Annotated in this window: 38 protein-coding genes and 1 pseudogene; 16 read left to right on the top strand and 23 right to left on the bottom strand. The window is 47.0% G+C overall.

Annotation, left to right across the window (positions count from 1 at the left end):
* Positions 1-61: 61 nt before the first annotated feature.
* Genes L0M98_RS22585 through L0M98_RS09330 form a run of 3 tightly spaced genes read right to left on the bottom strand, consistent with a single transcriptional unit; the run spans position 62 to position 2758 of the window.
* The gene (locus L0M98_RS22585) at positions 62-184 is read right to left on the bottom strand and encodes a hypothetical protein (RefSeq protein ID WP_255723111.1); all 123 of its coding nucleotides are present in this window, start codon (positions 182-184) and stop codon (positions 62-64) included.
* Positions 185-241: 57 nt separating this feature from the next.
* The gene (locus L0M98_RS09335) at positions 242-1480 is read right to left on the bottom strand and encodes a competence/damage-inducible protein A (protein WP_186975701.1); all 1239 of its coding nucleotides are present in this window, start codon (positions 1478-1480) and stop codon (positions 242-244) included.
* A gap of 12 nt (positions 1481-1492) precedes the next feature.
* Positions 1493-2758, bottom strand: a complete 1266-nt coding sequence (locus L0M98_RS09330; RefSeq protein ID WP_317198021.1) for a M48 family metallopeptidase — start codon at positions 2756-2758, stop codon at positions 1493-1495.
* A 415-nt stretch (positions 2759-3173) separates the two neighbouring features.
* Between L0M98_RS09330 and L0M98_RS09325 the strand changes: the two genes are divergently transcribed.
* Positions 3174-4784: a fumarate hydratase gene (locus L0M98_RS09325; RefSeq protein ID WP_099292839.1), complete on the top strand. Its 1611-nt coding sequence runs from the start codon at positions 3174-3176 to the stop codon at positions 4782-4784.
* A 221-nt stretch (positions 4785-5005) separates the two neighbouring features.
* Here the strand turns inward: L0M98_RS09325 and rd are convergent, their stop codons facing one another.
* On the bottom strand, positions 5006-5170 hold the full coding sequence (rd, locus tag L0M98_RS09320) for a rubredoxin (RefSeq protein WP_099292841.1): 165 nt from the start codon (positions 5168-5170) through the stop codon (positions 5006-5008).
* 49 nt (positions 5171-5219) lie between these two features.
* Positions 5220-6593 (bottom strand): aldehyde dehydrogenase, encoded by a 1374-nt coding sequence (locus L0M98_RS09315; RefSeq protein ID WP_227215647.1) that lies wholly within the window; start codon positions 6591-6593, stop codon positions 5220-5222.
* A gap of 105 nt (positions 6594-6698) precedes the next feature.
* Between L0M98_RS09315 and L0M98_RS09310 the strand changes: the two genes are divergently transcribed.
* Complete coding sequence (locus tag L0M98_RS09310) at positions 6699-7691, top strand: DMT family transporter (RefSeq protein ID WP_227215646.1); 993 nt, start codon at positions 6699-6701, stop codon at positions 7689-7691.
* Positions 7692-7757: 66 nt separating this feature from the next.
* On the opposite strand, the gene miaA is transcribed toward L0M98_RS09310, so the two are convergent.
* From miaA to L0M98_RS09285, 5 genes are all read right to left on the bottom strand, one after another.
* Positions 7758-8660 carry a tRNA (adenosine(37)-N6)-dimethylallyltransferase MiaA gene (gene miaA / locus L0M98_RS09305; protein ID WP_227215645.1) on the bottom strand — a complete coding sequence of 301 codons (903 nt, stop codon included), beginning with the start codon at positions 8658-8660 and terminating at the stop codon, positions 7758-7760.
* 105 nt (positions 8661-8765) lie between these two features.
* Positions 8766-9371 (bottom strand): IS1096 element passenger TnpR family protein, encoded by a 606-nt coding sequence (locus L0M98_RS09300; RefSeq protein ID WP_099292849.1) that lies wholly within the window; start codon positions 9369-9371, stop codon positions 8766-8768.
* A gap of 13 nt (positions 9372-9384) precedes the next feature.
* Positions 9385-9711: a CCC motif membrane protein gene (locus L0M98_RS09295; RefSeq protein ID WP_099292851.1), complete on the bottom strand. Its 327-nt coding sequence runs from the start codon at positions 9709-9711 to the stop codon at positions 9385-9387.
* Between the two features lie 10 nt (positions 9712-9721).
* Positions 9722-10033, bottom strand: a complete 312-nt coding sequence (locus tag L0M98_RS09290; RefSeq protein ID WP_227215644.1) for a DUF2752 domain-containing protein — start codon at positions 10031-10033, stop codon at positions 9722-9724.
* 14 nt (positions 10034-10047) lie between these two features.
* Positions 10048-11139 (bottom strand): pyridoxal-phosphate-dependent aminotransferase family protein, encoded by a 1092-nt coding sequence (locus L0M98_RS09285; RefSeq protein WP_099292855.1) that lies wholly within the window; start codon positions 11137-11139, stop codon positions 10048-10050.
* A gap of 268 nt (positions 11140-11407) precedes the next feature.
* Between L0M98_RS09285 and L0M98_RS09280 the strand changes: the two genes are divergently transcribed.
* Positions 11408-11860 (top strand): hypothetical protein, encoded by a 453-nt coding sequence (locus L0M98_RS09280; RefSeq protein ID WP_099292861.1) that lies wholly within the window; start codon positions 11408-11410, stop codon positions 11858-11860.
* A 108-nt stretch (positions 11861-11968) separates the two neighbouring features.
* Here the strand turns inward: L0M98_RS09280 and L0M98_RS09275 are convergent, their stop codons facing one another.
* Complete coding sequence (locus L0M98_RS09275) at positions 11969-15283, bottom strand: golvesin C-terminal-like domain-containing protein (RefSeq protein ID WP_227215643.1); 3315 nt, start codon at positions 15281-15283, stop codon at positions 11969-11971.
* Positions 15284-15551: 268 nt separating this feature from the next.
* On the opposite strand from L0M98_RS09275, the gene rsfS reads away from it, so the two are divergent.
* The 7 genes from rsfS (at position 15552) to L0M98_RS09240 (ending at position 21323) form a co-directional block, all read left to right on the top strand.
* Entirely contained in the window at positions 15552-15908 is a 357-nt protein-coding gene (gene rsfS / locus L0M98_RS09270) for a ribosome silencing factor (RefSeq protein ID WP_099292863.1), read from the top strand.
* 8 nt (positions 15909-15916) lie between these two features.
* Positions 15917-17890 carry an ATP-dependent zinc metalloprotease FtsH gene (ftsH, locus tag L0M98_RS09265; protein ID WP_186975707.1) on the top strand — a complete coding sequence of 658 codons (1974 nt, stop codon included), beginning with the start codon at positions 15917-15919 and terminating at the stop codon, positions 17888-17890.
* Between the two features lie 56 nt (positions 17891-17946).
* On the top strand, positions 17947-18156 hold the full coding sequence (locus L0M98_RS09260) for a putative signal transducing protein (protein WP_099292865.1): 210 nt from the start codon (positions 17947-17949) through the stop codon (positions 18154-18156).
* Positions 18143-18961 carry a phosphatidate cytidylyltransferase gene (locus tag L0M98_RS09255; RefSeq protein WP_099292867.1) on the top strand — a complete coding sequence of 273 codons (819 nt, stop codon included), beginning with the start codon at positions 18143-18145 and terminating at the stop codon, positions 18959-18961. Before L0M98_RS09260 ends, L0M98_RS09255 begins: the two co-directional genes overlap by 14 nt.
* A 36-nt stretch (positions 18962-18997) precedes the next feature.
* Positions 18998-19669 (top strand): phosphatidylserine decarboxylase family protein, encoded by a 672-nt coding sequence (locus L0M98_RS09250; RefSeq protein ID WP_099292869.1) that lies wholly within the window; start codon positions 18998-19000, stop codon positions 19667-19669.
* Between the two features lie 31 nt (positions 19670-19700).
* Entirely contained in the window at positions 19701-20516 is an 816-nt protein-coding gene (panB, locus tag L0M98_RS09245; protein WP_099292871.1) for a 3-methyl-2-oxobutanoate hydroxymethyltransferase, read from the top strand.
* 120 nt (positions 20517-20636) lie between these two features.
* Positions 20637-21323, top strand: coding sequence for an RluA family pseudouridine synthase (locus tag L0M98_RS09240; RefSeq protein ID WP_099294618.1), 687 nt, complete (start codon positions 20637-20639; stop codon positions 21321-21323).
* A 71-nt stretch (positions 21324-21394) separates the two neighbouring features.
* On the opposite strand, the gene L0M98_RS09235 is transcribed toward L0M98_RS09240, so the two are convergent.
* From L0M98_RS09235 to L0M98_RS09195, 9 genes are all read right to left on the bottom strand, one after another.
* Positions 21395-24028, bottom strand: a complete 2634-nt coding sequence (locus tag L0M98_RS09235; RefSeq protein ID WP_227215642.1) for a zinc-dependent metalloprotease — start codon at positions 24026-24028, stop codon at positions 21395-21397.
* A 41-nt stretch (positions 24029-24069) separates the two neighbouring features.
* Complete coding sequence (locus tag L0M98_RS09230; RefSeq protein ID WP_227215641.1) at positions 24070-25338, bottom strand: Calx-beta domain-containing protein; 1269 nt, start codon at positions 25336-25338, stop codon at positions 24070-24072.
* 25 nt (positions 25339-25363) lie between these two features.
* Complete coding sequence (locus tag L0M98_RS09225; RefSeq protein WP_176555093.1) at positions 25364-25531, bottom strand: hypothetical protein; 168 nt, start codon at positions 25529-25531, stop codon at positions 25364-25366.
* A gap of 54 nt (positions 25532-25585) precedes the next feature.
* Complete coding sequence (locus L0M98_RS09220; protein ID WP_227215640.1) at positions 25586-26959, bottom strand: RagB/SusD family nutrient uptake outer membrane protein; 1374 nt, start codon at positions 26957-26959, stop codon at positions 25586-25588.
* A 22-nt stretch (positions 26960-26981) separates the two neighbouring features.
* Complete coding sequence (locus L0M98_RS09215) at positions 26982-30629, bottom strand: SusC/RagA family TonB-linked outer membrane protein (RefSeq protein WP_227215639.1); 3648 nt, start codon at positions 30627-30629, stop codon at positions 26982-26984.
* Between the two features lie 201 nt (positions 30630-30830).
* A complete protein-coding gene (locus tag L0M98_RS09210; RefSeq protein WP_227215638.1) occupies positions 30831-32015 on the bottom strand; it encodes a FecR family protein in 1185 nt (394 codons plus the stop codon).
* A gap of 63 nt (positions 32016-32078) precedes the next feature.
* On the bottom strand, positions 32079-32612 hold the full coding sequence (locus L0M98_RS09205; RefSeq protein WP_227215637.1) for an RNA polymerase sigma factor: 534 nt from the start codon (positions 32610-32612) through the stop codon (positions 32079-32081).
* Between the two features lie 113 nt (positions 32613-32725).
* Positions 32726-33667: a DUF5106 domain-containing protein gene (locus tag L0M98_RS09200; protein ID WP_227215636.1), complete on the bottom strand. Its 942-nt coding sequence runs from the start codon at positions 33665-33667 to the stop codon at positions 32726-32728.
* 213 nt (positions 33668-33880) lie between these two features.
* On the bottom strand, positions 33881-34570 hold the full coding sequence (locus L0M98_RS09195; protein ID WP_227215635.1) for a DUF6266 family protein: 690 nt from the start codon (positions 34568-34570) through the stop codon (positions 33881-33883).
* Between the two features lie 365 nt (positions 34571-34935).
* Between L0M98_RS09195 and L0M98_RS09190 the strand changes: the two genes are divergently transcribed.
* On the top strand, positions 34936-35616 hold the full coding sequence (locus L0M98_RS09190; protein ID WP_227215634.1) for a hypothetical protein: 681 nt from the start codon (positions 34936-34938) through the stop codon (positions 35614-35616).
* A 79-nt stretch (positions 35617-35695) separates the two neighbouring features.
* On the opposite strand, the gene L0M98_RS09185 is transcribed toward L0M98_RS09190, so the two are convergent.
* The 3 genes from L0M98_RS09185 to L0M98_RS09175 form a co-directional block, all read right to left on the bottom strand.
* Positions 35696-36655, bottom strand: coding sequence for a helix-turn-helix domain-containing protein (locus L0M98_RS09185; protein ID WP_227215633.1), 960 nt, complete (start codon positions 36653-36655; stop codon positions 35696-35698).
* A 14-nt stretch (positions 36656-36669) separates the two neighbouring features.
* Positions 36670-36993 (bottom strand): HU family DNA-binding protein, encoded by a 324-nt coding sequence (locus tag L0M98_RS09180; RefSeq protein WP_227215632.1) that lies wholly within the window; start codon positions 36991-36993, stop codon positions 36670-36672.
* Between the two features lie 442 nt (positions 36994-37435).
* Positions 37436-38404 carry a hypothetical protein gene (locus L0M98_RS09175; protein WP_227215631.1) on the bottom strand — a complete coding sequence of 323 codons (969 nt, stop codon included), beginning with the start codon at positions 38402-38404 and terminating at the stop codon, positions 37436-37438.
* A 236-nt stretch (positions 38405-38640) separates the two neighbouring features.
* Between L0M98_RS09175 and L0M98_RS09170 the strand changes: the two genes are divergently transcribed.
* The 5 genes and pseudogenes from L0M98_RS09170 to gpmA all read left to right on the top strand — a co-directional run bounded on the left by L0M98_RS09170 (position 38641) and on the right by gpmA (position 42729).
* Positions 38641-39225: a DUF3575 domain-containing protein gene (locus tag L0M98_RS09170; RefSeq protein ID WP_370645634.1), complete on the top strand. Its 585-nt coding sequence runs from the start codon at positions 38641-38643 to the stop codon at positions 39223-39225.
* 5 nt (positions 39226-39230) lie between these two features.
* Positions 39231-39524 (top strand): annotated as a pseudogene (locus L0M98_RS22680) (DUF3868 domain-containing protein); the annotation flags it as partial.
* Positions 39525-40696: 1172 nt separating this feature from the next.
* Entirely contained in the window at positions 40697-40945 is a 249-nt protein-coding gene (locus L0M98_RS09160; protein WP_227215629.1) for a GlsB/YeaQ/YmgE family stress response membrane protein, read from the top strand.
* A 1-nt stretch (position 40946) separates the two neighbouring features.
* On the top strand, positions 40947-41843 hold the full coding sequence (locus tag L0M98_RS09155; protein ID WP_227215628.1) for a phospholipase A: 897 nt from the start codon (positions 40947-40949) through the stop codon (positions 41841-41843).
* Between the two features lie 196 nt (positions 41844-42039).
* Positions 42040-42729: a 2,3-diphosphoglycerate-dependent phosphoglycerate mutase gene (gene gpmA / locus L0M98_RS09150; protein WP_227215627.1), complete on the top strand. Its 690-nt coding sequence runs from the start codon at positions 42040-42042 to the stop codon at positions 42727-42729.
* The last annotated feature ends 204 nt before the right edge of the window (positions 42730-42933 follow it).

Genomic DNA, 42933 nt, shown 5'->3' with positions numbered 1-42933 from the left:
GAAAGCCTTATTTTTACAAAAAAAAAGAACTGTCTAAAACTTGTTAGACAGTCCCATTTTCTCATCTCTCTCCACCACAAAACATACACGCTTTCAAATGTACGGACAGGACATCCCCACACGCTTTACATCTCCATTTTTCCCGTTCCTCTTCCAAGAAACGAACTTCACCAACTTCTTGCACCCGTCTAAGATTATCGATTTCACCCCACACGGGGCAACCGAATTTTCCTTGAAAAAATTATCTATTTCCACCGCGAATTTCTTCAATAACCAACTCTATCGCTTTCACGGTAGCTTTGCCGATATTCCTTTCCCGCGTAAAAGAAAAGGTAAACTTGCGGGCGACCGTCCTTCCCGGTCCGGCAACACCGATCCAGACCGTACCGATCGGTTTCTCCGGCGTACCACCCGTGGGTCCCGCGATGCCGGACGTGGACACCCCGTAGTCGGTTCCAATCAGGCGGCGTACACCTTCTGCCATTTGTCGCACCACGGGTTCGCTAACGGCACCGAATTGTTCCAGATCCTCCCGGCTCACCCCAAGCACCCGTTCCTTCACGTCATTGGCATAAGCGACCACGCTTCCCCTGAAATAAGCCGAAGCCCCGGCAATGGAAGTCAATTGGGCGGCAATATTCCCACCCGTGCAACTCTCGGCGGTAGCGATCGTCCTTCCTTTCATCAACAGCAACTCTCCCAATTCCCGCTCCGTCCCCCCGTTCTCTCCTTCCGTGTAATGCAATCCCTCCAGTGTTTCTTTCAACCCGTCGAAACGGGCATCCAAATTATACACCTGCTTTCCTTTCGCCGTCAATCGCAACATAACAAATCCCGGGGAAGGCAGATAAGCCAGACTGAATCCCTCGGGAAGCGTTTCTTCCCATTGACTCAATCGGATAGCCAGTTCCGACTCTGGGATATCGTACACCTTCAGCATCCTGTAATCCAGTTGCAGGTGCGGGAACAAGTGTTGCAACCCGGGAACCACACTTTGCATCATCAAATCCTCCATCTCGAAAGGCACACCCGGCAAAGAAACCAATACTTTCCCGTCTCGTTCGAACCACATACCGGAAGCCGTCCCCTTGCGGTTGAACAGAATCTTTGCCGATTCGGGTTGAAGAGCCTGACCGCGATTCGCCTCGTTCATACTCATTCCCCCGTTCTCCAACAACTTCTCGATCCACTTCAACACCTCCTCGTTCATCACCAAGCGGGTATTGAAATAATCCGCCAATACCTTCTTCGTCACGTCATCTTTCGTCGGTCCGAGCCCACCGGTCACGATAACCAGCTCCGCCCGCTTCATGGCATAATCCACCCAATGGCATATCTCCTCCCGATCGTCGGCAATAGATAAAATATCAATCACTTCCGCCCCGAGGCGAGTCAATTGTTTCGAAATATATTGTGAATTGGTATCCAGTATCTGTCCTAACAGGATTTCATCACCGATTGTAATAATGATCGCTTTCATGGATTTACATTTTTATTCGTGAATACGTTTAATAGCCTTAATCCGTTTCAATAAAGAAGGATGAGAATAATGAATATACTCGTACAGCGGGTGAGGCGTCAGATTGCTCAAAGACTTCACCGATATTTTCTTCAATCCCGACACGAGATACTCCCCCTCGTAATGAGTCCCGGCGAAAGCATCCGCCTCGTACTCGTTCTTCCGTGACCACACGTTCATGCCGATACCCAAAATCAAGTTAACCGGAGAATAAAGTATAGCGAAAGCCATCAATCCCAACTGGAAATATGCCTTATCGCCTCCTAACGCCCCAGACAACGCCGCGTTATCGACACACAGGGAAAACAGCCAGAGTATAACACCCGTTTGCACTATCGAAAGTCCCATGGACTGTAACGTGTGCCGTTTCTTGTAATGCCCGATCTCGTGCGCCAGCACGGCAACGATCTCCTCTTCCGTCAAATCGTCAATCAACGTGTCGTACAACACCACCCGTTTCTTGGGTCCCAGTCCCGTGAAATAAGCGTTAGCCTTTGTCGAACGTTTCGAGCCGTCGATCACGTATATATTATCCAACTTGAATCCCACCTTCCCGGCAAACGCCTGAATCTTATCCCGCAAACACCCCTCTGGCAAAGGAGTCTGTTTATTAAACAGAGGCACTATCAACTGGGAATAAAACATCCCCATGAAAAGCGAAAACACGATCACGACTCCCCACGCGTACAACCAGAAAGAAGCGCCCGCCCACGTGTAGAACCACACGACAAGCGCCAGCAACACGCCTCCCATGACAAGAGAAACCAGTAATTCCTTCACGGCATCGAGCCAGAAAATCTTCCTCGTGGTTTTATTGAACCCGTATTTTTCTTCAATATGAAAGGTAGCGTAATAGTCGAAAGGAATATCCAGCACGGATGAAGCCAAAGACAACCCGACCACGAAAAGAAGCGTCTGCCACACGGCACTATCGGTCACGGACACCACCCAATCATTGTACCACCCGAAACCGCCCGCCAGAAGAAAAATCATCATCACGGCAAAGCCGAACCCGGAACTCCAACTGTCCAACCGTCCGTTTTCCCGCTTGTACGACTGGAAACGACCGTATTCCTTCTCGTCATAGATACCCTTCAGACTCTCGGGTAACACGGGCGACATATGCTTAAAATTCAAATGTTCCAGCACCCGTTCAAGGATAAAATCCAGACACAGGAAAACAACAATAACAATAAATATCATTTTACCTCCGGTAAAGTTACAGGTTACATTTGCCACAAACGGCAAGTTACAAGTTTAAATTCTTGAACAAAGATACAACAAATTTCATAACCTGCAACTTGCCAGAGGCAAATGTAATCTGCTAGGGCAAGACGCTTTTCGCCCGGTTCATAAAGTTGAGCTTTCAGCTCCTAAAGTTTATAAAGTTCATAAAGTAACGGGCGTCCTTCGGACAAGGTTTACCGGCAGCTATGCTGCCGTGGACAAAGCGCCCCGCAGGGGTTTAAGAACCTTATAAACCTTATGAACTTTATAAACTTTTGACTAAAAGGGCAAAAAGCGTTTTGACGCGTTTGCCCCGTGTAAATATAATTTGCGTTTCTCATTTATTAATTCTAATTTCGTTGCGACAAATTAAAGAAATTTTTCCGTTATGGAACAATAGAATATAAACACAAAAACAATACAGATTATGGCAGAATTCAAGTATCAAGAACCATTTCCGATACAGAAAGATGACACGGAATATCGTTTGTTAACAAAGGATTACGTGAAGACAATAGAAGTCGAAGGACGTAAAATACTGAAGATTGAAAAAGAGGGGCTTGAATTACTTGCCCGGGAAGCGTACGCCGACGTATCTTTCTATCTTCGCGCTTCTCACTTGCAGAAATTAGCCAATATCCTACAAGACCCGGAAGCCAGTGACAACGATAAATTTGTCGCTCACACCATGTTAATGAATCAAGTCGTGTCCGCCGAGGGAGAACTCCCCACCTGTCAGGACACGGGTACCGCCATCGCTATCGGCAAGAAAGGTGAAAACGTGTGGACCGGATTCAACGACGCCGAGGCGATCAGCAAAGGGGTGTATGAAACCTACCGCGATCGCAACCTGCGTTACTCGCAGGTAGTACCTTACACCATGTTCAACGAGAAAAATAGCGGAACGAACCTTCCCGCGCAAATCGACCTGTACGCCACGCAAGGCAATAAATACGAGTTCCTGTTTATCACCAAAGGAGGCGGTTCTGCCAACAAGACTTTCCTCTATCAACAGACCAAAGCCCTTCTGACCGAGGAAGCGTTGACCAAGTTCATCAAGGAAAAGGTGAAAGACTTGGGTACTTCCGCTTGTCCTCCTTACCACCTGGCCGTGGTCATCGGCGGAACTTCTGCCGAAACCTGCTTGGCGACCGTGAAGAAAGCATCCGCGGGATATTACGACAACCTGCCTACCGAGGGAAACGAGGGCGGTCAGGCATTCCGCGATCTGGAATGGGAAGCCAAAATACAGAAAATTTGCCAAGATATGGGTATCGGGGCACAATTCGGCGGCAAATACTGGGTACATGATGTACGGGTAATCCGTATGCCGCGTCACGCCGCATCCTGCCCCGTGGGAATCGGTGTCAGTTGCAGTGCCGACCGCAACATCAAGGCGAAGATCACCGAAGACGGAATCTTCCTCGAACAACTCGAGAAGAATCCCGCGCGTTTCCTACCCGCCGAGAATCCGGCTCTAGCCCCTGCCGTGGATATAGATTTGGATCAACCCATGGAGGAAGTACTGAAGATATTAAGCCAATACCCGGTAAAAACTCGTTTGAACCTGTCGGGAACCCTAATCGTGGCACGCGATATCGCGCACGCCCAAATCAAAGCGATGCTCGACGCGGGCAAACCCATGCCGGAATATTTCAAGAAACACCCGATCTATTACGCCGGTCCCGCCAAGACACCCAAAGGTATGGCATCCGGGAGCTTCGGTCCCACAACAGCCGGACGTATGGACCCGTACGTTGACTTGTTCCAAGACCACGGCGGTTCCATGATTATGGTTGCCAAAGGTAACCGTTCGCAAGCCGTTACCGACGCCTGCAAGAAGCATGGCGGATTCTATCTCGGTTCCATCGGCGGACCTGCCGCGATCCTTGCCAAGGAAAGTATCAAATCGGTTGAAATCGTCGCTTTCGAAGAATTAGGAATGGAAGCTATCCGGAAAATCCGGGTTGAAAACTTCCCCGCCTTCATCATCGTCGATGACAAAGGAAACGACTTCTTCGCCGAGTGGGCACATTAAAATTACCCTTGGGCTACCTATACACTACCTCATGAACGTAGCATAGACGTAGCATGAACGTAGCATGGACGTACACGAGCGTCCATGCTATGTCAATGGTATGTAAAAGCAGTATTTTTAAGATGGGATAAGGGTGAAATAAAGATAGCGCATACATAAAAAAAGACCGGCTAACTGAAATGAGATGTTTCTCAAAAGTTAGCCGGTCTTCTTTTTAATTTTTATTCCTCTACCGGTTCGAAGTCTTCTTTACCGACGCCGCAAAGCGGGCAAACCCAATCTTCCGGAATATCTTCAAAAGCGGTTCCGGGTGCAATACCCCCGTCCGGATCACCCTCCGCGGGATCATAGATATAACTGCAAACTGTGCAAATGTACTTTTTCATAGCGCTATTGTTTTTAAATTTCAACAAATATAATAATTCTTATCAGACATCACATAAATTTTTTAATCAATTTCAAATGCTTATACGGGGCATAACGAAAATGGTTATCAATAAAGGTGGGAGAAATTACAACAGATTTCAAATTACTGAACAATTCAAAACTCGCCTTCCCGTGATACTTGCCCATCCCGCTCGTTCCGACACCCCCGAAAGGTAAATGAAAATTACCCACATGAATAATTGTATCGTTGATACAAGCTCCGCCAGAAGTAGTGTGTTTCAACACTTTTTCTGCCGACGCCGAAGGTCCGAAATAATACAACGCCAAAGGCTTTTCTCGTTTATTCACGAAATCTATCGCCTCATCCAACTCCTTGTAATTCAAAATCGGCAAAACCGGTCCGAAAATCTCTTCCCGCATGATCGGGCTATCCGGCTCCACACCCGTCAACACGGTCGGCGCGATATATTTATCTTCAACATCGACCTCTCCCCCCACGACCACTTGCCCGGAGGAATGCATCAACTTCATCAGACGTTTCGTTCCTTCCTGATGAATAATTCTCGTGTAATTCGGGCTCTCCACGGGATTCTCCCCGTAGAAAAGTTGTATCGCGCGTTTCACTGCCGCCACGAAAGCCGCTTCACGCTCCGCCGGAATAAGAACATAATCCGGAGCCACGCAAGTCTGTCCCGCGTTCAGGAACTTCCCCCAAGCAACACGCCGAGCCGCAATCTCCAGATTCGCGTCCCGATCCACGATACAGGGACTTTTACCCCCCAATTCCAGCGTCACGGGCGTCAGATGCCGGGAAGCCGCCTCCATGACCTGCCTCCCGAAACGAGGTCCTCCCGTGAAAAAGATATAATCGAACCGCTCCTCCAGCAAGCGATTGACCATTTCCCCGTCCCCCTCGAACATAGCCACATGACCGGGATCAAACACCGCAGCAACAATCTCCCCGAGCACCTTTGTCGTCGCCGGGGCAAAAGGAGAAGGCTTCAACACGGCACAATTCCCCGCCGAAATAGCCCCGATCAAAGGTGCCATAATTAACTGGAACGGGTAATTCCAAGGAGCTATAATAAGCACCACCCCGTAAGGTTCGTACATGATCCGACTACGAGAAGGCAAAAAAGGTAACGGGGTGGGCACCCGCTTTCCTTTCGCCCAACGCCTCAAATGCTTCACGTGATAATCTATCTCGCCGATGACCACCCCGATCTCCGTCAGGTATGCCTCGCCCTCGGACTTCCTCAGATCCTCCCACAAAGCCTTGTTTATACTCTCCACTCGTGAAAGAATAGCTTTTTTCAATTCTCTCAATTTCGCCAATCGCCATGAAATATCACGAGTAATTCCCTGCCTGTAAAACACTTGGAGGGATTCCGCGTACCCGTGCCGCGTATTCAATTCTGTCATTACCGGTTCTGTTATATTTAGCAAAACAAAGATATATTTTATTTTAATAAAAAACTTTTCACCCGAACATATCGTTATATCCGAACCAAATTAAAATAACCAAGCATGAAAATAGGTGCCCTATACGCGTTGTTATCTATTATCACATGGGCAATAATCAGCGTTATTACCCGCTTCTGCATCGTGTACTTGGAAGCGAACATTCTCGTGTTCGCCACGTTACAGATATTCTCGGCAGGAGTGGCACTGTTGCTCATCCGAAAACCCGTCACCCGTGAAGGTTGGCGTTCGGGTGTAAAATACTCGTGGCTGTACACGATACTTCAAATATGCCGTAACTTTTTTCTTGCCGCCGTTTACCTGTATATCACCAGCACGGAAACGAGTTTATTGATAAACGGGGAAATAGTGGTGACCACGATTTTCGCTTACATTTTCTTTAAACGCCGCCCCCACCCGAGTAATATTTTCGGTATGCTCGTCATCATGGTAGGCATCGTGTTATTCATACAATCGCTACCGGAAGCCATACAATTACGAGTCAGCGTACTCATGTCCGCAGTTATTATAGCCAGTTGCACCCGCGCTATCGTGGTCGAGAAAACAACTATCGCGAGTCCCGACACAACCACCCGCCAGAAATGCGGTATTTCCGGGTTCACCATGTTCTGGGGTGGTATTATCGTGATGTCGGCACTTACCGTCATCGCCATCGGGGAACATATTTTCGCCCCGGGATTCTTCGACAGCCATCCCTCGTGGTTCTATTTGCCTCGAATTGAAGATATCCTTCACCCCACGACCATCGTGTCGGCGTGCCTCACGGGATTCATGCTAACTTCCCTGTCGACCTACCTGTATTACGCCACCCTACAAACCGCCACGGCAGAAACCTTTATGACTTTCCGGGCATTCCAACCCATGTTGACCTACGGGCTCGAATCGCTTGTCGCGGTTTACGCTATCAATTTAAAACCCGATTTGGATATAAAGGATTATATTCTCGGGTGCGTTATCATTTTAGGTTCGTTCCTTATCCTACTCATGCCGCCCCGACGCACCAAGCAACTGGAGCCGAAACAATACATGACGGACTAAATAATTGAAAATGGAAAATGGAAAATTGAAAATGGATTCCTTTACAAGACAGAGTAATTCAATCACTTAATCTAAAATTAAGGAATTTAAAATGGAGCAGATTTCCTCTTTTTGGGAGGGATGGAACCAATGGATGTCCGGGTCATTACGATACCATGTAAGTTGCTTTTTGGCGTAACGGCGGGTATTACGCTTTATCAGACGGATAGCCTCTTCCCGGTCAAACTTCCCGTCAAAATAATCAAACCATTCCTTGTATCCCACGGTGTTCAACGCATTCAAATGCCGCAACGGGTAAAGGGCTCGCGCTTCTTCCTCCATACCCGATTCAACCATAATATCCACGCGCCGGTTGATACGGTCGAACAATTCTTCCCGTTCCCGGTTCAGTCCGATCTTCACGATATTAAATTCCCGCTCTTTCACGGTGCGTGTCAAAAAAGAAGAATACGGCTTTCCCGTCATCAGGCAAACTTCCAACGCGTGCATAACCCGTTTACCGTTCTTCAGATCCACTCGCGCGTACCACTCCGGATCCAACTTCTTTAGTAACAGACGCAAGGCTTCTATCCCGTCCCGTTCGAACATCTCTTTCACCGACGCCCGCACCTCGTCGTCAATAGTAGGCATCTCGTCAATCCCTTTGCACACCGCGTCAATATACATCATCGAACCGCCCGCCATAACCACGACATCCCTCTCCTCGAAAAGCTCCCGTATCTTACGTAAAGCCTGCTGCTCAAATTCCCAGCAATTAAAATAATCCCGCACGGACACGGTCTGAATAAAAAAATGAGGAACTGCCGCCAGTTGCTCTCGCTCCGGTACGGCAGTTCCTATATTCATTTCTTTATAAATCTGTCGGGAATCACAAGAAATTACAGATGTCCGGTAATGCCTCGCCAACTCTATACTCAAGTCAGTCTTCCCCACTCCCGTCGGTCCTAACAATACCAGCAATGTCTTCATCCATTTAAAGATTTTAGATTTACGATTTATGATTTACGATTATAATTTCAAATTTATGATTTTAGAAAATCAATCTTAAATCTAAAATCTTTAAATCTAAAATTACTAAAGTCTATCAATATAATCATCCAAACTCTCGTAACGGGAATCCCTATAGTAATCATCATCACCGTCACGATCCTGACGATCGTCGTCGTCATAACTGTCATTCCCGAATTCCTCCATGAAACTGTCGTCGTAATCGCCGTCATATTCTTCCTCGGGCTTGTCAAATTCCCAGTTAGCATTGCTCTCGTCATACGAGAATTGTTCCGGGATATCTCCCTCGCAAGCAATACAAACCGGCATCACGTCCGACGAATCGCGGATATATTCCCCGGCATATTCCACCTTATAATACTTGTTGGAAAAGAAATCGTACACGTATTCCAGTTCGAGGCATCCCGGCTTAATGATATCGCTGATCTTCGTGCTGTCCATAACGAGGTTTTCACTCTCCTCGTCATCCACGGCCATATCCATCAAAGCGATTTCTTTCACCCGGTTCCCCATCCGGTCTAACGTGAAGAAAGAAGCCATTTGAGAACTGTCGTAATTTAACGTCTCAACAATTTTATCGTGAAACTGTTGGAATGTCTGTTCTCCTCCAACCGCGATTTCACACCTAAAATCCGAACTAGTCGGTAAACTGATTTCAAATCTGTAATCCATATGTTATTTAATTTTAACCTAGCATCAACGCCGAACCGACACCCAGTGCCGTAACACCCAGTATAACGAGGATAACGAAAGCGACTACCGCCAAGGCAACACAAATCCCGATGATCCCGCAAACACGCCCGGCACTCACGTTTTTATAAGATGCCTCCGTGTACTCGTCCGGATTCTCCAAATAAGCCTTGCGAGGCGACGAAGCCATCGCCACGGCGAGAATCCCCAACACCAATCCAACGAAACCGTAGCACCAGCAAAATACCAATGACAATATTCCCAATACCAACACTGCCGTTGCATTCGGGAGGTCTTTTTTCTTCGTTTCAATAATCTCCATCGTTGTCGTTTTAGTGGGTTATTAATTTAAGCAAATATGAAATTAAAATTATTATCAAGCAAACAAAACCCGTAATTTTTAATATGCCGGGCGATATTTTTTTTATTCCCGCAATACGCCCTGCCACAAGGGCCAGAAACACGATCAAGGGGATTAATCCCGGGTAAGTTTTCACGGAATTGACAATCTCTCCCCTTAACAACATAAAAACCGCTGTCTGAAACCCGCAACCGGGACATTCGATACCGATAGATTCCTTCACCAGACAAGGCAACTGGTGCGCTTCCAGCCAATTAATGAGCTCTCGCGTGAATATCACCATTCATCCCGCCGGAATTAAATATCGTGAACCACGGTTTCCAAAATATCCATCGCCTCCTTGATCAGGTTGATATTCGCCTGCGATCCCATGTGACCGATACGGAATACCTTTCCCGCCAATTTACCGTAATTTCCGCCGACAACCATACCTTGTACTCTCAACTCGGAATCCAAACGTTCCCAAGTCATGTGTTCGGGCACGTAAACAGCCGTCACGGTCGGGGAACACACGGCATCTTCGGCAGGATACAGCTTTAACCCCATATCCTTAATCCGTTCCCGGCAATAAGCGGCGACTTTCTCGTGACGGGCAATGCAACTATCCAAGCCCTCCTCGAATATCAATTCACAAGCCTTATGCAACTGAGCCGTCCCCTGCCAGTAAGGAGTGTAAGGGAAATATCCCGTTTCCGGGGCAGTCAGGAAAGGCAACAAAGCCTCGTAACCCGCGTAATTCACCTCTTTCACGATGTTCCACGCATCCTCGCTCACGGAAAGAAAAGACATATTTGCCGGGGCAGACAAACATTTCTGCGAACCGCCCAAAGCCAGATCCACGTGCCAAGCATCTACATCGACAGGAGTACCACCCAAGCCAGAAACAATATCCACGCATAACAACGGTACCCCGTGTTTCACTTTCAAATCCCCAATCTCCTGAACGGGATTTGTCGTCCCGCTCGGGGTTTCATTCTGTACCATCGTGATCATTTTCGGCTTGAACTCCACGATAGCCTTTTCTATAGCATCAAAATCATGGAATGTCCGGTCATACCCGAAATCCAACGTCATTACCTCGCACCCGATCGCTTTTGCCATATCACCGAACCCTTCGCCAAACAATCCGGTAGAAAGCACCAACACCCTATCTCCCGGCTTTAACGTACTTTTCAAAGCCGTCCACAAAACCAACATCCCCTCGCCCGTTTGAATCACTACCCGTTCGCGGGTTTTCATCATCTTCTGCAACAAACCCTCCGTTTCCCGGTATAAAGCCGCGTATTCCGGCTCACAATCCGCAGACCCGAAGTTCCGGGCAGCAACTTTCAAAATCTCTTGCGGGACAGCTACAGGCCCCGGAACTAACGGTATCAGATACTTTTCCATTCTTTTCTACAAGTTTATAATGTTTCACGTTACAATCCAATCCCGCCCCCTTATTTCATGGTTCGGTAAACGACAAAATCGGCGCACTGGTTTGCAAAACTACAAATAAGAATTGTTAAAAACACTACCCGTGAATAAAAAAATTAACAACTTATCATTCTTCTTACAGACATCAATATAAAATAACTAGATAAACAAAGACATAAATAACACTTATCAATTTTATTCATACCTTTACAAGCTATAACTAACTTAAAACAAAATCATCATGAAAAGAGTAAAACAATTAATCGTGGCTGTTATTATTATTATGACGTGCAGTATTTCGTTCGCAATCAATTTTAATTCCATATTTGATTATCCCCCGTTTGTTTCATGGGTTGTAGAGGGAAATGAAACACAACCGATCAACTTCACCAAAGGCGAAACAACACTTATGTATTTTTGTGCAACAGCACCGTGTAACATTTCAACATTTAAAATAATAATTGAAACAACCATTATGGGAGTTACAGTAGAAGTTCCACTCCCTTATGAGGGAAAATATTACTTGCACAACTGTGAACTACCCCTTGAATCAGGAGATGTCCTTTATGTACAATTACCTATTGAAATTTTACCTTCAGCTCCCTTTATCTCTGGTACATTTACAGTTAAATTTATGAATGAAAATTATACGTATATAGCAGGAGGTAGTTGCTCATTTAACATCTATGAATAATTTAGATTTATACCTTTCAACATAAAAAAGAAACTGGAATAATTCAGTTTCTTTTTTATATTTCCAGAGCGACTTTTTCATACCTTCTTTCCCCGAAAGCTTAATCTTTCATTTTTCCCCTTTAAAAACCCATTTCACGGCATCCCCAACAATTGTTTGTTCCTTAATTCCTTTGTCTGAAAGGATTACTTTACTTATTCCTGACTCTAAATGAAAAACTCCCAAAGAATACCATCCACCATTCCTTCGCATATTTATTAGTTGTAATGAATATTCATTCTCTTCATTTACCAACGTATAATATTGATTCTGAGGTTCACTCAAATCACGAATAACATCAGGAGTTATATAAACAAATATCTCATATTTTCCTTCCTTATGGAGTCTAACACTCCATTCCAAACAACTCTTCCCTCCTCCCGCACGTTTAAATAAATAACTTTTAACAACATCACCATAACCGTTATACGTAAAAAACGATTTCCACTTATCTGTAACATTTATCCCAAAAAAGCCCTCGAAATTCGCATACTTTTCCCATGGTTTCAACGACTTCTCGTGAAGATAATCCCCTAATCGTACCCGAGAAGCAGACTGCACGATCTTGAAACCAGCATCCTCGTTATCCACAATTATTTCATTGGAATCCGGCATGAAATAATCTTTCCCGATAGCATAAACATATTGCAAAGTATCTGCACAGTAAACGTTATAAACACCCAAAGAAACTTCTCTTGGTAAATTAGAAGCAATGTTCACAAGCAAGAGTATCTTAAGATTTATATTATCCTCTTCATGCGCCACGACTTCAATGCCAGAATTTGCCTTCACCTCATAAGATTTATACGTGATTTTATCTTTCGCTCCAGACCTATCATCTACTGGTCCAAAAAAAGCAGCATTTCCAATTACCGACCGTAAAGTCTTTACATACACGACACCATCGACATCACTATCATTAAAGATTGCAAACTTTCTCCGCCATTTATCCCCATCGGAAGTTTCTACACGCAAACTTTCCCAACTTCTTATGTAATATCTGGGTACCCCTTTTTTCTCGTACCACGGTTTCAATAAACTGTTCCAGCTCACCCCAAATCGCTCCTTAAACTCATGCTCCAGCACGTTAAAATCGACCTCTTTAAATTTATACTTATCTTGAAAACCCACGAGAAAAGCAACAACACTATCCACGACAGCCCCCCTGGCATCAAGTAATCCTATAAGTTCCCGTCCCTTTAGTGCCATCAACACGTTCAACGCCTCAAAACGTAAAGATTCATCCTCGAACGCATCTTTCAGGCTATGCTCCTTCAAGTAATAAATAGCCTCTTCTTCTACTTTAGAATTGAATTTTTTCCATCCGTCTTTCCTTGTTGGACTATTATCTTGCAAAATCAAATTTATCACTGCATCCATACAGGCATAATCAGACGAGATTATCGAACCCAACTGGTTATAAAACAAGGATCCGATATAATAATTATTAGATACATCTTCCATCGGAAGCTCACGAAGCCCCCCCCTCAAACGATCCAACCCGAATAATTGATTCCAAGAAAACAATGCCACGTAATCCTCTTCCTTGAAAAAAAGAGAATTAAAAAAGCCCTTCATATCAAACATTGATTCCAACGACCCGTTTCGCCCGATCCCATTTTCCGGGAAAAACAATAATTCCGGCTGAACGAAACCACTTCCTCCCCGTTCGTTCCGGAAATAGGAAGTAAAACTGATAGGTGTTTCCACCAGCATGAAACGCAAGTACGGGTAACTTTTCCCCATGGTAAGTTCTGCCTTGTTTCTCACCCAAGAGATCATATCAAAAGGTGAAACCTTTTTACGATTCCATAGAGAGTAAAGCAACGATTTATGTGACTGCAAAATATTTAATTCATAGACCGTTGAATCAATCTCCACTCGTTTAGTCATGTAATTTCCCATGCATAAAGAAATTCCCGGTAAAGGGATCTCGTTTTTAAAAATAATATCTTTTCCCACGCCACTTCTTTCTCCTTGCGAGATCACTGTCTTTTCCCCCGGATTCTCGACCCGCAAAGTATAACGCGAGAAATTCTTAGAAACCTCAAATCGCGAGTGAGGATTTACAGAAGGAACAGTCACAGGATACCATAAGACTTCCGGAATTAACAAAGTAAAATCTTTCTCTAAAAAAGCATATCGTTTACCGTAACGACAGGCTAAATGAGCCTTTTTGCCCGTTTCGGTAATTTCATGAAAAGAAATATCCGGATAACACACATTCTCGTCTATTTGCCCCTCATACGTCATATAAACCCGCAACGAATCTCCTTGAAGCAAAGAATGTTTTACCCGAACCACTTGGTTTTCTCGTTCAAACGATAATACTTCATTACCACTTGTCAATGAAGTCACATGTAACCCCGGATTCAAATAAAGAAGCAACTCCGGAATGTCCGAATCGGATTGATTGCGTACCAGAAATTCACTATTCACGCTCATTTTACCGCCCTGTTGAGCGTACCGGATAATTTGTGACACGAGAGTTCCTTTAGGAGAAGCCGCGTACCTGCCATAGGTTTCAATATATTTCTGCCGGGAAACATGGTCAATATAATTAGCTCTCAAAAAAGAAAGCATGAATATCACTCCTAATATCAAAAAAACACACGCGATATTTCTCGCTCTAAACCTCTTGGGGTTATTCGGGATACGTTCAAAACGGAACACCGCTAACTGCACGAAAGCTAATCCCAAGCACAACCATCCTGCTCGTTGCAATAAATATCTTCCCGGATCCGGATGCCCTACAAAATCAGAGAAAGCACCCGGTAAAGTCACCCCCCAGAAATCAAAAATTCCTTTATACACGTCCCCGACATAAAACGTCAGACACACGTAACCTAGAAGTATTGATTTGCATAATAATTGATTTTTCACCCAACTACTAATAAAAAAAGAAAAACCTATCATAAAAACAGCAGAAGGTACGACCAATGTCAACAAATAAAAGCAGTTCAGCAACAAACTAAAGAAAAAATGACTACTGGAAGTACGGACGAGTACTCCTAGCAATAAAGATATTACTGCAGCCAATCCAAAAAAGGACAGGAAGCCCAAAAAAGAACTCCACACGTATTCCGCGTTGCTTTCCGAATGATAATACGTGGTCTCTATCGTATCAATTCTCTGTTTTCTATTCAAAAAAACACTTGCAACCACAACAAGTGGCAAAGTTTGAAAAAGCGTGAACAGGAAAGCATTCATATAAGGATAAAAAGAATCTAGATACCTCGCGTTATAAGTATCCATACTTTGATTCAAAACCTGTACATACACGATGCAAATCCATATAAAAAGGAAAAGAAATTGCAACAACCGATTTCTCATCAAAATCTTAAAAGTATGAGAAGTAATGATTCTTATATTCTGGAAGTTCATGGTCATTGATATTTAAATAAACGATAAAACCTCTTTTGCAAATTTAAACAAATAATTCATATTCAAAAATTTCTCTTAAAATAATATAGCTTGAAAAATAAAAAAATCAACAATTATCGAATTTGTAAGAATTGTCTCTAAAAATCCAAACCTATTCCACTGACAATTCGTCATAATAACAAACAACGGGAAAATAGGTACGCTTTTTGTAAAGGGATTAAATATTAAATGTATATTTGTACTTTAAATTAGAAATTAGTTATAGAGAATGAGTGGAGCAGAAAAAATAGTTGAACAAGTAATTGAAACATTAAATAAGAACAAGGGTGTCGATATAGTAAAGATTGATTTAAGAAGAATCGAAAACTGTTTCTGTAGTTTTTTCGTAATATGTCACGGAACTTCCAACACGCACGTGGCGAGCTTGTCGGATTACGTTCACGATGAAGTCAACGAATACACGGGGGAAAAACCGTTACACGTGGAAGGGGAGCAACAAGCACAATGGGTTGTTCTGGACTATGGAAACGTGGTCGTACATATATTTCAAAAAGAACAAAGAGATTATTATCAACTCGAAGACTTTTGGGTGGATGCAGAAATAACCAGAATAGAAGAAAATTAATACACGATATGGCAGAAAACAACAAACACGATAACTTTGATTTTCCCCCGGTCGGGAGGAAAAACAACAGGAACCAGAGATTCGGCGGCTACTGGACCTATATTATTATTGCCGCCATTCTTATAGGCTACCAATTTTTCAGTATGCCGACAAACCCGGAACGTATCTCGTGGCAGGAATTTAAAACCAATATTCTCGCCAAGGACGAGGTGAAAGAAATTCTTATCGTCCGCAACGGGGGAAAGGCAAATATCTTCCTGAAACCGGAGAAGATAGAAACTCACGATAAATTAGTTTCCAAGGGATTTAATCAAAAAAGTACGGGACCACAATACTACGTACCTTTCGGGACATTGGAGCAATTCGAAAAGAATCTGGAAGAAGCACAAAAGGAATACCCGGAAACCGCGGACATACATGTCGATTACGGCGACGAGTACAACTGGTGGGCAGACATCATATCCATCATCCTGCCCTTGGCTCTATTTGTAGGTATTTGGGTATTCTTCATGCGCCGGATGAGTAAAAACGCCGGCGGCGGCGGTGGCGGCGGTATCTTCAACGTGGGAAAATCCAACGCCAAACTGTTTGACAAGGAATCCAATATCAAGATCACGTTCAAAGACGTGGCAGGATTAGCCGAGGCGAAACAGGAGGTGGAAGAAATCGTGTCATTCCTCAAATCACCGGATAAATACACGAAGTTGGGAGGTAAAATACCCAAGGGAGCCTTACTCGTGGGTCCCCCGGGAACGGGAAAAACCTTAATGGCAAAGGCGATGGCGGGAGAAGCCAACGTACCGTTCTTCTCCATGTCGGGATCGGACTTCGTGGAAATGTTCGTCGGGGTCGGGGCATCCCGCGTACGCGACTTGTTCAAGCAAGCGAAATCGAAAGCCCCGTGTATCATATTCATTGACGAGATCGACGCCATCGGTCGCGCCCGGGGCAAAAACCCGAACATGGGTTCCAACGACGAACGCGAGAACACGTTGAACCAGTTGTTGACTGAAATGGACGGCTTCGAAACCAATTCGGGCGTTATCATTCTGGCTGCCACCAACCGGGCGGATATTCTGGACAGCGCGCTATTGCGTGCCGGACGTTTCGACCGTCAGATATACGTGGATCTCCCCGAATTGAAAGACCGGGAAGATATTTTCAAGGTACATTTGAAACCGTTGAAACTTGCAGAGGATATCGATTACAGCTTCCTCGCGAAACAAACACCCGGGTTCTCGGGCGCGGATATTGCCAACGTGGCGAACGAGGCAGCACTGATCGCCGCCCGTAAAAACAAATCGGCAGTGGAAAAACAAGACTTTCTCGATGCCATCGACCGTATCGTGGGAGGACTCGAGAACCGGAGCAAGGTAATCAAACCGGGCGAGAGAAAAACCATCGCTTATCACGAGGCGGGACACGCTACCGTATCGTGGTTGCTCCGACACGCTCACCCGCTGTTGAAAGTGACTATCGTACCGCGAGGCAAAGCCTTGGGTGCGGCGTGGTATCTGCCGCAAGAACGCCAGATCACCACGAAAGACCAATTACTCGACCAAATGGTTTCCGTGTTGGGCGGACGTGCCGCAGAAGAAATCGTCTTCGGCGAAATATCCACGGGTGCGCAGAACGACTTGGAACGTGCCACGAAACAGGCCTATGCCATGGTATCCATCTATGGTATGAGCGATAAAGTGGGAATGTTGAGTTATTACGATTCCACCGGACAAAGTGATTTCAACTTCACGAAACCTTACTCGGAAAAAACGGCGGAGATTATCGACGAAGAAGTGAAAGCGATGGTTTCAGCCGCGTACGAACGGGCAAAACAACTATTGAGTGAACATAAAGACCAGCACCGCCAAGTTGCCGAACTCTTGATCGAGAGAGAGGTAATCTTCAGCGATGATCTGGAAAGAATACTCGGGAAACGTCCTTGGACAGAAGACGGGGAAACCATTCAACCCGAAGAATTATAAGAACGAAGGGCTATTCCCGACAGGATAAAAACAGTATAAACTAAAAAACGAAAGTTATGGAAAATTGGGTATCTGTTTTCTCGACAACCGAAGAATTCGTCGCAGAACGAATCAAGGAAGTGTTAACCGACTCGGGAATCCCTGCCGTAGTTCTGAATCAACGGGATTCTTCTTACAAAACATTCGGCGATATCAACGTCATGGTAAACAAAGAAGACCGGGAAAAAGCCGAGCAAGTTATAAAAGCATACAATGATCGTGAGTAATTTCTTAAAAAGGGCAATCAGCGGATTGCTGTTTGTCGTGGTACTAACAGGGTGTATTTTCATACACCCCATTTGTTTTTACGTACTGTTCTTTATCATCAACATTCTGGGACTTCTTGAGTTCGGCCGTATGGCACGACACATGAACATCCACGTCAACCTCTTTTTCTGTATCGTGTGCGGAAGCGTGCTATTCACCGCGGGATTCCTGCATAACTACATCGGTTACAAAGACGGTTACCTCTATTTCTTCATACTGACATTTATTATGGCTATCCGCGAGCTCTATCGCAAAAAAGGAAACGGATTCCAGAACATCGCGTTCTCCTATTATGCCCTCCTGTACATCAGCCTGCCTTTTACCTTATTGATATACTTGCCTTACATGTCAAACTCGGGACAATGGATGCCGGAAATCATCTTTTTCCCCTTCCTGCTCGTGTGGGTAAACGACACGTTTGCCTACCTTTCCGGTTCTTTACTCGGCAAGCATAAACTTTTTCCCCGGATATCCCCGAAGAAATCTTGGGAAGGAGCCATCGGCGGCGGGCTGATGACCATTATTGTCGGGCTGTGCGTGGCTCCGTATATCGAGGGATACCGCGTTTTCGATACGGCAGTCATCTCCTGCATCGTGGTGGTATTCGCCATTTACGGCGACTTACTGGAATCCATGTTCAAACGTAGTATTGAAATCAAGGACTCCGGCAATATTCTGCCCGGGCACGGGGGAATCCTCGACAGATTCGACGCTGTCATATTTACAATCCCCGCTATTTTTGTTTATATGGAATTCATGTATTAACTTTGCCCGCTGTTTTAATAACGTAACGAAAAGAATATGAAGATACATAAAGCAGGTCATTCACTGTTAATTAAAGCATTTGTAATTATCGCCATTATCAACGTACTTGTCTACGTTTTCTCTCCCGGTATCATTGTTTTCAGGGCTGTGCTCGTTGTCAGTGCTATCTGCTACCTCCTGATGGTAAACTTTTTCCGTTTCCCGAACAGGCACATCGCGCCGGACGATATCACTATCCTCGCCCCTGCCGACGGGAAAATCGTGGTTATAGAGGAAACATACGAACCGGAGTACTTGAAAAAACAATGTATACAGGTATCCATATTCATGAATATCTTTAACGTGCACATCAATTGGTTCCCTATCAACGGAATCATCAAATATTTCAAATACCATCAAGGAAGATACATGGCAGCCTACCTGCCCAAGTCCTCCACGGAGAATGAAAGAACCACTATCGCCATAGAAGCCCGTGACGGGCGGGACATCGTCATGCGCCAAATCGCCGGGGCTATGGCAAAACGTATCGTATCTTACGCTCCCGTGGGCGGAGAAGCACGTCAAGACGAACACGCCGGATTCATCAAATTCGGTTCCCGTGTTGACCTATACTTGCCGCTAGGGACTAAAATAGACGTGAAGCTGGGACAAAAAGTGACCGGTTCACAAACACTTATCGGAACATTTAAAGAACCTGAGTCCAAGTGATCCGTTCACCGGCTCGTAAAAAATCAGTACTATGTCTGTTCAAAAGAAAGTAAAAAGAGTAACCACCCACGTGTTGTCGGAAATGAAACTGAAGGGTGAAAAAATAAGTATGCTTACCGCTTATGACTATTCCATGGCAAAGATTATCGACAATGCCGGAATAGATGTTATACTCGTGGGTGACTCCGCGTCCAACGTTATGGCAGGACACGAAACCACCCTGCCGATTACGCTCGACCAGATGATATATCACGGTGCTTCCGTGGTTCGGGGCGTGGAACGCGCCTTGGTTGTCGTGGATTTGCCTTTCGGCAGTTACCAAGGGAACAGCAAGGAAGCCCTTTGCTCGGCTATCCGCATCATGAAAGAAACAAGCGCCGACGCCGTGAAACTAGAGGGCGGAAAAGAAATCCTCGAATCGGTTTCACGCATACTCTCTGCCGGAATCCCTGTGATGGGACACCTCGGGCTTACCCCGCAGAGTATCCATAAATTCGGTACTTACGTTGTACGGGCACAGGAAGAGGAAGAAGCCAAGAAACTGATCGAAGACGCCCATGCTTTGGAAGAAGCCGGTTGCTTCGGCATCGTTCTGGAGAAGATTCCGGCAAAACTAGCCGCGCAAGTGGCACAAGAAGTAAGCATACCCATTATCGGTATCGGTGCCGGCGGCGGCGTGGACGGTCAGGTACTCGTGATTCACGACATGCTGGGAATCAATCAGGAATTTTCACCCCGGTTCCTGCGTCGCTATCACAACTTGTACGCGGAAATGACGGGAGCTGTCAGCAACTACATCAACGACGTGAAGAGCCGCAACTTCCCGAACGAGAGAGAACAATATTAGAATTTTAGATTTATGATTGACGATTTTAGATTGAAATCATCAATCACAAACCGTGAATCATAAATCATAAATCGTAAATCATAAATCATAAATCGTAAATCATAAATAAATATGAGGGATTTGGAGATTTTATACGAAGACAATCACATCATAGCCGTGAACAAGCGGGTATCGGATATCGTGCAGGAAGATAAAACGGGTGATGAGCCGCTAAGCGAACGGGTAAAAGCCTACATCAAGGAGAAATACAACAAGCCCGGTGATGTGTACTTGGGTATTCCCCACCGCGTGGATCGCCCGGTGAGCGGTGTCGTATTATTCGCCAAAACCAGCAAAGCATTGGTTCGTCTGAACAAGATGTTTCAAGAACACGATCAGGAAATCACCAAAATCTATTGGGCTATCGTGGGGAATCTTCCCGACGAAGACCATGCCCGATTGACTCACTACCTGACGCGTGATCCCGAGAAGAATAAATCATACGCTTACAACAAACCCAAGAGTGGAGCGAAAGAAGCTATTCTGGAATATACCCTGCTGGGAGCCGGACAACGTTATTACCTGTTGGAAGTAAAGCTGTGCACGGGACGTCATCACCAGATCCGTTGCCAATTGGCAAAGATCGGATGCCCCATCAAAGGCGACTTGAAATACGGTTTCCCCCGTTCCAACGAGGGAGGAGGTATCAGCCTTCATGCCCGTTCCATCACGTTCATGCACCCGGTGAAGCAAGAGATGGTGACCGTCACCGCTCCCCCGCCATTGAACGACACGTTGTGGCGCTTCTTTTACGAGAACTTGAAGTAATTAAAAAAAGACAAGGCTGCCGGGTAATTCCGGACAGCCTCGCTCCATCATCCAGTAGTACAAACTTAGGGTTATTTACTATCCTTCAATGCTTTATTCAATTTCATCAACATGGATTGATAATGCACTTTCGTGTCGCCCGTTGCCCCGGCAACTTTAGAAGACAACAAACGCTGTGCTTTCAATGCCATATCCTGTATGTAGGTCTGTGAATTATCAATCTCACCGACCGTGACCCGCCTTTGGAAACCATAACCGTAGCCGAACTCGTTCAGAGCCATTTGCCGTGCCACGTAGCCAACCCCGTGTTCTTCTTCCAACTGACGGAATTGATCTATATACTTGTGAATAAACCCGCTTTCATCCAACCCGTAAGCGGCAATCTCCTCCACCGAAGGTACATAAGCCGCATCCGTCAACATCCGTAACGCACCGCCTCCGGCATCTTTAAATGCGCTGCTGGATACATCCACGATAAAACGTTGCAACATCTTGTCACCTTCCGTCAATTTCCGTCCCTTGATCGTGCTGTCGAAAGCCCCGTTATACAAATCTGTCAAGTATTCCTGCACCGTGTAAGGATTCGATGACAAATGAGCGGACAAAAGTATATTTCCGGTCAGGCGTTCCAACTGATCCAGAAGCCTCTTTTGCAACACGGGCGTCATATCGACAGCCATGCTGAAATTCTTCGTCAACTCCTTGTTATTTAGCCAATCGGCAGATTTGAACTCCTTCAATATCCACGCCAGCGAAGCCTTTTGCACGTTCTTCGGCACGGACACGTGACGTTGTCCTCGCGTACCGTCTTTCACTTCCGTCAAGTAAATCCCTCCCACGTTGTACATCACGTTCATAAGATAACGGTAATATTGATTCGCGATTTGCTTGTACAATTGTTCGCGATGAGTGAAATCGGTATCGTCGGTTACCCAATCATTCATGTTGGCAAGAATATATTTCAAGTTCTTGATACCGTATTCTCCGGCTTTTATCGGGTCGTCACCCAAATCTTCCTCAATGGCACTCGGGTCATAGCGGGAATAGATCTGCTGCCTACCGTAACGATAACGGGGATCACCCGCTTTCTCGTCCACCCAACCTTCCAAGGTTGCTTGCTCGTCCCACTCGTTCCCGGCATCCAATAAAGGCTGATAACTCCACTTCACGAGGAAATAATCGTAAATTCCCAAGTCGGGCGGAGTCAGACGCACTCCCTTGTCGCCCGGTTGCGCCACGTAATTGAAACGGGCGTAGTCCATAATACAGGGCGTAGTCCCGTAAGTATTCGTGAAAGAAGCGGAACGCAAAGAATCCACCGCGTAAGAAGCCGATGCCGCCATATTGTGCATGAACCCCAGACAGTGTCCCACCTCGTGAGCCACCACGTAAGCGATAGACTCCTTCACGATATCATCCGGCATCTTCTTTGCCCGTACCGAAGGGTCGATTTGTGCCGTCTGCACGAAACGCCAGTTATTAATCAGACGAATCACGTCATTGTAAACCAACACGGAAGCGTTGATAATCTCCCCGGTTGTCGGGTCTACCCAAGAGGGGCCCATCGCGTTAGCGGTCGAGGAAGGCAAATAGCGGATACAGGAGTACTTCAGGTTATCCGGATCGAACTCCGGATCATCAGCCGGGAAATCACGCACCTGCACGGCATTCTTGAAACCAATCTTCTCGAAAGCGGCATTCCAACGCAAAGTACCTTCCTTGATCGGCTGTTTCCACAATTCCGGGAAGGCATCATCAATATAGAACACGATAGGTTTCACCGGCTCCACCAGTTCCCCCCTTCTGTAAGCGGCAATATCTTTCGGTTCCAAACGCCAACGATTGGCAAGCGTGTAGTTTTGTATACCGTCTTTCTCCGTGGAAACGTGTTGTTTACTCGTCACGAATATCCCCACGCGGGAGTCAGAAATACGAGGACGCATTTTCTCCTCCGGCAATAAAAGTAACGAACGGGTTACAGTTGCCGTCAATGGCATATTATCCAATATCGAGAAAGCCATGAACTTCAACGACATTTTATAGGACAGCATGGACTTCACCGTCAGGTTATCATCAAACGCCTTGATTTCTCCCAAGGCTGACCCGTCTTTATTGAAACTGGTCACCACTTGAATCAATCCCATGATAGAAGTCGGCAGGAAAGCAAACTCCTTCATATCCGTGGTAAACATCGGGGTCACGTCAATCACGACTGCCGTACTGTCACCATTATAGGCAGCTATCTTGTAAGAATAGAGAATTGCATCCATGAAATTCTTATCTATCGCCTTGCGCAAAGACGGCTCATTCGGGTTCGACGTCACGTAAGCATTCACCTCGTTGAGATAGATCGTACTGTCGATCTTCGTGAACCTGATATGCAGCGGATCATTCTGCTTGTATCCCACGTCACAGAAATCGTTACTGGAAGTCGACGTCAACGTGGAAGCCAGCAACATTTCCCGCCCGAGATACTTCGTCGGAATCTCGAAATACAATTTGCCGTCCACCTTGTGAAGCGTGATAAAATTACTCTTCACGGTTTCACACGACTTCTTTTTGAACAATTTGTCATAAGCACTCTTTTTCTCCGGTGCTTTGACCTCCGTCGTTTTACCTTTTTTCTTACGACCGGAAGCGTACGTTTCCCGCGTGCATGGTAACACCAGAAGCCCTACCAGCAATACTAACATCCATTTTTTCATACTTTTCATTTTTATAGTAAGACATTGAAAAATCTTCTCTCTTATTCCACCTTCGTGAAACGGAATACCAGCGGGTACAATTCCCTCATCGGGTACTGTGGCGGATCGCCCCATCCCGGGTTCATCTGGTCTTTATAAGTTCCCGTCAAGAAATCAGTCGGTTCGTAATCCACAACCCGAAATTCCAAGACTTTCCCTTTGCTCAACAAACGCACCAAAATAATCGCCGGGCGTTCCGTCACGTTAGCGGCGGAATAGTTCACGTTCGCTTTACTTAACTCCAGCGTCACGACATCCCGTTTTATCCCGTAAGCATCCTGATCCCATAACTGTTCGGGCTCTTCCCCCTTATAGATTACGTCACAATTCCGCAAGTATTTTGCCAAATCACCATACACGCCATCCACGTTTAAGGTATTCGCCGCACCAAACACGATCTTGTCCGTGGCGGGATTATTCAATGGCAGATTATCGCAATCGTTCGGGTGTCCCCAAACCATACTCTTGATAAAGTCAACACTTATCAAATTAGGAGAAATCCATGTCCCTACAAATTCCTCGTAACGCGTCGGTCCGTTCACGTTTATGACCACGAAACCGTTCGTACCCGCCTCGAAACGACCTTCTTCCACTAACCGAAGGATCACTTTATCTTTCCCCTCCTCTTTCTTGAGGAAACGCACGGTCACGTCAGCCGTGGCCTTCATTACTCCCATGTACAACTCACGTCCGCCGCCCACGATCTCGTAATGCTCTCCTTCCACTGCCGTGGATTCAGGATCTATCTCGAAAGGTACGCGCAACTCTTCCCGCTTGTACATGTAATCTTCCCCTGCCACTTTCATTCCGGCGGACACGACGATCTCATTCTTCAAATCCATGGAAGCCTGGGTAAATGAGCCGGTGAACAAATCCTTCGTTTCCACGGGAATCATCGCCCAACGATTGTTCCACAAGCGATATCCCGGCACTTCCTGTAAACTCAAGCGAATTTCACGTCGTCCTATCACGTTATCTTTCGGCTTCACGTGAATCGTATCAATCATCTGACCCGGTTGGATTGTAAATTCCCTTGCCGACAACGTGTAATCTTCACCTTCCACGGCAGATCCTTCTACCGTGAAAGGAACTCTCACCACTTCCGTTACCGGTTCCGATACCATTACCTCCACTGCCAAAGAATCAACAGCTTTCAGTATATATATGGGACGCCCGAAACTCAACGTGGGTCCCTTATCATCATCATCCGAGCAAGCCCACAGGAGGCTCAAACTCACCAGCAACGAAAAAACAAATAAAATCTTTCGCATAACTCTATTCTTTATTCGTGGAACTTCAATTTTCTTCCAACGCTTCATTATAAGCATCTCTTCTCTCTTGAATAACAGCCCTTTCCGCATTTGTCAAACGAGGCAAGGCAGGCATAATAAACGTGGTGGAAATGTCCGCCAGACGGGGCGGCATATCATCCACATCGTCACATCCCGATAATACTAGAACCATTATTCCTATGATATATTTTAACGCTTTCATGTCATTCTATATTAAATGTTATTATTACAGTCCCTCGTACCCGGGATTCTGGATTAATCCCGAGTTCAAAGCGATATCAGTTTTCGGGATCGGGAACAAATACATAAACTTAGCCGTTTCGTACTTCACTCCACTAAGCCCCCACCACATGACAGGACTTCCGTTACGCTTCAACTCGTACCAGCGATCGAATTCCAAGTACAATTCCTTACGCCGTTCGTTCAATATCGCGGACATCAAGGGAGTCAACGCTTTACCCGTGGCATCGACCTTGACTAAAGCGTCAGTATTCACTTCTGGAAGATTCTGCGCCGTGTACGGGACATAATCACTGATCCGATTCTCCCGCAAATGATTCAGGTACCGCAAGGCGTTCGTTTCGTCCCCGGCGTGCGCGTAACTCTCTGCCATAACCAGACACATCTCGGCAGCCCGCACGGAAGTCTTCAACATCTTGGTATTCAAGAATTGCTCGTCAAAAAAGAAAGTATAACGAATATCCCGCTCTTTCTCCGTGAACAACTTCACCAAGTCCAACGAAACCGGACGTTGTTTCGACCGTTGCATGTACAAACGGGTGTACGCTTCACTCTGTTTTGTTCCGCTACGAATCAATTCATTCCCTTTCCGTTCCACTTCACTCTGGAGCATCTCTCTATAAGCATCCCCGCGAATCAACGGGTAGGCATCCAACACCTCTTTTGCCGTGCTTGCAGCCAAGTCCCACTCCTGCGTCCAAAAATACGTCCTCGCCAGATACGCGTTAGTGACATCAGCGTAGAAAAGATACTGTTTATCCGTCTGGTTGAGTTTCAAGGCTTCTTTCAAATCATGAATAATAAAATCCGCTGTTGCTTTCAAACTTGCACGGTCAGGCTTCCCCTCCATGTCGAACTTATCCACCAGAGGCACCCCCAATTGCTCCCCTGCCCTTGTTTTATCATACGGTTCACAGAAATTACGCATCAGGTTATAATAACAAACGGCACGCATCGTGTAAGCCGTGGCCAAAAGCTTTTTCCCGAACTCCGTGTCCCGTTCTTTCAACTCGTGCAGCACGATATTACAATCCTTTATCACCTCGTACAACGAGCCGAACTTACCGGAAAGACTATTGATGTCACTTCCCACGTACTCGGGAATATCCCTCTCCGAAATCGTCAGGTTCGCGTCCATATTATCCGTGTAGAACTCGAAAGGCAACGTGTTCAGGTACGCCCCGAAGAAAGCATACTCGCTCGCCTGCTCGATATTATTCAAACGCGTGTGCAATATAGCGGAAAACTCCTCGGCAGTTTTCGGTACTACTTCACTCTTGTCTTTCACGTCCAGATAACGCGAGCAGGACGTTTGTCCAATCAAGAGCAAAACCATGATATATAAACCAAATCTTCTCATATTCATTCAATTTAATACATTACTAGAATCCTACATTCAGCCCGAAGGTAACCGAACGCGTCAAGGGGTAAGTTGTTCCCGGCGTTTCCGGGTCAATACCCGAATAATTCGTGAACGTGATAAAATTATTCATCGTGAAGGAAAAGACTACCGATTTCAACCCAAGCGGATGCAACAACCGCTCCGGCAAATTATAATACAACGATATATTCTTTACCCGCAAGAAAGACACGTTTTCAAGGTACGCCCCTTGCGTGATTTCCGTGTCGTGCACATTATACTGGTCCAACAACAACCGCTCCTCCGCCAGATAATCAATAATTCTGGGATACTTCACGCCGGTGCGCCTCTCTTCCGTCCAGCGGTTGGTCACGGACCTCTCCACGTTCAAGTGATTGCGATACAAATCGCTGTACGCGGTCTGCGGTTTCTCGCCCGTGGCTAAAGAAGTCACGCTCCTGTAACCGGCGGGCGAAGTAACCGTGTTCAATATCTTCGCGCCGGAAGAAACCACCCCTCCCACGTTCAATCTCAAACCGCGATACGAGAAATTCACGTTGAATCCACCGGTGACAGGCGCCACCGAGGTCCCGAGATAGAAACGATAATTATCCTTCGACTGCAAATCCGTACCCGTGTAAATTTGTGCGTCAGGTCTTAACTCGAAGGTATAAACCCCGTCCCTCTCGTCTATCTTTATATAACGTCCCGCGAAAACGGATTCCAGCGGGAATCCCTCGTACCTACCGTTACTAATCACCCGTTTCCGGCTGTATTTCGACAATATGTTCCGGTTCCAAGCGATATTTCCCCCCACGTCAAGTTTAAAATCCTTACCGTTCAAAACCTTCACGTTCAAGGTTCCCTCCACGCCTTTATTCTTTATCTCGGAAGTATTATAGGGCTGCCCGGAAAAACCCGTGCTCGACAACACGTCCACCGTCGACACCACATCCGAACTCACGCGGTAATACGCTTCGACCAACCCACTTACCCGCTCGTCGAACAAACCGAAATCCAACGCGACTTTCATGTCTTTCGTTTTCTCCCAACGCACGTTCGGGTTAGGAGCCGAACTCACCGACCCCGTTCGCGACCCGTTCCAGTAAGTCGTGGTATATCTCAACACCAGCTCCTTGTTCACCGATTTCACGATATTCCCGGTGTACCCCATGGAAGCCCGCAGGCTCACCCGGTTCACGACCGGCAACAACGAACTCATGAAGCGTTCCTGATCCAGATGCCACCCCAAACCTAACGACCACGTGGGGTTGAACTGCTCGTCGCTACCAAAATTGTTGGAACCGTCCGTCCGGAATGTAAAACTGAACAAATAACGTTGTAAATAATTATAATCCAGCGAAGCGTAAAATGAAGCGAACCTGTTTTCAGTCGTGGTTTCCCCCGCCAACTGGTCAAACAAGTCGGCGTACTTCCCCACGTCCGTGACGGATGGCTCGGGCGGAAGCGGCATCGCCGAGTAACCTGTCACCTCGTCATACCCGAAACGCTTGAAGTAAGTCCGTTGATTTTTATCCCCCCGCAATTCCGCTCCCCCTACCAAACTCAAATAATGCTCCAAGGCAAACGTATTCTTGTATTCCAACTGTCCCCGCACGTTGTAGCTGGAACCGTTCGTGGATGTCTGCGTGATTGTCCCGTAAGGCGTCCACTCGTCATTATATTCATCAAAATACAAGCGGTCTAAAAATGCCGCGTACGTGTCCCGCCCCCTCGTGTCCTCCACTTTATTGTGAAAATAGGTATAGGAAGCCAACCCGGAAAACCTCAAATAACTCAACAAATCGTAAGTCAGGTTCATCTGCACCCGCGCGTTCGCGTTATCCGCCGTACTTGATGTTTCTTTCAGCTCCCGCATGATATTGAAACCGTTGGTAGGCAATATCACGATATTGGCATTTCCCTCGTTAATCGATTGCAAGTTGAAATACGTGCGGTCGGGACGATAACTCCCGTCCTCGTTATACACCTTCTCGTAAGGATTCGCGAAATAAGCGTACTCGAACGGGTTTATAACGGTCGAGTAACTCTTTGACTTCTGTTTCGAGAGATCAATCCCGAACATCATGTTCAAGCGTTCCGTCGCGTTCGTGTTAATCTTGGCATTAACGTTATACCTCTCGTAATCCGTTTCCTTCACCAACCCGTTCTGGTCAGCGACACCCAGTGACACGTAATACGTGTTCCGGTCCGATCCCCCTGAAAAAGAGAGATTATGATTCATCGAGAAGGAATTTCGGAATATCACGTCAAACCAATTCGTGGTGCGTTTGCCCAATTCCTCGATATAGGCATCCTGTTCCGCGGTACTCATGGGTTCGAACCCGTCTTCCAGCCACAACTTATCATCCCGCCCGAGTTTTTCCGCCCGGAGCATACCGACAATTCCCACTACCGGGTAATGCTTCAACGGCTTTTCCGTCTTATTATGCTCGAAAGGAGCGGCCGAAAACTCGTCCCACAACTCCTGCTCCCACGCCAGTTTCTCCCGTGAATTCATCAACTTCGGATCACGTTGCGGTTTCAACCCCACGGAAAACGTGGCACTATAATTCACTTTCATTTTTCCCGCCTTCCCTTTTTTAGTCGTGACCACTATAACACCGCCCGCGGCTCTCGACCCGTAAATGGCGGCAGCGGAAGCATCTTTCAATATCGTCACGCTCTCTATATCGTTCGGGTTAATCCCCGCTACCCCCGTCACGAAAATCTCGTTCAGATTCCCCGACTTGATCTGCCCCGTCGATATTTCCGGGATATCCTGCTGAAGAGGCACACCGTCCACGACCCACAAGGGCTCGGCGTCCCCGCTGATCGTGTTCGTTCCCCGGATCCGTATTTTCGCCGCTTCACCCGGTCTTCCGGAAACAGCGACAACACTCACCCCGGCTATCTGCCCCTGCAAAAGCATATCCACCGTGGGAATGGCTTTATTCTCGAAAACTTCGGCGGCTACCGTACCGAAAGAACCCGGGGAATTGCGTTTCGTCGTCTGCCCGTAACCCGTGACCACGACTTCGTCCAGCTGGTCGACCTTTTCTTTCATCACGACCGTGAGCGTCTTCGTCACGTCGGACACTTTCACCTCCTGCGTTTCCATACCCACGAAGGAAACGAGCAGCACGATATCTTTCTGCACCGGGATCGCCATCTCGAACTTCCCGTTGACGTCCGATATCACACCCGCGTAAGTCCCCCGCAAAATCACGGTAGCACCGGGGATAGGCACGGAATCCGTCGTCATCACCACCCCTTTCAACACCACTTTTTTCACCTCGTCCCGCGCGGGACGTTCGGGACGTATGATCACGACGTCGTCTTCTATCTCGTAGGAGAACCCGGTGCCTTTCAAGCATTTGTCCAGTACCTCCTCGAGCGTGGCGTCTTTCACGTCCAGCGATTTCACGCGGATACCCTGCAAATCATCCAAGTTGTACACGAACGTGTAGCGGCTATTCTCCCGAATCTCCGTCAAGATATCCGTGAGATTCTTGTTCTCGGCCTTCAATGTCAGTTTCACCTCCTGCGAGTACACCGCCGAGAACGCGAGGTTCTGCACCAGCATACACAGGCATAAAAACTTAACAAGTAATAACTTCCTCCACAGCTTTTCCCTACTGGAACTGCTTCGCGTGTCATTTTTTTTCATACTTTTGTTTTTAGGTTTCACATTAAATTCAATGATGAGCTTAGCGAGCGGGCAATGGGGCAAACATTGCCTGCTTACTTTTTCAATAAGCTAACTTGATTTACTATTTTTTCACTTTCATGTTTCCGGCAAAAGTACTCTCTCTCCCGATACGCACAAATCACCATTTATAGTGAAATTACCTTGCCGGAATCACGTGTTTCAGCTACCCGGTTCCCGGTACTCCCCCACGCGAATTTCTCTTCCCTCGATCCGGAACCTTACTTTCCGTGTCTTTTCAATTTTCGTCAATAAATCCTGAATATGTTCATACCGTTTCATCTCGACCGAGAACCGTAATTTCCCGAGTTCTTCGTCGTCAAAGTTCACGTTCACGTCATACCACCGCGCCAAACGTTCCATGATTGTCGCCAGATCCGCCCCCTCGAAATAGAATATACCGTCTTTCCACAGGACGAACTCCTTCACGTTCACTTCCCGTGTCCGTATCCCGCCGCTTCCCGGGAGCACTTCCGCCTGCACGCCGGGCAGCATCAACACGGATTCCCCGCCGTGGGTCAGGCACACCCGTCCTTCCACCAGCGTGGCTATCGTCCGTCCCCGGTAAGCGGTCACGTTGAAACTCGTTCCCAGCACGCGCAAGTTCGCGCCGTTGGCGAACACGTGGAACGGGGCTGTCGAATCGGGCATGACCTCGAAATAGCCCTCCCCCTCGAGCCTCACGTCCCGCCGCGTGCCCTTGAAACGTAAAGGGAAATATAATTTGGATTCCGAGTTCAGCCAAACCCGCGTACCGTCCGGCAATTCCATGAAAAACTCCCCGCCGCGGGGAACGACCAGCGTGTTGTACTTCTCTTCCGCCAAGGAATCCGCGTGCGCGGCGATTTGCCGGTACACGCCACGCGCCCCGGCGGGTACCACCACGCACCCCGTTGTGTCTACCAGAAGCCCTTTTTCATCTTTCAACTCCACGGATTGCCCGTTGGCAAGTATCAGCACGGCTTTTCCCCCACCCGGAACGATCCCCGTGCCGTCCGCCGCCGGAAGCCCGTTTCTCCCGGGTGCGGCGTACCACAAGTACCCCGCCACGCACAAGGGCAACATGAACAACGCCGCGTATCTCGCCACCGCGCGCCGGGTAAAACGCTTCCCGTGACGTGCCCGTTCAAACTTCCGCCACTCGTCTTTCACCATTTGCCGTTCCGCCCGCGTCGGCGCTTCCCGTGACAGGAGATACGCCCTCGTTTCCCCGTACTCGCTCTCGTGCAAGGGTGATTCTCCCCGCCACCGTTCCAGCGAAGCACGTTCCTCCCCTTCCAGCGTCCCGGCGATCTCCTTGGCTATCCAACGGGCTACATCAAAACGTTTTTTCAATAAATCTGTCATCTATTCAGGTTTACGGTTTATATAGAAGACGATCGAGAGAAAAAAGTGGGTGAGTGGAGATGACTATTTTTCGAGCAGGATGAAAAAAATCATTAAAATATCCTTGGAAAGTAATTCGCGCAACTTCACGTAAGCGCTCTTTTTCAATGACTTCACCGTGTTCACGGATACACGCAACTCCGCCGCGACTTCCGTGTTATTATTCCCTTTCAAGTTCAACAAGATTACCGCGCGGGATTGTGCCGGCAACTTGTCTATCGCCTCGTACAATACCCGGTACGTTTCCTGCCGGGTAACCTCTTTCAGGAAATCATAATCCTCCGCCTCGTTCTCGTTCAGGCGGGCAGAGTATTGTTCCTCGATCTTCCGGTGCTTGCAATGATCGAGGTAGACACGGCGGGCAACCGTGTACACGAAAGCCTTGGCGTTTTCATCCGTCGCGAATTCCTCCCGGTGCTCGAACACCCGCGTGAACGCCTCCTGCGTGAAATCGCGGGATAATTCCGTTTCCCCCGTGTATCGCTGCATCAAGGTATATACCGGTAGAAAGAATGTTTCGAAAAATGCTTTAAACTCTTTATGCGATACTATTGCCATAAGTTACAGTTACAAGTTACAGGTTGCATTTGCCTTTGGCAAGTTACAAGTTTTTCATGAAAAAACCATAAATAATACGCGGGAAAAATAACCTGCAACTCGCCGAAGGCGAATCACTGTTCCAGAAAGGACGCGATTACCCGGAACGGGACATCTTTAAAGATAATCTTTTTATCCCTGTCCAGCAGGTAAAATGTCGGGATTGCCCGCAGGTCGTACAAACGTTGTTCCTTGATCACCTGCCCGTCGTCGTAAGCGCACACCCATGACTTCGGTTGCTCTTTCAGGTGCCGACGCCACGCTTCAACGTCGGGGTCGGGATACACGGAAAGAAATACCAACCGCCGCGATTCCCCCCGTTTCTCTCTCAACAGGAAATTCACGAAATCGGCGGCCTCGAACTCCGCTTTGATCGCCCGGCAAGCGTCGCAATCGGGATTGTTGAAGAATAGAATCGTGTAATCGGCTCGGATGTCCGACAACTTTTCCCTCTTGCCCGACGGCAAGGTGTAAACGAAATCGGTAGCCGCGGTTCCCGGTCGGTTCTTCAACGCCATTTCAAGCCGGAACGCCGGTCGCAGCTTGTCGACCTCCCCCACCCGCGGCGATGCGACGATATACCGCAACACGGGAATGTAAAATTCCTCGCTCAACATGGGCGAATTGGGGTCATACAAGTATTTCTCGTACAGGGAAGTGAAATGGGCGAACATCACCGAATCGGCATCCATCGCCCGGTCGAGCATCGACGCTATCGCCCGTTCCACGTCCGCGTAAGGCACACGGGGAAACAATTGCAGGTAGTTGGCGAACGCCTGTTCCGTTATTTCCGGACGACGGATCAACGAGGTGTCGGCGAAATCGAAATGCTCCCAGTAATGCGCGACGAGGTATTTCACCCGTTCCCTCTCGTCCGTGTACACGGAAGGTATCTCCGGCAGCCGGAATGCCTGCATCCGCGCCGCGCCTTGTTCCGCTTTTTTCCCGCGTGAAAAAGAACACGCCGCCAACGCGACGCATAACCCGATGACAATATTCCGTGTATAACTTTTCATGGTTTCGATCGATTGATACGCGAAGATACGATTTAGTTTATAAAGTTCATAAGGTTCATAAAGTTTATAAAGTTGCACGGACGCGAGGAACTTTATCCACGGCAGCCCGGGCTGCCGTTAGACTCTGTCCGAAGGACGCCTTGTAAACCTTATAAACTTTACAAACTTTACAAACTTTATGAACTAGGGGGGCGCGTACGCGCCCCTCCTCTCTCACTCCTCACTCAGGGTCAAGTACTGTGACGTTGAGGTTTGTTTCCCGGAACGGGTGGTCATGAAGGTGTAAATGGCGAGATTGTCGAGGTCGTACTCCTCGTCCAGTGCCGTCGACGTGCTACCGGACTCGCCACGCTCGCGTAGCGTCACGAGGAGGCAATACTCGTTCGTCGTGTCAAACACGACCGCGTACGCCTTGTCGTCCGCGTAACAATCCGCCCCGTCAACCACGTTAGCCTCTTGGTTGAATTGCAGTTTCCGCGCCGCCCTGTCGAGCGTTACCGTCACCTTTCCCTTCAACAGCCTACCATAGGACACGAGCAGGCGGGAGAAGTCGACCACCGTTTCGAACACTTCCTCGGGTTTCGCCTTCGGGTTGAACTCCCGTTCGGGATACCTCCGCGTCGCCGTCACGATATCCGACTTGTTGATTTTCAAGAATTTCGCATTGCACTTCACGCCCTTGTTGTCCGGCGGGCAACTCACGCGCAATACCCGTTTCATCGGTGACGCCAAGCGCCCCAGCGCGCCGAAACACGCGTCCTGACGCATCACGTCTTCTTTTAACGACCCGTTCCACGCGGGCATCGATTTGACGGTCACGCCGCCGTTAGGTTTCTTCGAGAACAGGTTGGGTCCCACTTGCCCGGAAATACTCTTGCATAGATTCATTTTAGCGTCTGCCATAGTTTGTACGTTTTTAAAGGTTAATGTTTCAAGATGCCGCTACACGGTATCATTATCGTCAACAAAGTTACGGTATAAGAAAAAGAAAATCAAGAAAAAACGAATTTTATTTTAATTTATTTTAACAATACAACACGAGGGATACGCGAACAGGGCAACAAGCCCACGGGAAACGGGGAGCGGTCGGCGAGGAAACGGCGGAGTTATTCTGAACTTCTCCTGAAGTTCTCCTGCAGTTATTCTAACGAGGTTAGAATAACTGCAGGAGAACTATTGTTTAATTAAAAAAAAATTAGTAGTTTTACACGAAGATTGGTAGACGCTTACAACCGAATCAGAATGTAGTTGAATTAAAATCAAAGGTTATGGACTTGAGTTTTCCACCGATGGACGGTTCCCGTAAATGCTGGCGCGTGAACGGGATAACTTATTACTGGCGCAACGGGCAACTTATCTGCCGCACGTCGAAGAACGAGAAACGAACTCCCCGGAAGGACGAGAACGGCGAAGAACTCCCCCTCCGCAGTCCCGCCCAAGAAAAGTCAAGCGAGGTATTCTCTGAATCTTTCTCGATGACGAAGGCTTATTTCCTCGCGCACGGGCACTTGCAAATCTGGGTGGTGGCACCGAAGACGAAACCCGGGCAATCGTCATGGGCGCTGCACCGCCACCTGAACAAGGCGGCGTACGTCCCCGACGAGGGCGTGCGCTATTTCAACTCTTACCGTTTCAGCCACGGGATTCTCGAGCTTCCGGATAATTTCACCGTTCGGCGTGACGACTGGCACATTACCCTCGAGTGGGAGGACGACCGCGACCAACCCGCCGCTGCCGCCGGGGACCTACTGTTCGTGGGCTATTTCCACGAGGGGTATCCCCGCTCCCCGCTTCTCGTCCCGGTGACGGGCGCCACCCGCGGCGAGCAACGCGCGGAGTTCGACATCCCGCCCCTCGACCAGCCCGACGGCGGAGCGCTCCACCTCTACCCCTTCTTCGGGCGGGCGGACAAGAGCGCGTACGCGGGTAGTTATTACATGAGATGCTAGTGTCGGGGTATCGTGAATAAAAGAGGCCGCCCCGCGTCTTCCCGGAACGGCCTCAACCTTTAAGAAATCACACGCGCACTTATAATGTATCTATAATTTTCCTTTGGTCGTTAAAGAAATTCATTCGCTGTATCTCACCGCTTTGTGAAACGAGAGTCGAATGTCTTTTCAACGAATGAATCCATTTTTTCTGGTAATTACATACCTTCCCGTCGCGCGAGTCCATCGAATTGATGGAATACACTCGCAGGAAACAAATCTGGAAACCGGTTTTCTCGACGTAACTGTACGTGGCTTCAAAATCAACGTTCGAGAGGTAAATTGACAGAAGGTTACCGTTATGGAAGGCTCCTTTTTCCGACAATAATTCCAGCTCGCGCAGAAGTTGATGCAACTCTTTCTTCATGTTCGCGACATCGGTCGCGGACACGAGATTCAGCTCGGCGAAATACTTTATTTCCTTCACGAAGGAATTGAATACACTCTCGTCGAGGATAAAACAAGTCTTGTGCACCTGTCTTAAACTTTCCATGAGTTCTTTCCGCGTTTTCGCCAATTTCTCCGAAATCACCACGTCGGCGAGCGAGGCGGGCGTTCTCAGTTTCTCGTTCTGGTACAGCCACCTGCTAATCCGGAATTTGGACAAATTCTCGTAAGGGGCGTAAAATGTATAAGGAATGGTATTCGACGCGGTTATCACCTCTGTCGTTGGATCCGCCTTGACGTACCTGAATAATTTATGGTAACGGGCAAGTATCTCGTGATAATTTTCCATCGGCTCCACGGAGTGCAACACGTTCAGGTCGAACATCGCCCCGCTGGACATACTGTTACCGACAATCTTGTCTAACGATATGCCCATCTGGCTGGCGATGATCGCCACTTCGCTGAACGTGAAAGCAACCTCCCCCCTTAATCTCCGGTAAATTGCCTCCTTACTCATGCACAATACCTCCATGAGGATGTTGGCGAGATTATTCTCTTTCGGGGTAATCTCGCGCATCGTGCTGATCAGTTCATCTACCACGGCATTTTTCATCGGGGTGCCGCTCCTTAGTCAAAAAAGTATTTACCGATGGAGAATTTAACCACTTTTTTCGCGGGAATGGTCATGTTTTGCTTGCTGTTCGGGTTGTAACCGTTACGGGCTTTGCGTTCCCTGATAGAGAAAGAACCCAGTTCCAACAAGGAAATCTTCTCCCCGTTCTTCAAAGATTCCGCCATTGTCCCGATTACCGCGTTTACAGCCTTAGCGGCTTCCACTTTACTTGTCCCGTTTTTCTCCGCGACCTTCTCGATTAATTCACGTTTGTTCATTGTCAATAGTTTTAATATTAATAAATAGAGTTTACCGGCGTGTATTACACGAAACCGCACCCGACGCGCGGGGCGTCAAGCGCGATTCCGGGTACTATCTATAATTCTGTTTCATCGATACACACGCTTTTAAATGAATTTTGCCAAGATGACGTTCTGCCCACTTAGCAGTACAAAGATGAAAGATTTTATTCAACAATCAGTGCTTATTACAGTGTATCAGTCATATGCGTTTTTTCTATTTCTGTATGGATTATCAAAAACAGACTTGAATAATGAAACAGATTCTCTATTTATTGTTAAACATTCCGTTATTCGTAACTACAACACGGGAATCTTCCCGTGTTGGGTTTATAAAGTTTTTAAGGTTCATAAAGTTCATAAAGTGTACAAAACGTCCTTCGGACAAAATCAAAACGGCAGCTTACGCTGCCGTTAATATAGTACCCCACTGGAGGCCATAACTTTATAAACCTTATAAACTTTACGAACTTTATAAACTCTATTCGCACAAACCATTGACGATTTCCCGCTGGTCTTTAAAGAATTTACTCCGTTGGATTTCCCCGCTTTGAGAGATCAGCACGGAATATTTACGCAAGGAATCAACCCACTCTTTCACGTTACGGAACACGTTCTCGTCGTGTGAAGTGATGGAGTTGATGGCGAACAGCCGGATGAGGCTCAACTTGTAGGAAGAAGTCGCTATATAACTATATGTCGCCTCGAAGTTAATGTTGGCTATATATATAGATACCTCTTTCCCGCTCTTGAACGCCCCTCGAACGGCTATCTCTTCCAGCTCGTCGAGCAACTCGAGCAACTCTTTTTTCAATTTCCGCACGTACTCCAGTGAAATCAAGTTCGCACGGGCGAAATACTTGATATCGTTCACGAGGTAGAAAAAGATTTTGCAATCCCATATATACTCGGTATGATTGAACTCCTGCGACTCTCTCACGAAATCGCGCTGGCGGTCGAGCAGTTTGTCCACCAGCTTCAGTTCCTCGAAATGATGTTCGATATCAATCTTCTCGAACTGGTACAACCATTTGAACATGCGGAATTTCGACAGCAACTCGTATTTCAAGTAGAACGTCTGCGGGATAATATTCGACGCGGTGCAAAGCACCGAGGTCGGGTCATGCTTTATCTCTTGAAAAACCTTCACGTAATTGTCCACGATGGAATAATAAGTTTCCAACGGATCGGTATAATGTATGACGTTCAAGTCGAATATCGCGCTCATTCCTTTCTTGGAACCGACCAGCTTGTCCAACGACACGCCCATCTCGCGGGATATGATAGCAGCCTCTGACAAGGTGAAGGGGACTTCACCCCGCAACCTGCGGTAAACGGCTTCTTTACCGAGGTATAATTTATCTATTAATGTATTTGCCAGATTAACCCCACGCGGGAGTTTTTCTTTCATGGCTTTAATTAATTCTTCATTGTAATCAAAAGTTGTCATGATTTGAGTATTTATTAATACAACTATATTACTCGTTATACGAGTCTGTCGTTTCAATAGTTCCGAAAAGTGAAATTATTTACCCGGCAATTTAATAAAAATATCGGAATACAAATCAAAAAATGGATAAGAGTGCTTCAATAGAAACGCGTTAAATAACAAATACACTTTAAAGGTCACTAATTCTTGACGCGAGCGAGATACTTTTGTAATATCAAAAACAAAGTGAAAGGGTTATGATGAGGAAAATGATTTTCGTGCTGGGTATGATCGCGCTTGTTTCGACAAGCAAGGTTAGCGGACAAGAGAGAGATTTCTACAACGCCCCGCTTTTCAGCGTGAAAACGAATGCCTTGTACTGGTTGACAACCACGCCCAACATGGGATTGGAAGTCGCGCTGGGGAAAAAGACAACTTTGGACCTGTCCGGTACGTATAACCCGTGGAGTTTTGGTGATAACAAAAAGATTAAACACTGGCTGGTACAACCGGAGTTCCGGTACTGGGGAGGCGAACGTTTTAACGGGCACTTCTTCGGGATTCACGGGCTCTACGGTAAGTTCAACGCGGGAGGAATCAAGATGTTGGGATTGGACAAATACCGTTACGAGGGCTCGTTTCACGGTGGAGGGATTTCATACGGTTATCAATGGATACTCGGGAAACGCCTGAACTTGGAAGCCACGCTCGGGATCGGGTACGCGAGATTCGAGTACGACAAACACGAGTACCAGACCGGGGGTAAATTTATAAAAAAGGGTGAAAAAGATTATATAGGCCCGACGAAAGCTGGAATTAGTCTGGTGTACATTATAAAATAAGAGTGATGAGAAAAACGATCATATATAGTATAATTTTACTGACCGCGGGTCTGTTTTCAACGAGAGTGGAGGCACAGAGCAACGTCTACGTGGGCGAGATACGCGTCACGCAGAATCGTTTCGAACAGCGGGGTGACAGTGTTTTCATCGAAATGACAATCGACATGAACGGGTTACCCGTGGGCAACAACGAAGCCTTCACGCTAACCCCCGTGATCGAGAAAGGGACTGAAGTAGAAGAATTACCATCGGTAATCGTGAACGGGAAGCGTAGGTCTAAGGCGTATCAACGGTCACTCTACTTCAATCGTGGGGCGAAACCTTTCCCCACGTACTCGGTAGTGGCGGCTAACAAGCGCACGCGGGAGAAAGTAAATTATAAAATAAGTGTTCTTTATCAAGCGTGGATGCAGGACGCGGCATTAAATTTGCACGAGAGTTTTTATGATGGAATAGAGCAACGCTTGATATCGGTAAACTTGTTGGCGAAGGCACTCAAGCCGGACGCTGCCTTGAAAGGGAAGGTGCAGATTGTTGCCCCCACTCCCCTCGCACCCGAACCGGTAACGCGAACGACCCCGGTCGTGAAAGAGAATACCGCGTCGCCAGCGAGGGTTGTTGAAGGCTCCGCCTATCTTGATTACCCGAGGAACCGGACAAATATTATCCCGGATTACAAGGATAATCGCGAGGAGCTTGCCAAGATCAAGGCTATGATTGACGAGATCACGAGCAACCCGGATCACGAGATAACGGGAATTTATCTCACGGGATACGCTTCCCCGGAGGGAACGTACGCTCAAAACGAGAAACTGTCACGGGAACGCACGCTGGAATTGCGCGACTACCTGCTTGACAGGTACCCGATGCCAAGAAACCTCTACCATGCGGATTGGGTGGCGGAAGACTGGACAGGACTGAAAAAATTGATAACACAATTCGGGATGCCCGATAAAGATAGAGTTCTTTACATTATTAATAACGTCGATATTTTCGAGGGAAGAGAAAAACAACTCATGGATCTGGATCAAGGAGTGCCTTACAGGTACATGTTGAAAGAATTTTTCCCGCAATTACGACGAGTTGATTACAGAATCACGTATCGAGTAATCAAATAAAGCACGAGAGAATAAGATATTCCTGAATGCCCCCCGGTATAACAAACGCCGATCCCCACATACACCTCTTACCGGGGGCATTCTTCAAAAACATTATCAAGAGCTATCCTCGAATGCCCCCCGGTTGTAACAAACGCCGATCCTCACATACACCTTCTTGACCGGGGGCATTCTTTTCCAAGAGCCGATTTCTGATCGGCTCTTTTCTTTTGTCATGACAGTGTCCTGTTACTTTTTGTCATGCCGAATGACTCTTTGTCACTTCCTTTGACATGAATAAAATGTCCAGAAATTGGAACTTTTTCATGGCTGTTTAAGTTTAAATATACAAATGAATCTAAATCTTATAAGTTATGATGTTTATTTGGTATATTTTAATCGGTATCGCGGCGGGATTTATCGCCGGGAAAATAGTCCGCGGAGGTGGACTGGGATTGTTTTTAAACCTGATCGTGGGGATTATCGGCGGAGTGCTGGGCGGCTGGCTCTTCGGGGTAATGGGCATTTGGACGACGGGTGTCATCGGAAGCCTGATAACGGCAACCGTGGGAGCTATCGTGTTGCTGGCTATCGTGTCATTATTCAGCAATAAAAAAGCATGAGATGATGAAAAGGCGGTGGCGTATTATTGTTCCGGTCTTCTTCTTTTGCTTGCTTTGCCCGGCAGTGCTGCAAGCGCAAACGGACGAGGAAAAAAAGATATTGCGGGAACGGGAGGAACTTGCCAAGAATAAAACCGGGGGTACGGTAGTTGTCAGCGAGAAGAGCGCGTTGGAGTTGTTCGACAACACCCCCAGTTTCGGCATATTCCGGGATAATTACTTCGTCTCGGGCATTCCTACCAACCACAAGATCGACAAGCACACGGCGGATGCCAAATTCCAGATCAGTATACGCCAACGCCTGACAAAAAGTATTCTCCCGTTCAAAACCTTCCTGTACCTGACCTACACGCAAAAGTCTTTCTGGGATATTTACGCCAAATCGAGCCCTTTTCTGGATAATAATTTCAACCCGGGAATAAGCCTGAGCAAAGCATTGATCTATCGCGATCAATTGATGGGAATGGCGGTACTTTCATTCGAGCACGAGTCAAACGGGCGTGATTCTCTGGCTTCCCGGAGTTGGAACTATATCTCGTTGTCCGGCTCGTGGTTTATCGATTACCGCTTCTCCGTGCAGATGAAAGTATGGGGCGGCTGGGTGGACAAAGAAGGAAACCCGGATTTACTGAAATACAAAGGGTACGGCTTTGTCGCTTTCAACTACCAAAGTGCTAACGAACGACTGTGGTGCTCTGCCATCATCAATCCCCGCCGACAGTTTATCAACATGAATACCACGTTGGAGATAAACTTCAAACCCAGCTTGAAAGCAAACGAATATTTGTTTATACAGTATTACAACGGTTACGCGGAGAACTTGCTGGAATACGACCGCTACGTGTCCATGGTGAGATTCGGGATCTGCATCAAACCGGCTTTACGCAATTACTATTAGGTTTGTAAAGTTTATAAAGTTCATAAAGTTTATAAAGTGACGGGTGTCCTTCGGACTGTGTTTAACGGCAGCTCAAGCTGCCGTGGACAAAGCGCCCCGCAGGGGTCTAAGAACTTTATAAACTTTATGAACCTTATGAACCTTATAAACTTTATAAACCCTTACACGTATACCCCCTATAATTAAACAAGGTATTATGTGTAAATTAATATTAGTCCGGCACGGGGAGAGTGTCTGGAACAAGGAAAACAGGTTCACCGGATGGACGGATGTCGATTTGAGTGAAAAGGGGGAACAGGAAGCTCGCCGTGCTGGTGAGTTAATTCGGAAACACTATTTGTTATTTGATGTAGCTTTTTCTTCCGTGCTGAAACGGGCTATCCGCACGTTGCATTTACTGGAAGAATCGGCAGACCGGATGTGGGTACCGGAAATTCATAACTGGCGTTTGAACGAGCGGCATTACGGGGCATTACAGGGATTGAACAAAGCGGAAACGGCAAAGAAGTACGGGGAAGAGCAGGTACATATCTGGCGAAGGAGTTTTGATGTTACACCTCCTTTACTGGAGCCTGACGATCCTCGCAGAGCCGTCTACGAGGACAAGTACAAGAACGTGGACCCCGCCGTGCTTCCCTTGGGCGAGTCGCTGGCACTGACGATCACGAGGGTCATTCCTTTCTGGCAGGATTATATCGCGCCCTGCCTGATCTCGGGAAACACGGTGCTGGTCGTGGCACACGGCAATAGCCTGCGGGCATTGATTAAATACTTGGACGGGATCAGTGACGAAGATATTGTCGGTTTGGAAATTCCGACAGGAGTACCGCAGGTATATGAATTAGATGCACAATTGCGCCCGAAGAAACGGTATTATTTGAAATAAGCCACCGGGGCAAAGCAGTAAAGTTTATAAGGTTTATAACGTTCATAAAGTTTATAAAGTGACGGGTGTCCTTCGGACTGTGTTTAACGGCAGCTATAGCTGCCGTAGACAAAGCGCCCCGCAGGGGTCTAAGAACCTTATAAACCTTATGAACTTTACAAACTTTATGAACCTTAAGAACCTTCGGCTCGACATTAGTAAAAC

The organism is Butyricimonas sp. DFI.6.44, from assembly GCF_022132345.1.
Lineage (GTDB): Bacteria > Bacteroidota > Bacteroidia > Bacteroidales > Marinifilaceae > Butyricimonas > Butyricimonas muris.
The sequence above is the reverse complement of the archived record's forward strand: the minus strand, read 5'-3'. Positions and strand labels throughout refer to the sequence as shown.

Coding starts and splice junctions, on each gene's coding strand:
- L0M98_RS09335 (WP_186975701.1), bottom strand. CDS start 1,480: ATGAAAGCGATCATTATTACAATCGGTGATGAAATCCTGTTAGGACAG.
- L0M98_RS09325 (WP_099292839.1), top strand. CDS start 3,174: ATGGCAGAATTCAAGTATCAAGAACCATTTCCGATACAGAAAGATGAC.
- rd (WP_099292841.1), bottom strand. CDS start 5,170: ATGAAAAAGTACATTTGCACAGTTTGCAGTTATATCTATGATCCCGCG.
- L0M98_RS09315 (WP_227215647.1), bottom strand. CDS start 6,593: ATGACAGAATTGAATACGCGGCACGGGTACGCGGAATCCCTCCAAGTG.
- L0M98_RS09310 (WP_227215646.1), top strand. CDS start 6,699: ATGAAAATAGGTGCCCTATACGCGTTGTTATCTATTATCACATGGGCA.
- miaA (WP_227215645.1), bottom strand. CDS start 8,660: ATGAAGACATTGCTGGTATTGTTAGGACCGACGGGAGTGGGGAAGACT.
- L0M98_RS09300 (WP_099292849.1), bottom strand. CDS start 9,371: ATGGATTACAGATTTGAAATCAGTTTACCGACTAGTTCGGATTTTAGG.
- L0M98_RS09295 (WP_099292851.1), bottom strand. CDS start 9,711: ATGGAGATTATTGAAACGAAGAAAAAAGACCTCCCGAATGCAACGGCA.
- L0M98_RS09290 (WP_227215644.1), bottom strand. CDS start 10,033: ATGGTGATATTCACGCGAGAGCTCATTAATTGGCTGGAAGCGCACCAG.
- L0M98_RS09285 (WP_099292855.1), bottom strand. CDS start 11,139: ATGGAAAAGTATCTGATACCGTTAGTTCCGGGGCCTGTAGCTGTCCCG.
- L0M98_RS09280 (WP_099292861.1), top strand. CDS start 11,408: ATGAAAAGAGTAAAACAATTAATCGTGGCTGTTATTATTATTATGACG.
- L0M98_RS09275 (WP_227215643.1), bottom strand. CDS start 15,283: ATGAACTTCCAGAATATAAGAATCATTACTTCTCATACTTTTAAGATT.
- rsfS (WP_099292863.1), top strand. CDS start 15,552: ATGAGTGGAGCAGAAAAAATAGTTGAACAAGTAATTGAAACATTAAAT.
- ftsH (WP_186975707.1), top strand. CDS start 15,917: ATGGCAGAAAACAACAAACACGATAACTTTGATTTTCCCCCGGTCGGG.
- L0M98_RS09260 (WP_099292865.1), top strand. CDS start 17,947: ATGGAAAATTGGGTATCTGTTTTCTCGACAACCGAAGAATTCGTCGCA.
- L0M98_RS09255 (WP_099292867.1), top strand. CDS start 18,143: ATGATCGTGAGTAATTTCTTAAAAAGGGCAATCAGCGGATTGCTGTTT.
- L0M98_RS09250 (WP_099292869.1), top strand. CDS start 18,998: ATGAAGATACATAAAGCAGGTCATTCACTGTTAATTAAAGCATTTGTA.
- panB (WP_099292871.1), top strand. CDS start 19,701: ATGTCTGTTCAAAAGAAAGTAAAAAGAGTAACCACCCACGTGTTGTCG.
- L0M98_RS09235 (WP_227215642.1), bottom strand. CDS start 24,028: ATGAAAAAATGGATGTTAGTATTGCTGGTAGGGCTTCTGGTGTTACCA.
- L0M98_RS09230 (WP_227215641.1), bottom strand. CDS start 25,338: ATGCGAAAGATTTTATTTGTTTTTTCGTTGCTGGTGAGTTTGAGCCTC.
- L0M98_RS09225 (WP_176555093.1), bottom strand. CDS start 25,531: ATGGTTCTAGTATTATCGGGATGTGACGATGTGGATGATATGCCGCCC.
- L0M98_RS09220 (WP_227215640.1), bottom strand. CDS start 26,959: ATGAGAAGATTTGGTTTATATATCATGGTTTTGCTCTTGATTGGACAA.
- L0M98_RS09215 (WP_227215639.1), bottom strand. CDS start 30,629: ATGAAAAAAAATGACACGCGAAGCAGTTCCAGTAGGGAAAAGCTGTGG.
- L0M98_RS09210 (WP_227215638.1), bottom strand. CDS start 32,015: ATGACAGATTTATTGAAAAAACGTTTTGATGTAGCCCGTTGGATAGCC.
- L0M98_RS09205 (WP_227215637.1), bottom strand. CDS start 32,612: ATGGCAATAGTATCGCATAAAGAGTTTAAAGCATTTTTCGAAACATTC.
- L0M98_RS09200 (WP_227215636.1), bottom strand. CDS start 33,667: ATGAAAAGTTATACACGGAATATTGTCATCGGGTTATGCGTCGCGTTG.
- L0M98_RS09195 (WP_227215635.1), bottom strand. CDS start 34,570: ATGGCAGACGCTAAAATGAATCTATGCAAGAGTATTTCCGGGCAAGTG.
- L0M98_RS09190 (WP_227215634.1), top strand. CDS start 34,936: ATGGACTTGAGTTTTCCACCGATGGACGGTTCCCGTAAATGCTGGCGC.
- L0M98_RS09185 (WP_227215633.1), bottom strand. CDS start 36,655: ATGAAAAATGCCGTGGTAGATGAACTGATCAGCACGATGCGCGAGATT.
- L0M98_RS09175 (WP_227215631.1), bottom strand. CDS start 38,404: ATGACAACTTTTGATTACAATGAAGAATTAATTAAAGCCATGAAAGAA.
- L0M98_RS09170 (WP_370645634.1), top strand. CDS start 38,641: ATGATGAGGAAAATGATTTTCGTGCTGGGTATGATCGCGCTTGTTTCG.
- L0M98_RS09160 (WP_227215629.1), top strand. CDS start 40,697: ATGATGTTTATTTGGTATATTTTAATCGGTATCGCGGCGGGATTTATC.
- L0M98_RS09155 (WP_227215628.1), top strand. CDS start 40,947: ATGATGAAAAGGCGGTGGCGTATTATTGTTCCGGTCTTCTTCTTTTGC.
- gpmA (WP_227215627.1), top strand. CDS start 42,040: ATGTGTAAATTAATATTAGTCCGGCACGGGGAGAGTGTCTGGAACAAG.